Source organism: Janthinobacterium sp. SUN176 (genome assembly GCF_030587335.1).
GTDB classification, from domain to species: Bacteria; Pseudomonadota; Gammaproteobacteria; order Burkholderiales; family Burkholderiaceae_D; genus Janthinobacterium; species Janthinobacterium kumbetense.
Window position 1 is genome coordinate 339,921 of record NZ_JAPWIA010000002.1, and the last position, 54,758, is coordinate 394,678.

58 protein-coding genes and 1 tRNA gene (2 of these 59 cut by a window edge) are annotated in these 54,758 nt (G+C 63.9%); 39 read left to right on the forward strand and 20 right to left on the reverse strand.

The genetic code is table 11. From position 1 onward, the window contains the following. From O3299_RS20760 to O3299_RS20815, 12 genes are all read left to right on the forward strand, one after another. A protein-coding gene (locus tag O3299_RS20760; RefSeq protein ID WP_305063106.1) for a hypothetical protein crosses the window boundary here: on the forward strand, window positions 1-148 show its end. 887 nt of this gene lie to the left of the window's left edge; the window shows 148 of its 1,035 coding nt (coding positions 888-1,035); its start codon lies off the left edge, out of view; its stop codon occupies window positions 146-148. A gap of 75 nt (window positions 149-223) precedes the next feature. Next, window positions 224-1,051 carry a hypothetical protein gene (locus tag O3299_RS20765; RefSeq protein ID WP_305063107.1) on the forward strand — a complete coding sequence of 276 codons (828 nt, stop codon included), beginning with the start codon at window positions 224-226 and terminating at the stop codon, window positions 1,049-1,051. 1 nt (window position 1,052) lies between these two features. Further along, window positions 1,053-2,657, forward strand: a complete 1,605-nt coding sequence (locus tag O3299_RS20770; protein ID WP_305063108.1) for a hypothetical protein — start codon at window positions 1,053-1,055, stop codon at window positions 2,655-2,657. Then, entirely contained in the window at window positions 2,632-3,543 is a 912-nt protein-coding gene (locus tag O3299_RS20775; RefSeq protein WP_305053765.1) for a glycerophosphodiester phosphodiesterase family protein, read from the forward strand. Before O3299_RS20770 ends, O3299_RS20775 begins: the two co-directional genes overlap by 26 nt. 28 nt (window positions 3,544-3,571) lie before the next feature. Beyond that, window positions 3,572-4,159, forward strand: coding sequence for a hypothetical protein (locus tag O3299_RS20780; protein ID WP_251349484.1), 588 nt, complete (start codon window positions 3,572-3,574; stop codon window positions 4,157-4,159). A 159-nt stretch (window positions 4,160-4,318) separates the two neighbouring features. Then, a complete protein-coding gene (locus O3299_RS20785) occupies window positions 4,319-5,344 on the forward strand; it encodes a LacI family DNA-binding transcriptional regulator (RefSeq protein WP_099665843.1) in 1,026 nt (341 codons plus the stop codon). After that, a complete protein-coding gene (locus O3299_RS20790) occupies window positions 5,344-6,831 on the forward strand; it encodes a sugar ABC transporter ATP-binding protein (protein ID WP_305063109.1) in 1,488 nt (495 codons plus the stop codon). The genes O3299_RS20785 and O3299_RS20790 overlap by 1 nt, the downstream gene beginning before the upstream one ends. Next, entirely contained in the window at window positions 6,812-7,837 is a 1,026-nt protein-coding gene (locus O3299_RS20795; RefSeq protein WP_305053768.1) for an ABC transporter permease, read from the forward strand. Before O3299_RS20790 ends, O3299_RS20795 begins: the two co-directional genes overlap by 20 nt. Before the next feature lie 88 nt (window positions 7,838-7,925). Then, the gene (locus O3299_RS20800) at window positions 7,926-8,861 is read left to right on the forward strand and encodes a substrate-binding domain-containing protein (protein ID WP_257219067.1); all 936 of its coding nucleotides are present in this window, start codon (window positions 7,926-7,928) and stop codon (window positions 8,859-8,861) included. Window positions 8,862-8,907: 46 nt separating this feature from the next. Further along, on the forward strand, window positions 8,908-9,960 hold the full coding sequence (locus O3299_RS20805; protein WP_305063110.1) for a sugar phosphate isomerase/epimerase: 1,053 nt from the start codon (window positions 8,908-8,910) through the stop codon (window positions 9,958-9,960). A 9-nt stretch (window positions 9,961-9,969) separates the two neighbouring features. Then, a complete protein-coding gene (locus O3299_RS20810; protein WP_305063111.1) occupies window positions 9,970-11,118 on the forward strand; it encodes a Gfo/Idh/MocA family protein in 1,149 nt (382 codons plus the stop codon). Window positions 11,119-11,134: 16 nt separating this feature from the next. Further along, window positions 11,135-11,431 carry a 2Fe-2S iron-sulfur cluster-binding protein gene (locus tag O3299_RS20815; protein WP_289899594.1) on the forward strand — a complete coding sequence of 99 codons (297 nt, stop codon included), beginning with the start codon at window positions 11,135-11,137 and terminating at the stop codon, window positions 11,429-11,431. A gap of 1 nt (window position 11,432) precedes the next feature. Here the strand turns inward: O3299_RS20815 and O3299_RS20820 are convergent, their stop codons facing one another. After that, window positions 11,433-11,744: a hypothetical protein gene (locus tag O3299_RS20820; protein ID WP_070258491.1), complete on the reverse strand. Its 312-nt coding sequence runs from the start codon at window positions 11,742-11,744 to the stop codon at window positions 11,433-11,435. Between the two features lie 91 nt (window positions 11,745-11,835). Here O3299_RS20820 and O3299_RS20825 point away from each other — a divergent pair, with 91 nt between their 5' ends. Both O3299_RS20825 and O3299_RS20830 read left to right on the forward strand, forming a co-directional pair. Beyond that, window positions 11,836-12,105 carry a MoaD/ThiS family protein gene (locus O3299_RS20825; RefSeq protein WP_251349478.1) on the forward strand — a complete coding sequence of 90 codons (270 nt, stop codon included), beginning with the start codon at window positions 11,836-11,838 and terminating at the stop codon, window positions 12,103-12,105. A gap of 4 nt (window positions 12,106-12,109) precedes the next feature. Next, window positions 12,110-13,216, forward strand: coding sequence for an exo-alpha-sialidase (locus O3299_RS20830; protein WP_305063112.1), 1,107 nt, complete (start codon window positions 12,110-12,112; stop codon window positions 13,214-13,216). Here O3299_RS20830 and O3299_RS20835 read toward each other — a convergent pair. Then, window positions 13,189-13,812 carry a TetR/AcrR family transcriptional regulator gene (locus O3299_RS20835; protein WP_099665834.1) on the reverse strand — a complete coding sequence of 208 codons (624 nt, stop codon included), beginning with the start codon at window positions 13,810-13,812 and terminating at the stop codon, window positions 13,189-13,191. The two genes, O3299_RS20830 and O3299_RS20835, sit on opposite strands and share 28 nt — an antisense overlap. Window positions 13,813-13,981: 169 nt before the next feature. On the opposite strand from O3299_RS20835, the gene O3299_RS20840 reads away from it, so the two are divergent. Next, on the forward strand, window positions 13,982-15,025 hold the full coding sequence (locus tag O3299_RS20840; RefSeq protein WP_305063113.1) for an MBL fold metallo-hydrolase: 1,044 nt from the start codon (window positions 13,982-13,984) through the stop codon (window positions 15,023-15,025). Between the two features lie 7 nt (window positions 15,026-15,032). On the opposite strand, the gene O3299_RS20845 is transcribed toward O3299_RS20840, so the two are convergent. Then, window positions 15,033-15,365 carry a hypothetical protein gene (locus O3299_RS20845; RefSeq protein WP_143451403.1) on the reverse strand — a complete coding sequence of 111 codons (333 nt, stop codon included), beginning with the start codon at window positions 15,363-15,365 and terminating at the stop codon, window positions 15,033-15,035. 453 nt (window positions 15,366-15,818) lie between these two features. Between O3299_RS20845 and O3299_RS20850 the strand changes: the two genes are divergently transcribed. Then, entirely contained in the window at window positions 15,819-16,829 is a 1,011-nt protein-coding gene (locus O3299_RS20850) for a substrate-binding domain-containing protein (protein ID WP_077398629.1), read from the forward strand. Window positions 16,830-16,883: 54 nt separating this feature from the next. Here the strand turns inward: O3299_RS20850 and O3299_RS20855 are convergent, their stop codons facing one another. Together O3299_RS20855 and O3299_RS20860 are read right to left on the reverse strand one after the other, a co-directional pair. Continuing rightward, window positions 16,884-20,480 carry an indolepyruvate ferredoxin oxidoreductase family protein gene (locus tag O3299_RS20855; protein WP_305063114.1) on the reverse strand — a complete coding sequence of 1,199 codons (3,597 nt, stop codon included), beginning with the start codon at window positions 20,478-20,480 and terminating at the stop codon, window positions 16,884-16,886. Window positions 20,481-20,674: 194 nt separating this feature from the next. After that, window positions 20,675-21,616, reverse strand: coding sequence for a LysR substrate-binding domain-containing protein (locus O3299_RS20860; RefSeq protein WP_289899589.1), 942 nt, complete (start codon window positions 21,614-21,616; stop codon window positions 20,675-20,677). A 138-nt stretch (window positions 21,617-21,754) separates the two neighbouring features. Between O3299_RS20860 and O3299_RS20865 the strand changes: the two genes are divergently transcribed. After that, window positions 21,755-22,981, forward strand: coding sequence for an HD-GYP domain-containing protein (locus tag O3299_RS20865; RefSeq protein WP_099665831.1), 1,227 nt, complete (start codon window positions 21,755-21,757; stop codon window positions 22,979-22,981). Here the strand turns inward: O3299_RS20865 and O3299_RS20870 are convergent. Then, on the reverse strand, window positions 22,978-24,024 hold the full coding sequence (locus O3299_RS20870; RefSeq protein ID WP_099665830.1) for a GGDEF domain-containing protein: 1,047 nt from the start codon (window positions 24,022-24,024) through the stop codon (window positions 22,978-22,980). The two genes, O3299_RS20865 and O3299_RS20870, sit on opposite strands and share 4 nt — an antisense overlap. Window positions 24,025-24,505: 481 nt before the next feature. Here O3299_RS20870 and O3299_RS20875 point away from each other — a divergent pair, with 481 nt between their 5' ends. The 14 genes from O3299_RS20875 to O3299_RS20940 all read left to right on the forward strand — a co-directional run bounded on the left by O3299_RS20875 (window position 24,506) and on the right by O3299_RS20940 (window position 37,793). Further along, window positions 24,506-24,688, forward strand: coding sequence for a Flp family type IVb pilin (locus O3299_RS20875; protein WP_034752975.1), 183 nt, complete (start codon window positions 24,506-24,508; stop codon window positions 24,686-24,688). A gap of 215 nt (window positions 24,689-24,903) precedes the next feature. After that, on the forward strand, window positions 24,904-25,437 hold the full coding sequence (locus tag O3299_RS20880; RefSeq protein WP_305063115.1) for a prepilin peptidase: 534 nt from the start codon (window positions 24,904-24,906) through the stop codon (window positions 25,435-25,437). A gap of 93 nt (window positions 25,438-25,530) precedes the next feature. Beyond that, the gene (locus tag O3299_RS20885; protein WP_305063116.1) at window positions 25,531-26,904 is read left to right on the forward strand and encodes an ATP-binding protein; all 1,374 of its coding nucleotides are present in this window, start codon (window positions 25,531-25,533) and stop codon (window positions 26,902-26,904) included. Then, entirely contained in the window at window positions 26,901-27,758 is an 858-nt protein-coding gene (gene cpaB, locus O3299_RS20890; RefSeq protein WP_305063117.1) for a Flp pilus assembly protein CpaB, read from the forward strand. The genes O3299_RS20885 and cpaB overlap by 4 nt, the downstream gene beginning before the upstream one ends. A gap of 38 nt (window positions 27,759-27,796) precedes the next feature. After that, window positions 27,797-29,227 (forward strand): type II and III secretion system protein family protein, encoded by a 1,431-nt coding sequence (locus tag O3299_RS20895; protein ID WP_251349468.1) that lies wholly within the window; start codon window positions 27,797-27,799, stop codon window positions 29,225-29,227. Window positions 29,228-29,243: 16 nt separating this feature from the next. Beyond that, on the forward strand, window positions 29,244-29,546 hold the full coding sequence (locus O3299_RS20900) for a hypothetical protein (RefSeq protein WP_289899585.1): 303 nt from the start codon (window positions 29,244-29,246) through the stop codon (window positions 29,544-29,546). Beyond that, entirely contained in the window at window positions 29,536-30,963 is a 1,428-nt protein-coding gene (locus tag O3299_RS20905; protein WP_305063118.1) for a pilus assembly protein TadG-related protein, read from the forward strand. Before O3299_RS20900 ends, O3299_RS20905 begins: the two co-directional genes overlap by 11 nt. Beyond that, a complete protein-coding gene (locus O3299_RS20910; RefSeq protein ID WP_305063119.1) occupies window positions 30,960-31,442 on the forward strand; it encodes a TadE/TadG family type IV pilus assembly protein in 483 nt (160 codons plus the stop codon). The genes O3299_RS20905 and O3299_RS20910 overlap by 4 nt, the downstream gene beginning before the upstream one ends. Continuing rightward, window positions 31,432-32,040, forward strand: a complete 609-nt coding sequence (locus tag O3299_RS20915; protein ID WP_305063120.1) for a TadE/TadG family type IV pilus assembly protein — start codon at window positions 31,432-31,434, stop codon at window positions 32,038-32,040. Before O3299_RS20910 ends, O3299_RS20915 begins: the two co-directional genes overlap by 11 nt. Window positions 32,041-32,092: 52 nt before the next feature. Beyond that, a complete protein-coding gene (locus O3299_RS20920) occupies window positions 32,093-33,262 on the forward strand; it encodes an AAA family ATPase (protein ID WP_305063121.1) in 1,170 nt (389 codons plus the stop codon). A gap of 50 nt (window positions 33,263-33,312) precedes the next feature. Then, entirely contained in the window at window positions 33,313-34,659 is a 1,347-nt protein-coding gene (locus O3299_RS20925; protein WP_099668285.1) for a CpaF family protein, read from the forward strand. Between the two features lie 10 nt (window positions 34,660-34,669). Beyond that, window positions 34,670-35,647, forward strand: a complete 978-nt coding sequence (locus O3299_RS20930; RefSeq protein ID WP_099665821.1) for a type II secretion system F family protein — start codon at window positions 34,670-34,672, stop codon at window positions 35,645-35,647. 119 nt (window positions 35,648-35,766) lie between these two features. Continuing rightward, window positions 35,767-36,705 (forward strand): type II secretion system F family protein, encoded by a 939-nt coding sequence (locus O3299_RS20935; protein ID WP_251349463.1) that lies wholly within the window; start codon window positions 35,767-35,769, stop codon window positions 36,703-36,705. 11 nt (window positions 36,706-36,716) lie between these two features. Further along, window positions 36,717-37,793, forward strand: a complete 1,077-nt coding sequence (locus O3299_RS20940) for a LytR C-terminal domain-containing protein (protein WP_305063122.1) — start codon at window positions 36,717-36,719, stop codon at window positions 37,791-37,793. Window positions 37,794-37,848: 55 nt separating this feature from the next. Here the strand turns inward: O3299_RS20940 and O3299_RS20945 are convergent, their stop codons facing one another. Both O3299_RS20945 and O3299_RS20950 read right to left on the reverse strand, forming a co-directional pair. Next, the gene (locus tag O3299_RS20945; RefSeq protein WP_305063123.1) at window positions 37,849-38,853 is read right to left on the reverse strand and encodes a PEP-CTERM sorting domain-containing protein; all 1,005 of its coding nucleotides are present in this window, start codon (window positions 38,851-38,853) and stop codon (window positions 37,849-37,851) included. A 211-nt stretch (window positions 38,854-39,064) separates the two neighbouring features. Further along, window positions 39,065-39,439, reverse strand: a complete 375-nt coding sequence (locus O3299_RS20950) for a hypothetical protein (protein ID WP_099665817.1) — start codon at window positions 39,437-39,439, stop codon at window positions 39,065-39,067. 162 nt (window positions 39,440-39,601) lie between these two features. On the opposite strand from O3299_RS20950, the gene O3299_RS20955 reads away from it, so the two are divergent. After that, window positions 39,602-39,913 (forward strand): hypothetical protein, encoded by a 312-nt coding sequence (locus tag O3299_RS20955; protein WP_099665816.1) that lies wholly within the window; start codon window positions 39,602-39,604, stop codon window positions 39,911-39,913. A 27-nt stretch (window positions 39,914-39,940) separates the two neighbouring features. Here the strand turns inward: O3299_RS20955 and O3299_RS20960 are convergent, their stop codons facing one another. The 7 genes from O3299_RS20960 to petA form a co-directional block, all read right to left on the reverse strand. Beyond that, window positions 39,941-40,147 carry a dodecin gene (locus O3299_RS20960; RefSeq protein WP_071325761.1) on the reverse strand — a complete coding sequence of 69 codons (207 nt, stop codon included), beginning with the start codon at window positions 40,145-40,147 and terminating at the stop codon, window positions 39,941-39,943. A gap of 219 nt (window positions 40,148-40,366) precedes the next feature. Further along, window positions 40,367-40,442, reverse strand: a tRNA-Thr gene (locus O3299_RS20965). A 26-nt stretch (window positions 40,443-40,468) separates the two neighbouring features. Then, a complete protein-coding gene (locus O3299_RS20970) occupies window positions 40,469-40,981 on the reverse strand; it encodes a ClpXP protease specificity-enhancing factor (RefSeq protein WP_099665815.1) in 513 nt (170 codons plus the stop codon). A 139-nt stretch (window positions 40,982-41,120) separates the two neighbouring features. After that, the gene (locus O3299_RS20975) at window positions 41,121-41,732 is read right to left on the reverse strand and encodes a glutathione S-transferase N-terminal domain-containing protein (protein ID WP_010394154.1); all 612 of its coding nucleotides are present in this window, start codon (window positions 41,730-41,732) and stop codon (window positions 41,121-41,123) included. A 120-nt stretch (window positions 41,733-41,852) separates the two neighbouring features. Next, on the reverse strand, window positions 41,853-42,617 hold the full coding sequence (locus O3299_RS20980) for a cytochrome c1 (protein ID WP_251349459.1): 765 nt from the start codon (window positions 42,615-42,617) through the stop codon (window positions 41,853-41,855). Window positions 42,618-42,653: 36 nt separating this feature from the next. After that, the gene (locus O3299_RS20985) at window positions 42,654-44,066 is read right to left on the reverse strand and encodes a cytochrome bc complex cytochrome b subunit (protein ID WP_305063124.1); all 1,413 of its coding nucleotides are present in this window, start codon (window positions 44,064-44,066) and stop codon (window positions 42,654-42,656) included. 2 nt (window positions 44,067-44,068) lie between these two features. Then, window positions 44,069-44,677, reverse strand: a complete 609-nt coding sequence (petA, locus tag O3299_RS20990) for a ubiquinol-cytochrome c reductase iron-sulfur subunit (protein ID WP_070258529.1) — start codon at window positions 44,675-44,677, stop codon at window positions 44,069-44,071. A gap of 414 nt (window positions 44,678-45,091) precedes the next feature. Between petA and mscL the strand changes: the two genes are divergently transcribed. From mscL to O3299_RS21010, 4 genes are read left to right on the forward strand one after another with little or no spacing between them, the layout of a single operon-like run. Continuing rightward, complete coding sequence (gene mscL, locus O3299_RS20995) at window positions 45,092-45,541, forward strand: large conductance mechanosensitive channel protein MscL (RefSeq protein ID WP_046681989.1); 450 nt, start codon at window positions 45,092-45,094, stop codon at window positions 45,539-45,541. A 39-nt stretch (window positions 45,542-45,580) separates the two neighbouring features. Beyond that, complete coding sequence (locus O3299_RS21000) at window positions 45,581-46,741, forward strand: Do family serine endopeptidase (RefSeq protein WP_305053783.1); 1,161 nt, start codon at window positions 45,581-45,583, stop codon at window positions 46,739-46,741. 21 nt (window positions 46,742-46,762) lie between these two features. Then, window positions 46,763-47,455 (forward strand): DUF2461 domain-containing protein, encoded by a 693-nt coding sequence (locus O3299_RS21005; protein ID WP_230540257.1) that lies wholly within the window; start codon window positions 46,763-46,765, stop codon window positions 47,453-47,455. Between the two features lie 15 nt (window positions 47,456-47,470). Further along, window positions 47,471-47,815 carry a hypothetical protein gene (locus O3299_RS21010; protein WP_257218778.1) on the forward strand — a complete coding sequence of 115 codons (345 nt, stop codon included), beginning with the start codon at window positions 47,471-47,473 and terminating at the stop codon, window positions 47,813-47,815. Between the two features lie 10 nt (window positions 47,816-47,825). Here O3299_RS21010 and O3299_RS21015 read toward each other — a convergent pair whose 3' ends face one another. The 5 genes from O3299_RS21015 to O3299_RS21035 all read right to left on the reverse strand — a co-directional run bounded on the left by O3299_RS21015 (window position 47,826) and on the right by O3299_RS21035 (window position 50,826). Next, window positions 47,826-48,866: an NAD(P)H-dependent glycerol-3-phosphate dehydrogenase gene (locus tag O3299_RS21015; RefSeq protein WP_289918530.1), complete on the reverse strand. Its 1,041-nt coding sequence runs from the start codon at window positions 48,864-48,866 to the stop codon at window positions 47,826-47,828. Window positions 48,867-48,934: 68 nt separating this feature from the next. Then, window positions 48,935-49,396: an SH3 domain-containing protein gene (locus tag O3299_RS21020; protein WP_099665810.1), complete on the reverse strand. Its 462-nt coding sequence runs from the start codon at window positions 49,394-49,396 to the stop codon at window positions 48,935-48,937. An 84-nt stretch (window positions 49,397-49,480) separates the two neighbouring features. After that, window positions 49,481-49,957 carry a protein-export chaperone SecB gene (gene secB / locus O3299_RS21025; RefSeq protein WP_077398684.1) on the reverse strand — a complete coding sequence of 159 codons (477 nt, stop codon included), beginning with the start codon at window positions 49,955-49,957 and terminating at the stop codon, window positions 49,481-49,483. 160 nt (window positions 49,958-50,117) lie between these two features. Continuing rightward, the gene (gene grxC, locus O3299_RS21030; protein ID WP_070220900.1) at window positions 50,118-50,384 is read right to left on the reverse strand and encodes a glutaredoxin 3; all 267 of its coding nucleotides are present in this window, start codon (window positions 50,382-50,384) and stop codon (window positions 50,118-50,120) included. 25 nt (window positions 50,385-50,409) lie between these two features. After that, entirely contained in the window at window positions 50,410-50,826 is a 417-nt protein-coding gene (locus O3299_RS21035) for a rhodanese-like domain-containing protein (protein ID WP_251349454.1), read from the reverse strand. A 106-nt stretch (window positions 50,827-50,932) separates the two neighbouring features. Here O3299_RS21035 and gpmA point away from each other — a divergent pair, with 106 nt between their 5' ends. From gpmA to O3299_RS21050, 3 genes are all read left to right on the forward strand, one after another. Next, window positions 50,933-51,679 carry a 2,3-diphosphoglycerate-dependent phosphoglycerate mutase gene (gene gpmA / locus O3299_RS21040; RefSeq protein ID WP_176381555.1) on the forward strand — a complete coding sequence of 249 codons (747 nt, stop codon included), beginning with the start codon at window positions 50,933-50,935 and terminating at the stop codon, window positions 51,677-51,679. A 76-nt stretch (window positions 51,680-51,755) separates the two neighbouring features. Continuing rightward, on the forward strand, window positions 51,756-53,219 hold the full coding sequence (locus O3299_RS21045) for a murein hydrolase activator EnvC (protein ID WP_099665807.1): 1,464 nt from the start codon (window positions 51,756-51,758) through the stop codon (window positions 53,217-53,219). Window positions 53,220-53,270: 51 nt separating this feature from the next. Continuing rightward, window positions 53,271-54,758 carry the 5' portion of a S41 family peptidase gene (locus O3299_RS21050; protein ID WP_305063125.1) on the forward strand. 6 nt of this gene lie beyond the right edge of the window, so only the first 1,488 of its 1,494 coding nucleotides appear in the window; its start codon is at window positions 53,271-53,273; its stop codon lies beyond the right edge, outside the window.

The following is a 54,758-nucleotide window of genomic DNA, read 5'->3' on the forward strand; positions in this document are numbered from 1 at the left end:
GGAAATCCGCACCTGGCTGCAGCGCGAGCAGCTGGAAATCGTCGCCGGACCGGACACCCTGGGCGCCTTCACTGTGTTGTCGCGCAACCGCCAGAAAGTCTTGCCGCCGCCAGGCCCGGGCAATCCGCTGGCCGTGATCAATCCCTGACCCCGAAATAAGAGAAAGTTATCAAGTATGGCAACGTATAAGAATTTTGCATCTGCGCACTGGCGCAAACTGGCCATGGGCCTGGCCGCCGGCGTCCTGTTGACGGGCTGCGCCATGACGCCGAATGGCCGTGGCGGCGTGTTGATGGGCCTCGACACGGCCGAGCTGTTCGGCACGCCGATTTCCACCTTCCGCTTGCGTGACGGCACGGAAGGCACCTTGCGCAAGGATCCGAAGGGCAAGTATTCGATCAAGCTGTCGCAGGCGTTCCGCGTCGTGCCGCTGGATAAGGCCATCACGGCCCGCGTGGCGCGCGTGGAAAACGTGGGCGAGCGCACCGTGGTGATCGTCGAAACCCAGGAGCGCGGCTGCGCCTACCGCTATGAAGTGCTGGCGTTCCAGGGCACGGACGTGCTGCAGTGGACGGTCGGCAATTGCAACGACCGCCCCCGCGTGGAACTGGCGGCCGATGGCAAATCGCTCAATATCGACTTTCCCAGTTACAACCGCCTGGCGCGCATGATTTACACGGACAGCCGCCTGCTCAACGCCAGCGTGCCCGTGCCGCCCGGCGTCGATACGCGCGCGCAGCCGTTTGCCGACGACGCTCTGCGGGCCGCCGGCCCCGTCATCGCCACCGTGCCGGGCAGCGACAGCGGGCGCGTGATTCCCGCCGCTCCGGCCGCCGCACCGCCCGCCGCCACCAAGCCCGCCACGCGCGCCACCAGCCGGAACCGCCGCCAGGTGGCGCAGGAAGCGCCCGCGCCAGCCCGCACCGTGCCTGGCGCCCCGGCAGCGGCAGCTCCGGCCGCGCGTGCCGGCGACAGTGCTTCGCGCGTGCCGGCCGCCATGAGTTTCCAGACGGAAGAAATCAAGCCCGTCGTCATCGATTTGAGGAAATAGGATGGCCGCCAGCTTGCGCAGTCTGCAAATCCGGCAGACCTTGATCCTGATCGTCCTTACCATCGCGTATCTGTGCTTCGAGCTGGGCTTCAATGCCCGCCTGCTCGACGTGGTGGGGGGCAACGTCAAGCCGGAAGACGTGGAAGGGGTGGAATTCTATGGCCGCAGCCTGTCGGGCATCGCCGCCGCGCTGGTGGTGCTGCAACTGATGTGGCGCCGCCGGCTGAAGAACAATGGCAGCGGGCCGGGCTGGACCAAGATTCTCGTTTGCTGCGTGGTGACGGCCGGCGTCGTCTTCGGCGTGCTGAAAACCACGGTGAATGTGCTGGTCAATACGCGCGACGCGGAATTTCGCCGCATGGCCTTCAACACCACCCTGCTGCAGCGTTCGCTGGTAGGCGGCAGCTTGCAGCTGCAGGGCCTGGTTGACGATCCCACCCTGTTCGCCAAGCCGGAGGGGAAATCCTTCCTGGCCCTGTTCCCCTTCCTGGCCGTCTCGGTGCGGCATCTTGACGAGCGCATGGGACCGGCCAAGGAGCAGCTGGTGCGCGCCAACGTGCGCCAGGTGGCAGGCGGCCCGTCCGGCTACTATGACAAATATCAAGAAGCCATGCGCGAGCTGGCCGGCAAGTGGGAATTGTATGCGGGCATCATCCCCGACAGCGATGCCGGCTTGCGCGCCAAGCAGCAATCGTCGTGGCAGGAATACGTGAGCAGCCTGTCGCGGCGCGGCTGGCAGCCGCATTCGGTGCCGATGCGGCGCCAGGCTGCCGTCGTCAACAATGTGCGCAAGAAAGTGCCCGTGCCCGCCAACTGGCGTACCGATGACGAGCTGGGCTTCCGCGCCGCCGTCAAGCGCCGTTACGCGGCCGAGGCGGCCAGCAAGGGCGTCTCCGTGCGCGGCGAGCGCATCCCGCCGGGCTTGCCGTTTGCCGCCTTTGTCGCGCGCCCCGGCGTGCAGGCGGAATTGCGCGAAGCGTTGAAATTGCCGGCCAGCGCCACGGTGCAGGCCGCGTATGCGAGTCCGGCCGAGTTCGGCCGCCTGTTCGACCAGTTCCTGGATCGCCAGACGGCGGAAAAACTGGTGGAATACCGTGCCAGCCGCACGGATTTTGAAGCGGGCGGCAGGTTCTTCCACGAAGGCAAGGAAGCGGCGCGCGCCGCCATCGTGCCGCCCGTGGCCCTGTTTTTCTCGCTGCTGGGCGCCATCGGCCACTTTTCCAAATTGCTGTACCTGATCGCGACCGTCGTATTATTGCTGCTGGCCATGCGCCGTGGCGAGCAGGCGGGCGCCGATGGGCAGCTGAGTCGGCGCTCCGCCTGGATCGCCACGGGCGTGCTGGCGACGGCCTTTGCGGGCACCTGGGGCATGCTGTCGGTGCTGGACAACAACGTCACGCGTAGCGAGCTGTTCCGGCAAATGCTGGACTGGACGCGCCAGGGCGAGCCAGACAGCACGCGCTGGAATCTGGCCGGCAAGGCCATCCTGGCCAATATCACGCACGTCGTGGCGGTGGGGCAGGGCTACAGCTACCCCGTCAACGAAGCGATCCGCATCCATGTTTTGCAGGGAATTCACTATGGCTATCACCCGCAACAAAAATAAGGCGGCCGCGCTGGCCTTGCTGCTCTCCATGGCCAGCACGGCCGCGCAAGCCGATTGCCTGGGCATGAAGATGCATGCGCACCGCGGCGCCGGCAATGCGCCGGAAAACTCGCTGAGCGCGCTGCGCAACACGTATTTCGGCACCTGGGACGGCGTCGAGACGGATTTGCAGCTGCTGGGCGACGGCAGCTGGGTGGTGCACCACGACTTGCTGACGGGAAGGGTCGTCGACACGGGCTCGCCCCGCACCGTGAAACAATTGACGGCCGACGACTGGCGCGCCGCCAGCATGAAGAACCGCGGCGTGGCCACGCCGGAAACGCCGCCCTTCGTCACCGATGTCGCCGACCTGGCGACGGCGTTCCCGGCCAAGACCCTGAATGCGGAAATCAAGGATGTGGTGTCGTCGTGCGCGCCGATCGCCACCCTGGTGGGACAGTTGCGCGCGAACATCAAGCACGGCAACTGGTTTTTGACGTCGGGCGTGCCGAACAACCTGGCGTGCGCGCGCCGCGCCGATCCGCAGGGTTACCTGGGCCTGCTCGTGTTTGACGCGCGCAATGCGCAGGCGGCCGGCGCCAACCGGGTCAGCCGCTATATCGCGAAAAATGCCCGCCCACCCAAGCTGGACAAGCCGTGGCTGCAGCGCGTGCAGCAACAGATCGGCATGCCCACCGGCGTGCATGTGGATGCGCGCAGCCTGGACGCCAATCCGAATCTGCTGGCTGATGCCGCCAGCCTGAACATGCCCGTCTTCGTGTACGCCGTCGATGGCGACTCGGCCCTGGCCGCGTCCCTGCTGCGCGCCCAGCAGCGCAGCCACCGCTGGCCCAGTGGCGTCATTCTTGACGGCAATCCCGAGACGTTTTGTGCGATGATGAAGTAAGCGTTTTTACTTGCCGAGAGACCATGCCATGACCCTGCCGCAACCCGACCCCGCCGCCGCGCTGGCCCGTAGCGCCATCGGCGCCATGTTCTTTTCCCTGTTTGGCGGCCTGTGGGTGGCCGCCTGGTGCGTGCAGACGTATGGTGCGCATCCGCTCAGGCTGCTGCCGGTCGCCGGCATCACCGTTCTGCTGTTCATGCTGGCGTGGCGCCAGTTCCGGCGCCACCGCGCCGCGCATGCGGCGGCGGAACAATCGCCGGAAGCGAAACGCGTGGGGCGGCTGTTCAATATCGTGAACGCCGGGCAATGGATCGCCATCTTCATCGTCGGCAACGTCCTGAAAAACATGGGCTTGCAGGCGTGGTTCATTCCCGCCGTCATTTTGATCGTGGGCCTGCATTTCTTTCCGCTGGCCTGGCTGTTCAAGGCGCGCCGCCACCTGGCCATCGGCATGGCCCTGTGCGTGTGGGCCATCGGCTATCCGCTGACCGTGCGCCATGGCCCCATGCACCCCATCGGCTGCCTCGGTGCGGGCCTGATCCTGTGGGTGGCGGCCCTGTCCGCCGTGCGCGCCGGTTTTGCCGTGCAGCAAAGCGCCTTGCAAGCCCAGAAATAGCTGTATCCGACGGCCCGCGCAGGGCCGTTTTTGCCCCGTTTTTGCCTTTTTCCTGCCGCATTCCTGCCTCTTTTTTGCGCATCGCAGCATCGATAATGTTTGCATCGCGCGCGCGACTGGCCTATAAATGTAATCGATTACATTTTATTGAGCACCTTCATGCCGCCAGCCGTTCCATCACCTTTGCCGACAGAAACCGTCTCCATCAGCGCCGTCGCCGCGCATGCGGGCGTGTCGGTGGCCACCGTGTCGCGCGTGATGAACGAGCAGGCCGGGGTGCGGGCGCCCACGCGCGACAAGGTGCTCGCTTCCGTGGCGGCCCTGGGCTACCGCATGAACCATCTGGCGCGCAGCCTGCGCACGGCCGAGAGCCGCATGCTGCTGACCATGGTGCCCGACGTGGGCAACCCGTTTTATGCGCAGATCGTGCGCGGCATCGACACGGTGGCGCGCGAACACGGCTATTTCGTGTTGCTGTGCGACACGGGCGCCGACGCGGGCCGCGAGCGCTCGTATTTCGACTTGCTGCGCATGCACCGCGCCGACGGCGCCATCTGCCTCGATCCGGACACGGTACAGCATGCCTTGTCGCATGAATCCGTCAGCCTGCCGTGGGTGGCGTGCTGCGAATTCGACCCCGCCGTGGCCGTGCCCTATGTCGGCATCGACAACCACCGGGCCGCCTCCGACGCCGTCGCGCATCTGCTGGCGCGCGGCCATACGCGCATCGGCCTGATCAACTCGGATGAACGCTATCTGTATGCGCGGCAACGCCAGCAAGGCTATCTGGACACCCTGGCCGCCGCCGGCTTGCCCGTGCAGCCGCAGTGGGTGCACACGGTGCAAAGCCTCGATTACGAAGCGGGCACGGCCGCCACCTTGCGGATGATGGCCCAGCCCGACGCGCCCACGGCCATCTTTGCCGTGTCCGACACCCTGGCCATTGGCGTGCTGAGCGCGCTGCGCCAGTTGAACAAGCGCGTGCCGGAAGACGTGGCCGTCATCGGTTTCGACGATATCGCCATCGCCGCGCAGATCGATCCGGGCTTGACCACTATCGCGCAGCCCATGCGCGAGCTGGGCGAGACGGCGGCGAGACTGTTGCTGCAGCGCTTGGCGGATCCGGCGGCACAGGTGCCGGGCGTGTTGCTTAACCATAACTTGGTCTTGCGAGGGAGTGCATAGTGAGCGTTGCCGTCGGTTTCGAGGGGGTGTGCAAGGATTTCGGCCCCGTGCGCGTCTTGCATGGCGTCAGTTTCAACCTGGCGCCGGGGCGCGTGTATGGCTTGCTGGGCGAAAATGGCGCCGGCAAGTCGACCCTGATGAAAATCCTCGCCGGCTACGAGGCGGTGAGCGAAGGGCAGTTGCTGATCGATGGCCAGCCCCGGCGCTTCGCCAGCTCGCGTGCGGCGGAATCGGCCGGCATCGTGCTGATCCACCAGGAATTCAACCTGGCCGAACACCTGACGGTGGCGCAAAACATGTTCCTCGGCCACGAGCAGACGCGCGGCTGGCTGCTCGACGAGGCCGCCATGCGGGAAGAAGCATCGCGCTATTTGAAACAGGTGGGCCTGGACGTGTCGCCCGAGACGAAAATCCGCGATTTGATTGTGGCTGAAAAGCAACTTGTGGAAATCGCCAAGGCCCTGTCGCGCCGCGCCCGCTTCCTGATCATGGATGAACCGTCGGCCACCCTGACGTCGTCGGAAACCCAGCGCCTGTTCGCCGTGATGGCGCAGCTGAAAGCGGACGGCGTGACGATTCTCTACATTTCCCACAAGCTCGATGAAGTGGAGCGCAACACGGACGAGGTCATCGTCATGCGCGACGGGCGTTTCGTCACGCGCGAGCCGACGGCCAGCCTCACGCGCCAGCAGATGGCGAACCTGATGGTGGGGCGCGAATTGTCGGACATGTTCCCGGCGAAAGTGGCGCTGGCGAAAGACGCGCCCGTGTTGTTGAAGGTCGATGGCTTGTGCGTGCCCGGCTGGGCCAAGGAATTGTCGTTCGAGGTGCGGGCCGGCGAAGTGCTGGGCTTTGCGGGCCTGGTGGGGGCGGGGCGCACGGAATCGTTCGAGGCGCTGCTGGGCTTGCGTCCGCGCAGCGCGGGGTTGATCCATCTCAATGGTCAGCCCGTGGACATCCGCACGCCCAAACAGGCCATGCAGCATGGCATGACGTATTTGAGCGAAGACCGCAAGGGAAAAGGTCTACATGTGAACCTTGGCTTGCGCGAAAACCTCACCCTGATGACGATGGAGCGCTATGCGCGGCCGTGGCTGGATGTGGCAGGCGAGAAAGCGGCGCTGGCCAAGGCCGTGCTGGACTTCAATATCCGCACGGGCGACCTGGACAGCCGCGCGCGCATGCTGTCGGGCGGCAACCAGCAAAAGCTGGCGCTGGCGAAATACCTGCATTCGGACCCCCGTGTCGTCGTGCTCGATGAACCGAGCCGCGGCGTGGACGTGGGCGCCAAGCGCGACATTTACTTCTTGATCCACCGCCTGGCCGCCGAAGGGCGCGCCGTGATCGTGATTTCATCCGAACTGATCGAATTGATCGGCCTGTGCCACCGGGTCGCCGTGATGCGCGCCGGCACCTTGCAAGCCACCCTGTCTGCTGACCACCTGACCGAAGAGGAGTTGATTGCCCATGCAACCGGCACGCACTGACACCACTGTCTCCACCGGCGCCCCCGGCGCCAGCATCGCCAGACTGGGCGCGCGCATCAAGGGTTTCGGCCCCGTGCTGGGCCTGTTATCCCTGTGCATCGCGGGCACCTTGCTCAATGGCGACTTCGCCACCCTGGACAACCTGATGAACGTGCTCACGCGCACGGCCTTCATCGGCATCATCGCCGTCGGCATGACCTTCGTCATCATTTCTGGCGGCATCGATCTGTCCGTCGGCTCCATGGCGGCCCTGATCGCCGGCTGCATGATTTATTTCATGAATGCGCTGGCGCAAGGGGCGGGCGGCGACCTGGCGCCCATCACCATGCTGGTGCTGGGCATCGCCATGGCCTTGATCCTGGGCGCGGGATTCGGCCTGATGCATGGCTTGTTAATTAGCAAGGGCAATATCGAGCCGTTCATCGTTACCCTGGGTACGCTCGGCATCTTCCGCGCCGTATTGACGTACCTGGCCGATGGCGGCGCGCTGACCCTGGACGCCACCCTGTCCGAGCTGTACAGCCCCGTCTACTACACGAGCGTGCTGGGCGCGCCTATCCCCATCTGGATTTTCCTCTTCGTCGCGGCGGCCGGCGCCATCATTTTGAACCGCACGACGTTCGGCCGCCACGTGCAGGCGATTGGTTCCAACGAGCAAGTGGCGCGCTACGCGGCCATCAACGTCGACAAGGTGAAAATCGCCACCTACATGCTGCTGGGCGTGTGCGTGGGCATCGCCACCGTGCTGTACGTGCCGCGCCTGGGCTCGGCCACGCCGACGACGGGCTTGCTGTGGGAACTGGAAGCCATTGCCGCCGTCGTCGTGGGCGGCACGGCCCTGAAGGGGGGCGAAGGGCGCATCGTCGGCACCGTCATCGGCGCGATTTTATTATCCGTGATCAGCAACATCCTGAATTTGACCAGCATCATCAGTGTCTACCTGAATGCCGCAGTGCAAGGCGTGGTAATCATCGCCGTCGCCTTCCTGCAGCGAGGCCGCAAATAAAACAAGAGCGGCGTTCTGAAAGGGCGGCCACCGGGCGCCCACAACCTTGGAGGAGAGCAGCATGAAGAGCTTTATACGGGTAGCAGGGATGGCAGTGCTGGTGATGCAGGCGTGGGCGCTGCCGGGTGCGCAGGCGGCAGAAAAGCTGGTGGTGGGCGTGGCCATTCCCACGGCCACGCACAGCTTTACCTCGGGCATCGTGTGGTGGGCCAACCAGGCCAAGGCGGAACTGGAAAAAGCCCATCCTGGCTTGAAAATCATCGTCAAGACGGCCGCCACGGCGCCCGAACAGGCGAACCAGCTGCAGGATATGTTGACGGTGAACAAGATCAACACCCTGGTCATCTTCCCCATCGAGTCGGCCTCGCTGACGCAGCCCGTCGCCCAAGTGAAAAACAAGGGCGTGTACGTGACGGTGGTGGACCGCGGCTTGACGAACACGCAGTCGCAGGATGCGTACATCGCGGGCGACAACACGGCCTTCGGCAAGCTGCCGGCCGAGTACCTGGCGAAGAGCTTGAATGGCAAGGGCAATATCGTCGCGCTGCGCGGCATGCCGACGACGCTCGACAACGAGCGCTATGACGCATTTTCCGCCGTGATGAAGGGCCATCCCGACATCAAGGTGCTGGACGCCAAGTATGGCAACTGGAACCGCGACGACGCCTTCAAGGTCATGCAGGATTACCTGACCCGCTTCAAGCATATCGACGCCGTCTGGGCTGCCGATGACGACATGGCCATCGGCGTGCAAAAGGCCATCGCGCAAGCGAAGCGCACGGACATCAAGCAAGTGTTCGGCGGCGCGGGCGCGAAGGGTGCCGTGAAGAAGATCATGGACGGTTCCGACCCGTTGATCGTGGCCGACGTGTCGTATTCGCCCAAGTTCATGTACGACGCCATCAAGCTGACGACGGAAGCGCGCCTGAAAGGTGATAAATTGCCGGCCAACACGATCATCCCGTCGGTGCTGATCACGCGCGAGAACGCCAAGCAGTTCTACTTTCCGAACTCGCCTTTTTAAACCGAACCTCCCCCGGGGCCAGATTCCCGGGGGCCAAAGGATACCCATGAAAACCATCCAGGGCCCGGCCATCTTCCTGGCCCAGTTTCTCGGCGACGAGCCGCCGTTCGACTCGCTCGAGCACCTGGCGCAATGGGCGGCCGGCCTGGGCTACAAGGGCTTGCAGCTGCCAACGGCGCCGCGATTGTTTGATCTGGAACAAGCGGCCAGCAGCCAGCAGTATTGCGACGACGTGGTCGCCCTGCTGGCGCGCCACGGCTTGCAGGTGACGGAATTGTCGACGCATTTGCAGGGCCAGCTGATCGCCGTGCATCCCGCCTACGACGCCCTGTTCGACGGCTTTGCGCCGGAACAGGTGCGCGGCGATCCCGCCGCCCGCACGGCCTGGGCCACGCAGCAGCTGCTGTGGGCCGCCACCGCCTCGCAGCGCCTGGGCTTGACGGCGCACGTGACGTTTTCCGGCGCGCTGGCCTGGCCGTACCTGTATCCATGGCCGCAGCGACCCGCCGGCCTGGTGGAAACGGCGTTCGCGGAATTGGCGAAGCGCTGGCTGCCTATCCTCGATGCGTTCGACGCGGCCGGCGTGGACCTGTGTTACGAATTGCATCCAGGCGAGGACTTGCACGACGGCGTGACGTTCGAGCGTTTCCTGGCCGCCGTCGACGGCCACCCGCGCGCATCGATCTTGTACGACCCCAGCCACTTCGTGCTGCAGCAGCTCGACTACCTGGCCTTCATTGACATTTATCATGCGCGCATCAAGGCTTTCCACGTCAAGGATGCGGAATTCCGGCCCAACGGGCGCCAGGGCGTGTATGGCGGCTATGGCGACTGGCAAGACCGGGCCGGGCGCTTCCGCTCGCTGGGCGATGGGCAGATCGATTTCAAGGCCATCTTTTCCAAGATGGCGCAGTATGACTTTCCCGGCTGGGCCGTGCTGGAATGGGAATGCTGTCTGAAACACCCGGAGGATGGCGCGGCCGAAGGGGCGCGTTTCATCCGCGAGCACATCATCCACGTGGCCGAGCACGCGTTCGACGATTTCGCGGGCAGCGCGGTTGACCAGGATCAAATCCATCATTTGCTTGGCTTGAAATAGGGAGACGACATGCAGCGACGGATACGCTTGGGCATGGTAGGGGGCGGGCAGGGCGCATTCATCGGCGCCGTGCACCGCATCGCGGCGCGCATTGACGACCAGTATGAACTGGTGGCGGGCGCTCTGTCGTCCGACCCGCAGCGCGCGCGCGACAGCGGCGCCGCGCTGCACCTGGCGCCGGAGCGTTGCTACAGCGATTACCGCGCCATGGCGCAGGCGGAAGCCGCGCGCGCGGACGGCATCGAGGCCGTCGCCATCGTCACGCCGAATCATTTACATGCGCCCGTCGCCACGGCGTTCCTGGAAGCGGGCATCCACGTGATCTGCGACAAGCCGCTGGGAATATCTCTGGCGGAAGGCCGGGCGCTGGCGGCGTTGGCGCAGCAGAAAAACCTGCTGTTTGCGCTCACGCATACCTACAGCGGCTACCCGTTGCTGCGCCACGCCAGGGCCATGGTCGAGGCGGGCGACATCGGCGAACTGCGCCTCGTGCAGGTGGAATACTCGCAGGATTGGCTGGCCGATGCCATCGCGGCGGGCGGCATGAGCGAAGGCAACTGGCATAACGATCCGCAGAAGGCGGGGCCGGGCGGTGTGCTGCTCGACGTGGGCTTGCACGCCTATCATTTGGCGCAATTCGTCAGCGGGCTGACGCCGCAGCAGGTGCTGGCGGAATTGTCGACTTTTGTTCCCAACCGCACCCTGGACGACCACGTACAGGTGATGTTGCGCTACGCCGATGGGGCGAAAGGCACCCTGTGGGCCAGCCAGGTGGCGACCGGTTGCGAAAACACGGTGCGCCTGCGCCTGTTCGGCAGCAAGGCGCAGCTGGACTTTGACCAGGAACAACCAAATGCACTGTGGTTCACGCCGCAGGGCGGCAACCGCCAGCTGCTGCGCCCGGGCCGGGTCGACAGTGCCGCCGCGCGCCACGCCACGCGCGTGCCGGCGGGCCATCCGGAAGGGTATCTGGAAGCGTTCGCCCAGCTGTACCTGGACGCAGCCTTGCGCATCCGCGCCCTGCAAGCTGGCTTGCCCGTGCCCGAGGAAGCGGGCTGGCTGCCCACCGTCACCGACGGCGTGGCGGGCCTGGCCTTTGCGGAAGCCGTGCTGCGCAGCCATGCGGATGGCGGCCGCTGGACGACCCTGGCAAGCTGACTGTTACACTGGAGGCATGAGCGCGCCTCCCTTTACCATCACGATCGTCCCGCAAGGCTGGCAATTCCCGGCCGATGCGGGCAGCACCATCCTGGCTGCCGCCGAGCTGGCCGGCATCCGCCTGCTCAGTTCCTGCCGCAACGGCACCTGCCGCACGTGTATTTGCCACATGCCCGAGGGAAAGATACGCTACACGGTGGACTGGCCCGGCATCAGCCCCGATGAACGGCTCGACGGCTACATCCTGCCCTGCGTGGCCGTGGCGGACAGCGATGTCACCATCCAGGCGCGCGCCGTGCGCACGGGCAATTAGTTCACGACGGCTTGCCGCCCTTGAGGCGCTGCAGCAGCGCGTCCACGCTGTCGCTGACGGGCAAGCCGTGGCGGCGCAGCAATTGCACGTGCAAGACGAGGTTTTCCAGCACCAGCTTGGCCGCCACGGCCAGCAAGGCCAGGTTGCGGTCTTCCGGGCTGAAACTTTCCATGGCGTCGGCCATCTCGCACAGGTGATTGGCGATCAGTCCGCGCAATTCCTGCTCGTCGAAGGGCAAGTCGGCAAAATCGATGGGGTCGGCCACTTCCACTTCCTGCATCAGCACCGCTAGTTCTTCCGGGGTAATCGTCATGCCTGGCCTCCTTGTGTGCTTGCCTCTATTTTAATTGTATTGGCCGCAAAGGGGACTAGAATGAGTCCAGGCCGATGATGTCGAAGGCAGCATGGCGAACTTGCACTTTACGCAACAACTGGCGCGTTTCCTCGACGTTCCTGCCGTGGAGGTGGATGCGCCACGCCTGCGCGCCGCCCTCGATGCCGCGTTTGCCCGGCAGCCGCGCCTGCGCGGCTACGTGCTCGACGAGCAGGGTGCGCTGCGCCCCAATGTGGTGATCTTCATCGACGGCGCCCGCTGCCGCGAGCGGCGCATGCTCGACGACGCTTTGCGGCCCGACAGCCAGGTGTATATCTTGCAGGCACTTTCCGGAGGTTGACGCCATGACAGCAGTCCCGCAGCGCGCGTATCTCGGCACCCGCAAGGGCCTGTTCCAGTTCGATGTCGATGCGGCCGGCGCCTGGCAGCTGGCGCTGGTGCAGTTTGCCGGCGATCCCATCTCCATGCTGCTGCACGACGGCCGTGACGGCACCTTGTACGCGGCCCTGAACCTGGGGCACTTCGGCGCCAAGCTGCACCGGCGCGACGCGGGCAGTGGCGAATGGAAAGAAGTCGCCGTGCCCGCCTATCCCGCCAAGCCGGAAGGCAGCAGCGATACGGTGGACTGGACCTTGCGGCAGATCTGGTCGCTGGCGGCCGGTGGCGCGGACCAGCCTGGCGTGCTGTGGGCGGGCACCCTGCCTGGCGGCCTGTTTCGTTCCAGCGACCGCGGCGACAGCTGGCAACTGGTGGAATCCCTGTGGAACGTGCCGCAGCGGGCGCAGTGGTTTGGCGGCGGCTATGACGTGCCCGGCATCCACAGCATTTGCGTCGACCCGCGCGACAGCGCCAAGGTGCTGGTGGGCGTGTCCTGCGGCGGCGTGTGGCAAACGGTCGATGGCGGCGCCAGCTGGGCCTTGAGCGCGACGGGCATGCGCGCCGATTACATGCCGCCCGAACTCGATGAAAACGAAGCCGTGCAAGACCCGCACCGCATCGTGCGCAGCGCCGGCGCGCCGGAGGCGCTGTGGTGCCAGCACCATAACGGCATCTGGCGCTCGGACGATGCCGGCTGGCACTGGCAAGAGGTGACGACGGCGCCGCTGTCGCATTTCGGCTTTGCCGTGGCCGTGCATCCGCGCGATGGCGACACGGCCTGGTTCGTGCCGGCGCAGGCGGACGTGCTGCGCATTCCCATCGATGGCGCGCTGGCCGTGACGCGCACGCGCGATGGCGGGAAAACCTTCGAAGTCTTGCGCGCGGGCTTGCCGCAGCAGCATTGCTACGACCTCGTCTACCGCCACGGGCTGGCGCTGGCCGACGATGGGCGCAGTCTGTTGATGGCGTCGACGACGGGCGGCGCCTGGTTTTCAGGCGACGGGGGCGAACACTGGCAGACCATTTCTGCCCACTTGCCGCCCGTTTATGCCGTCTGTTTTGCCACGCCGTAGTAGCACAGGAAGATATCGACGGCCAGTTCCGTCACTTCGCGCCGGCGTGCCGGGCCCAGCAAAGGCTCGCCCAGGGTGATCTGCGGCCAGAAGGCAAAGGTTTTCAATGGCGACATCAGCAGGTGCGCCACTTCCAGCGTTTCGCCCGCCTTGATGCGCCCGTCCTGCTGCGCCGCGCGGATCCAGATATTCAGTCCCGTTTCCTTTTCATTCAGGCGCGTCACCATCGCTTGCGCGCGCGCGGGCGAGTGGATGGTTTCGCCAAAGATCACGCGCGCCAAGTCGATGAAGGCCGGATCGCACAGCAAGTCCATCTTTTGCTCGACCAGGGCCAGCACTTGCGGTCGCAGGGGCTGGTCGGCAACATAGGGCACGGCAGGCTGGGCCATGCTGCTTTCCCACATGCGCTGCAGGATTTCCGCGAACAGCTCGTCCTTGCTGGGGAAATGGTTGTACACGGTGCGCTTGGATACGGCAGCCGTGGCGGCGATCTTGTCCATGCTGGTCGCATCAAAACCGTGCTCGCGGAACTCGGCGATGGCGGCATCGACGATGGCGACGCGCTTGCGGTCGGTGAGGCGTTGCGGTGCGGCCATGGCGGGAAATCTCCTTTGAAAACAATATTTTACACCTCTTGGTTTACTTTGCCAGAAATAGGAACTACACTGTGTAGTGTAATTTAACCCTTGTTAATTCTTTGCCGGGCCGCATATGCACTTGCACCGAGTCGCACGTCGTCTCTTATCCTTGGGAGTCCTGATCATCATGAGTTCTTGCACCTTGCGCGCCGCGCCTGCCGCGCCCATAGCATCGCCACAACGCCTCGACGGCAAGTTCCGCAACCCCGTGCAAATGCACAAGCTGGGCACGGCCGCAACGCTCAAGCTGATGTGGACGTTTTTCTTCGATAAGCCCGACAGCACCGTGCCGGCCGCTGCCGTACCCGTGCAAGCCTTGACCCGGGCGCAACTGCTGGCCGCGCCCGACAACAGCCTGTTTCGCCTGGGCCACTCGACCCTGCTGTTGAAACTGAACAATGAATTCTTCCTCACCGACCCCGTGTTTTCCGAGCGCGCTTCGCCGGTGCAGTGGGCCGGACCGAAGCGTTTCCACCAGCCGCCCATCAGCATCGCTGACTTGCCGCCGATCAAGGCCGTCATCCTGTCGCACGACCATTACGACCACCTCGACCACGCTGCCGTGCTGCAACTGGCCGCCAAGACGGAACACTTTGTGACGCCGCTGGGCGTGGGCGATACCCTGGTGGCATGGGGCGTGCCGAAGGATAAGGTACGGCAATTCGACTGGTGGCAAGGCACGGCGATTGCCGGTGTGAAACTCGTCGCCACGCCGTCGCAGCATTTCTCGGGACGCGGCTTGTTTGACGGCAATCAAACCCTGTGGGCGTCGTGGGTCATCGATGCGCCCGAGGTGCGCGTGTTTTTCAGCGGCGACTCCGGCTATTTCGACGGTTTCAAGCAGATCGGCGACAAGTACGGCCCGTTCGACGTGACCATGATCGAGACGGGCGCCTACGACAAGCTGTGGCCGGACGTGCACATGCAGCCGGAACAGACCTTGCAAGCCCACCTGGACTTGCGCGGCAAGTGGTTGATGCCCGTGCATAACGGCACCTTCGACCTGGGGCTGCACGCCTGGCATGAACCGTTCGACCGCATCGCGGGGCTGGCGGCCAAGCAGGGCGTGAACCTGGCCACGCCGCAGATGGGCGAGGCGGTCGACCTGGCGCAGCCGACGAAGGGGAAGAAGTGGTGGCTGGCGATGCTGGAAGAGGAGATGGCGAAGTAGGCTCGCCCTACGCCGTCACGTCGATCAGGCGTCCCACCGTTTGGCCATAGCCGTTCAGCTGGGGCGTGCTTTTCGGCGCGGCGGGGATGGCTTGTTGCGGCACGGCCACTTTGATCGCCTGGTCCAGCTGCGGCGCCTTGACGGCGGCCGGGGCATCGGCCTGGGCTTGCTGGCTGCTGCGCTGGGTCTGGCTCAGCGATTCCTGTTCCCGCGCCAGCAGTTGGCGGCTTTGCGCCAGCTGTTCGCTGTCGCGCTGTACCTGGTTCTGGCCTTGTTCGACCCGGCGTTGCGCCGTGGCCAGCGAGGCTTGCAAGTTGTTGACGGAGCTTAGCGTGACCACATTGTTCACCTTTGAGAGTATGTCCAGGCGTGCAGGGATGGGGGAAGCCCGGACCGATGTGCTGTGCCAGGCATCATTGTCCGAACATGCCAGGCGGTAATCTTTACCTGAATCAAGAGTAGGACAAATTCTCGCACAGTTCCAGTGAATTATGTTTTCTTGATAATGCTATCGTGCGCGCTGCGTGTTGCCGAAGCGGCATGCCGGCGCTGGCGAGATAGTTATCAAAGTGAGTACCCGCTGTCGCTTGTGGCCCTTGTTTGTCTGCCATCACGGATGCCGTGCCGGGAAGAGGAAAAAAGTGGTCGCATTTAAAACGTTGCTTTTTAAATAGTCAATGTGTTGTTGTTTTTCTACCGTGTCTGCGCACGCGAATGCGCGGTCTGTTTGGCGCTCTGGGCTATAATTGACGGTCAGAGTTGGTTTCTTTTGCCATACAGACAGGTAGTTAACATGAATCTCAAGAGCCTCGCAATTGCCCTCGGCATGTCGAAAACGACAGTCAGCAGGGCGTTGAACGGCTATCCGGAAGTCAATTCCCGCACCCGTGAAATCGTCCTGGCCGCCGCCAAGAAAGTCGGCTACCGGCCCAACCCGCTGGCGCGCAGCCTGGCCGTCGGCCGCACCAATGTGCTGGGCATGATCTATCCGCTGCTGCCCAGCGACCTGGGCGACAGCGTCTTTCTTTCCGTGGTGAATGGCATGTCGGATGCCGTCGAAGCGTCGAAGATGAGCTTGATCATCGCCCCCGTGTCGCCGCAGAATGAACAGCCCTCGTATGAAACCATGGTGCGCGGGCGCCAGGTCGATGGCCTCGTGGTGGGCCGCACCAAGGTGGTCGACGAGCGCATCGCGTATCTGACGAAAGTGGGCTTTCCCTTTGTCGCGAATGGCCGCACGCGCATCGACGCGCCGTATGCGTATTTTGATTACGACAACGACACGGGCATCGACCTGGCCGTGTCGTTCCTGGCCGCGCACGGCCACCAGCGCATCGCCCTGCTGAGTGCGCCGCTGGAGCTGCATTTTGCTTATGAGCGCAAGGAAAGCTTTATCCGCTGCATGGCGCAAGCGGGCTTGCCGGTCGATCCCCACTATTTGCTCGACAATACTTTCGACCGCCGCAGCGGTTACCAAGCCATGCAGCAATTGCTGGCTTGCTCGCCCCGTCCCACGGCTGTCATCGTCGACAACCACTTGTCCGGCGTGGGCGTGGTGCGCGCGCTGATGGATGCGGGCATCGAGATCGGCAAGGAAATCTCCGTCATCGTCTGGGGCAATGTGGAAGACACCTTGATCGGCATCAACGTCACCACCATCGACCAGCCCGACCTGCGCCGCGCGGGCGCGAAGATGGTCGAGATGCTGCAATCCCTGCTGGCCGGCACGCCACCGGAACGCTTGCAGGAAATCTGGCAACCGGTGCTGTTGCCGGGGGCGACGGTGGGGCGCTGCCCTGAATGAAAAAAAACGCAGAGCCGAGACTCTGCGTTTTCATTTCAAGCCCAGCTGACCGGCTTACGCCGCGTGCTTGCTGCCGTCCGCCAGCTTGGCCAGCAATCTCGCCTTGTCCTGGCGATACGTGGCGACGGCCGCTTCCTTGACGTGGCCGAAGCCGCGGATTTTTTCGGGCAGGGTCGCCAGTTCCACGCAAGTGGCCAGGTTGTCCGCCGTCAAGTTGACCAGCATGCCGGCCAGCAATTCGCGGTATTCGACGATCAGCGCGCGTTCCATCTTGCGCTCGGCCGTGTAACCGAAGACGTCGAAGGTGCCGCCTCTGAGCCCCTTGGCTTTCGCCAGCAGCTTGAAGGCGCGCCACATCCAGGAGCCGAACTCCGCTTTCACGAGGTGGCCCTTGGCATCCTTTTTCGCAAACAGCGGCGGCGCCAGGTTGAATTTCACGGAGAAATTGCCTTCGAATTGCTGTTGCAATTGCTCCACGAAACGGCCATCCGTGTACAAACGCGCCACTTCGTATTCATCCTTGTAGGCCAGCAACTTGAAATAGCTCTTGGCGACAGCCGTCGACAGCTTTTGGCCCAGTCCCAGGGTGTTTTCGCGGTCGCGCACCTGTTTGACCAGGGTCAAGTAACCGTCCGCATACGCAGCGTTCTGGTAGGCCGTGAGGAACTCCACGCGTTTTTTGATGACGCTATCGAGGCTTTGCGGCATTTGCACGATGATCGCTTGTGACGGCGTGGCGATTTGCGTGACACGGCGCACGTCGACGGCGGCGCGGCGGCCCCACAGGAAGCTTTTCTTGTTCGACTCGATGCCGACGCCATTGAGTTCGATGGCGCGCAGCAAGGCCGCTTCCGTCAGCGGGATGCTGCCTTTTTGCCAGGCGTAGCCGAGCATGAACAGGTTGGCGGCGATCGAATCGCCCATCAGCGCCGTGGCCAGTTTCGTGGCGTCGATGAAGTCGGCCGCGTCCGCGCCGCCCACGGATTCCTCGATCAGCTGGCGCACTTCCGCCGTCGGATATTGCCAGTCGGCATTTTGCGCAAACGTGCCCGGCGGCTGCTCGTGCAGGTTGACGACGGCCAGGCTGCGGCCAGGACGCATTTTCGACACGGCATCCTGCGCGCCGGCCGTCAGCATGTCGCAGCCCAGGATCAGGTCCGCTTCGCCCGTGGCGATGCGCTGGGCGCGGATGTGCGCCGGGGAGCGGGCGATTTTCACGTGCGAGGTGACGGAACCGTTCTTTTGCGACATGCCCGTCATGTCCAGCACGGACGCGCCCTTGCCTTCCAGGTGGGCCGCCATGCCCATCAGCGCGCCCACGGTGATGACGCCCGTGCCGCCGATGCCGTTGATCAGGATATTGTACGGCGCGTCGCAGCCGGGCAGGACCGGTTCCGGCAGGGGGCCGAAGTTGTCCGTCTCGCCCGTTTTGCTTGCGCCCGTCTTGGTTTTTTTCAGGTTGCCGCCCTCGACGGTGACGAAGCTGGGGCAGAAACCCTTGGCGCACGAGTAATCCTTGTTGCACGAGGATTGGTCGATGGTGCGCTTGCGGCCAAATTCCGTCTCTTTCGGCAAGATCGACACGCAGTTCGATTGCACGCCGCAATCGCCGCAGCCTTCGCAGACGGCGTCGTTGATGACCATGCGTTTGGCCACGTCCGGATACTCGCCTTTTTTCCTTCTCCGGCGCTTCTCGGCCGCGCAGGTCTGGTCGTAGATCAGCACGGACACGCCTGGTACTTCGCGCAATTCGCGCTGCACGGCATCCATGTCCTTGCGGTCGTGCAAGGTCAGGTGGGCGGGCAGGTTGCTGCGGTCGCTGTAGCGGCTCAAGTCTTCCGTGACCAGCGCGATGCGGGCGATGCCTTCGGCCGCCACTTGCTGCGCCATCATGGGTACGGTGATGAGGCCGTCCACGGGCTGGCCGCCCGTCATGGCGACGGCGTCGTTGTAGAGGATTTTATAGGTGATGTTCACCTTGGCGGCCTGCGCGGCGCGGATGGCCAGGTAGCCGGAGTGGAAATACGTGCCGTCGCCCAGGTTCTGGAACACGTGCGGCAATTCGGAAAAGGCCGCTTGCCCGATCCACGGCGCGCCTTCGCCGCCCATGTGCGTGGTCAGCTTGTTCATTTCCGGGTAGATCGACGTGGCCATCACGTGGCAGCCGATGCCGGCCAGCGCCAGGCTGCCGTCCGGCACCTTGGTCGACGTGTTATGTGGGCAGCCGGAGCAGTAGAAGGCGGGGCGGAACGGCGTATTCACGGCCTTTTTCAAGACCGCGTCCTTGGCGTCGAGGAAACTCAGTCGTGCCTTGATCAGGTCGCAGGTGACGGGGTCGGAAATCAGGCGCGCGATGCGGCTGGCGATGACCCGTGCCACTTGCGAGACGGAAAAGTCCGCCTTGGACGTGAGCAGCCATTCGCCGCGCGGCGCCACCCATTCACCCTTTTCGTCGAACTTGCCGATGACGCGTGGGCGCACGTCGTCGCGCCAGTTGTAGAGTTGCTCTTTCAACTGGTATTCGACGATTTGCCGCTTCTCCTCTACCACGAGAATTTCATCGAGACCTTGCGCAAACTCACGCACGCTATCCGGCTCCAGCGGCCACGGCATGGCCACCTTGAACAATCGCATGCCGACGTCGGCCGCCATCTGCTCGTCGATGCCCAGTTCTTCCAGCGCTTCGAGCACGTCCAGGTAGGACTTGCCGGAGGCAATGATGCCCAGCTTGGCGTTCGGGCTGTCGATGGTCGTGTGGTTGAGCTTGTTTTCGCGCGCGTAGGCGAGGGCCGCATAGATCTTGTAGTCCTGCATCAGCGCTTCCTGGTTGCGCGCCTGCTGGCCCAGCGGGATGCTCGACAGGCGCGCGTTCAGGCCGCCTTCTGGCATGACGAAATCCTGCGGAATCTTGACTTCCACGCGGAACGGGTCGGCATCGATGGAGGCCGACGATTCGACCGTGTCGGCCAGCGCCTTGAAGGCCACCGTGCAGCCGGAAAAACGCGACATGGCCCAGCCGTGGATGCCCAGGTCCAGGTATTCCTGCACGTTGCACGGATACAGGACGGGGATCATCGACGCGGAGAACAGATGGTCGGACTGGTGCGGCAGGGTCGAGGAATACGCGCCATGGTCGTCGCCGGCCACCAGCAGCACGCCGCCCAGTTTTGACGTTCCCGCATGGTTCATGTGCTTGAAGACATCGCCGCAGCGGTCCACGCCCGGACCCTTGCCGTACCACATGGCGAATACGCCGTCGTACTTGGCCGGGCCGATCAGGTCGACTTGCTGCGAACCCCAGACGGCCGTGGCGGCCAAGTCTTCGTTGACGCCGGGCACGAATTGCACGTGGTGCGCTTCCAGCTGTTTCTTGGCTTTCCACAGGTTTTCATCGAGGCCGCCCAGGGGCGAACCGCGGTAGCCGGAGATGAAGCCGGCCGTGTTGAGGCCTGCGGCCTGGTCGCGCAAGCGCTGCATCATGGGCAGGCGCACGAGGGCCTGGATGCCGGACAGGAAGATGGCGCCGGAAGTGGCCGTGTATTTGTCGTCGAGGCTGACGGTGGTCAAACGGGATGTGTCGGGGGGCGTAGATGGCGCGGCACCGGCGTTTCTAGCGAACGCTGCGGAGCCGTTTTCCGTGGTCACGGACATGGCTGTCTCCAAAAGGGTGTTTCAGATATCGGCTGTACAAGGGACGCTCCCGGTAAGGCGCGCGCTGTGCAGACGGGATGGCCGCGTGTGGGCGGCATATAACTATTTTAAATTTAAAATAGTTAATGTGGTCAGTGTAGAACGAGTCAGGAAAGGGGGCAAATACGCTTTGACGATGGGGGTATAAGAAATACTTATGCCATGGGCGAGAGCACATGCGCGCCCACCCAGCGCCCGCTGCCGCACAGTTCGGCGGCCACTTGCAGCACGAGGTTTTTCACGGCGTTGCCCGCATTGGTGAGGGGAATGTTTTTCGAGGCGCACAGGGCCACCGTGCGCGACAGGACGGGGCTGTGGATGGCGTAGCTGCGCATGGCGCCGCTGTCGAGCTCGGCCAGCAGGGGCGCGGCCGGCAGGATGGTGGCGCCCATGCCGGCCAGGATGGCCGATTTCAGGATGGCGATCGAGTTGATCTCGATCACGTTCGCCGTTTCCAGGCCCAGCTCGCGCGCGCGGCTGTCGATGCGCGGGCGCACGCCATGCTGCAGGCCCGGCAGGATCAGTGTGGCGCTCAAGGCTTGCTGGAACGACACGGCATGGCCGGCGGGCGCGAACGGCGAATCGTTGCGGCAGATAAAACGCATCTCCTCTTCCACCAGCGGGCTGCAGGCAAAGGGCGTGAGCTGGCCATCGTCGAACAGCACGGCCAGGTTGATGCGGCCCGATTTGAGCTGTTCATTGAGGTTGCCCGTGATTTCTTCCGTCAGTTGCAGGGTGATTTCGGGATAGCGTTCGCGCGCGGCCAGCAGCAAGGGCAGGGCCAGGGCGCCGGATATGCTGTGCGGCAAGCCCAGGGTGACATTGCCGGACGGCCGCGTGGCGCTTTGCGTGACGGCCGAGCGGGCGTCGGCCACCTGTTTCAGGATCGCCTGCGCATGTTCGTAAAACACCTTGCCCGCATCCGTGCTGAGCACGCCCTGCGCCGAGCGGTGCAGCAGCTGCACGCCCAGTTCCTCTTCCAGCTGGCGCAGCTGCTGCGTCAGGGCCGGCTGCGCCACGTGCAGGATCAGGGCTGCGCGCGACAGCGAGCCGTGGTCGACGATGGCAACAAAGTAGCGTAATTGGCGCAGTTCCATGGGTCCCAGAAGCGGTGCGTTGAGCGGAAAAAACCGGGTGTTGCGCCACGGCGCCGAACGCGGCCAGCAGAATAACAATTTTGTTATACTCATTCTAGCGCCTTCGGTGCTCCAGCCGTGTATTTGTGGGATGACAGCATGCTCAAGAAAGTTGATTCGTCTCAATTAAAAGTGGGCATGTACATCCATGACCTCAGTTGCGACTGGATGACGCATCCATTCGTGCGCAACCGTTTCCTGTTGCGCAGCGACGATGAAATCCGCAAGATCATGCAGGCCGGCATCCACGATGTGGTGATCGACAGCGGCAAGGGCCTCGACGTGCAGGACGCGCCCACCGTGGCGCAGGCGCGCGCCGAGACGGAGCGCGAACTGGTGCAGATTGCCGCGCCGCTGCAAGTGGTCACGCGCGTGTCGCTGGGCATGGAACTGGCGCGCGCCACGCAGGTGCGGCGGCAGGCGACCAGCCTGGTGCGCACGGTGATGGCCGACGTGCGCCTGGGCAAGGCGGTCGAGCTCGACCGCGTGCAGCACACGGTGCAAGACATCACCGAATCGATCCTGCGCAATCCCGGTGCCCTCGTCGGCTTGTTGCGCATCAAGACCAAGGATGATTACACCTTTTTGCATTCCGTCAGCGTGTGCGCGCTGCTGGTGGCGTTTTGCCGCTCACGCGGCATCGATGCCACGACCACGCACCAGGCGGGCCTCGGCGGCTTGCTGCACGACACGGGCAAGGCGCTGGTGCCCGACAGCGTTCTGAACAAGCCCGGTCCGTTGACGCCGGAAGAATTTACCCTGATCAAGCGCCATCCGCGCGACGGCTACGACATCCTGCGCCAGTCGCCCGAGGTGGGCGCGATACCCCTCGACATCGCCCTGCACCACCACGAACGGCGCGACGGCAGCGGCTATCCGGACCAGCTGGCCGGCGACGCCATCAGCGAACTGGCGCAGATGGCCGCCATCGTCGACGTGTATGACGCGCTGACGTCCGACCGCAGCTATCACAAGGGCATTCCCGCGGCCGAAGCCTTGCGCAAGATCTACGAGTGGAGCAAATTCCACTTCAATCCCGTGTTCGCGCAGGATTTCATGCGTTGCGTGGGTATCTATCCGGTAGGCACCATGGTGATGCTGGAATCGGGCCGCCTGGCCGTCGTCATCGAGGCGCACGAAAGCAATCTGTTGGCGCCGAAGGTGAATGTGTTTTTCAGTACGAAGAGCAAGACCTACATCAAGCCGGAAACGGTCGACCTGTCGCGCGGCTTCGGCTTTGGCGGCGCCGACAAGATCGTCGGCCATGAGTCGGCTGCCAAGTGGCAGGTCGATCCCATGCGTTTTCTTTCCCTCGCGGATGCCTAGAAGAATTCCGCTGTATCGTTCGAGGTAATGGTAGTTAACAGGCCCTTGGCGACCAGCTCGTCATAGTGGCACGCCAGGTTGCGGCCATGGCTCTTGGCGTAATACAGGGCCTGGTCGGCGCGGCCGAGGATGATGACGGGCGCTTCGTAGGCGTTGATGCTGACGAAACCCACGCTGACGGTCACTCTGCCCACTTGCGGGAAGTCGTGCGCTTCGACATTGGTGCGGAAGCGGTCGATGATTTTCTGCGCATTTTCCAGCGTGATCGAGCGCAGCAGCACGACGAATTCCTCGCCGCCGAAGCGGAAGATGCGGTCTTGCGAGCGGAACGACGATTGCAGCTGGTTGGCGATCAGGATCAGCACTTCATCGCCATACAGGTGGCCAAATTTATCGTTGACCAGTTTGAAATGATCGACGTCGATCACGGCCAGCCATTGCCGTTCCGTGTCCGTATGGTGGCGCCGTTCTTCATCCACGGGACGCGGCTTTTCCGCTTCCGGTTCGCCGCGGCTTTGCAGGATTTTTGCCAGCTGGTCGTCGAAGGTCTTGCGATTCAACAAACCGGTGAGCGAATCGCGTTCGCTGTAGTCGAGCAGGTTCTGGAAATTGCGGTATACGCTGACGATGCCGCCGATCACCTGGATGGTGGCGCCCGTGTAGGGCGTGGGATTGGTGATTTCCAGGCAGGTGGTGACCTGGTCGCCGATCCAGATGGGCAGCCACAGCAGGTGGCGGCCGTCGGCGCACAGGGTGTCGGCGCTCGCTTCATGGCGCTTGATGCAGGCGGCCAGGGCCGGGTAGTCCGACAGCGGTTCGCCCGGCAGGGTAGGATCGGTATGCTCTTCCATGCGGGCCACGCTGCCCGCCACGATGATGGCCCGCGACCGCACGAACACCTGGCCCCGCACGGTGGTCAGGGCCAGCACACGGGTCTGCGATGCGGCAGCGAGTTCCTGGACCGCCGAGATCACGGAGATGTCGAGCATCGTGTGGTCGCGGTGCCCGGTCATGTCCACCATGTGTTTCAGTAGGGAATCCATTGTCGATCTCTGGAAAGTAGTCACACAAGTGTCGTCATACCAGCATTGCATCAAGCAAGAGCATGTTCGCGTCCGTCTACAAGAAGCCAAGATTTATTTGGTGGCATGACGCTCTGTACCGCCGGGCGAGAGGCCTTTCCAAAGAAGAGCTAAGCAGGATAATGTCTTTTTGCCTAATAGGCAATTAACGTATGCAATATTTCATGTAAATACATGAGATTCATGCACTGCATTGCAAAAAACTTGCCCTGACGAAGGCTTTCAATCCAGATCGCAACATTTGTTTGCGTCAGCCGACATGTCGACAGGGTTTGATAATTTCCATATGGAAACTTGTGGCGCGTCAATTTGCCAAAACGTGGACGCTTTATAGTCAATGCAATGGCGCAGAAATTTACGGCAGGAAACATATTAGCAGGAATGGGCAATGTTTCACACCCGATTGCGCCAGGGACTTGTGATTCACTTTTGGGAGCTTGTCATGCATACCTTCCTGTCGGCAGTACAGCAGTTTGTCAAGGATGAGGATGGCATTACGGCAATCGAATACGGCTTGATTGCGGCCTTGATGGCTACCGCCATCACGGCCGGTTTCTTGCTGATCAAGACCAACTTGCTGGCCGTCCTCACCGACATTTCGTCGAACCTGGTGTTGACGCCCTAAGCGGGTGCCCGCCGCTGGCGAAGTAATCCTCGGGACATTATTGTGAATTTATGACAAACAGAACCGGATGCTATGCAAGGCGCCTGCTGCGACGCAGTGCGGGCACTGCTAGCAGCTGGCAACGCCGCAGAGCGCCGGTTATGGAAGTCAGAAATCACAATAATTTACTGGGGGTTACTTAGTCCAGTGGCGGGTTTTTTTTCGGGAGGTGTGCCATGCCTGCAGCCGCCTTGTGCGATTTGCTGTTGCTGTGCTTCGTGACGGGGGCCGCCGTCAGTGATTTGATCCGCCGCAAGATACCGAACGGTGTGGTGTTGTCCGGCATCCTCGCCGCCCTGGCCCTGCACCTGTGGCTGTGGCCGCACAGCGTGCTGCCCGTGTGGCTGGGCGGCATGGCGACGGGTTTTTTCCTCTTTTTACCCTTGTATGTGCTGCGCGGCATGGCCGCCGGCGACGTCAAGCTGATCGCCATGGCGGGCGCCTTTGCCGGCCCCTGGCCCGTGCTGCAGATCTGTTTCGCCACGTTCGTCCTGGGCGGCGTGATGGCCGTGCTGATGATCACCTGGCAGGGCAAGTGGCGCGCCTGCCTGGGCAATCTGCGCCAGCTGCTGTGGCCGATGATCGCGCGCATGGCCGGCATTCCCCTGGCGCCAACTGCACTCGGCAGCCAGGCCAGCGTGGGCAACATGCCGTACGGCCTGGCCATTGCCCTGGGCTGCCTGGCGGTGCAGGGGCGTCATTATTTCTGATTGGTATTCATTGCTCTTGATCAATGGGCGCCAGTCTCCGCTCGCTAGAATGAATTCTGTTGAATGCCCTCTTAACCGGCTTGGAGACGCAGCATGACCGAGGTCGACTATTCCCTGAGCACCGAGAGTGCGCCGCGCCCTGCCGACGCGAACCTGATGCCGCCCCTGCCGCCGCAGCCGAAGAGCTTGCGTGAAACGGGACTCGAGCGGCCGCTGGTGGTCGAGCTGATCGCCAAGCTGATGTTTGTGGGCGGCAAGACGCACCTGTCCGCGCTGACGACGCGCTTGCGCCTGTCGATCAATGTCTTGCGCGAAGTGCTCGATTTCATGGTGACGGAGCAGATGGCCGAGGTGGCCTGGCGCGGCGAATCCGATATCGACGTGCAGTACCAGCTGACGGGCGCCGGCAAGCAGCGCGCCAGCGCCTTCCTCGAGCGCTGCGCGTATATCGGCGCCGCTCCCGTCACCCTGGAAGCGTACCGCGCCATGGTGGCGCGCCAGTCGTGGCTGGCGCAGGAACAGCGCGTCGGCAGCGACGACCTGGCCGCCGTGCTGGGGGGCGCCCATGCGGGGCCGGGCATGCTCGACGTGGTCGGCGCGGCCCTGCATTCGGGACGCTCGCTGCTGCTGTACGGTCCGCCCGGCAGCGGCAAGTCGACCCTGGCGCTGCAGCTGGGACAATTGCTGCACGGGCTGGTCGCCGTGCCCTACGCCATCGTCGTTGGCCAGGACATTATCCAGTTGTATGACCCGGCCCAGCACTTGCCGCCCGTGCCGCAGCACGTCAGCCATGCGCGCCAAGCGCTGGAGCGGCGCAGCACGGACATCCGCTGGGTGCTGTGCCAGCGTCCCGTGATCCACGTGGGCGCCGAGCTCGACGCCGGCATGCTGGAGCTGCGCCATGACGCCAGCGGCGGCTGCTACCAGGCGCCGCCCCATGTGCGCGCCAACAATGGCATGCTGATCATCGACGACCTGGGCCGCCAGCGCCTGGGGGCGCAAGAACTGCTGACGCGGCTGATGCAGCCGCTGGCGCGCGGCAGCGACCAGCTGGGCTTGCCCGGCGGCGTGCAGATCAGCGTGCCGTTCGACAATGCCCTCGTGCTGGCCACGAACGTGCCGCCGGACGAGCTGTTTGACGCCGCCTTGCTGCGCCGCATCGGCTACAAGGTGCAGGTGGGGCCGCTGACCGAGAGCGCCTATCGCGCCCTGTTCCGCCAGCAATGCCGGCTGGCCGGCATGGCCATCGACGAGCAAGCCCTGAACCATCTGCTGCAACTGCATGGCGCGCAGGGACGGCCCTTGCTGGCCAGCTATCCGCAGGAATTGCTGGCGCGCATAGGCGACTTCGCCGGCTTTGCCGGCAGCGAGGCGCGCCTGACGGTGGCCGCCCTGGAACAGGCCTGGGGCAGCCTGTTTGCCAGCTGCGACATGCCGGCCGCCAGCCTGTGCGAGCGCATCGCATGAAGAACCGGCGCGCCCTCCTGATGATGGGCCTGGCGGTCGTGCTGGGCCTGCTGGCCGTGCTGCTGGCCTCGCACTGGCTGCTGCGCCAGACGCCGGCCGGCAAGGGCAAGATCGTCGTGGCCGCCAGCGATGTCAACCTGGGCCAGCGCCTGACGCCCGAGATGCTGCGCCTGGCCGAGTGGCCGGCGGAAAGCCTGCCGCAGGGTGCGCTGCAAGACCCGGCCACACTGGCGGGAAGGGTGCTGAAAACCAGCGTGCTGCGCGGCGAGCCCCTGAGCGAGGTCAAGCTGGCGCCGGCCGGCACCCTGGGCGGCCTGTCGGCCCTGATCACGGAAGGGCGGCGCGCCATCACCGTGCGCGTCAACGATGTGATCGGCGTGGCCGGCTTCGCCTTGCCGGGCAACTATGTCGACATCATCGTGAGCACCCAGCAGGATGCCGGCGACCGCGCGTTTCCGCAAAGCCGCAACATTTCCAAGATCGTGCTCGAACGCATCCTCGTGCTGGCCGTGGCGCAGGAAGTGGGGCGCGACGAGACCAAGCCGCGCGTGGTCAATGCGGTGACCCTGGAAGTGACGCCGGAACAGGCGGAAAACCTGGACCTGGCGCGCAGCGTGGGCAGCCTGTCGCTGGTGCTGCGCAACCAGGTCGACCCGCAGCCGGGCGTGACGGCGGGCGCCACCAAGCTGACCCTGCTGGGCGGACCGCACGAAGCCGAGCCGGCTCCTCCTGCCGCCGCGCCCGTGCTGGCCGCCGCGCCGCGTCCCGTGCGCGTGGCGAAGGCGCCGCCGGCGCCGCAGCGCCTGTGCAGCGGCGTCATCGACGGGACGCGCCAGTCGCGCGAATGTTTTTAGCCTTTTGGCCTTTGCCTTGCTCAACCATGGACACGCTCATGAACCGCGCCCTGCTGATAATGTTCTGCCTGCTGTCGCCGCTTGCCGGCGCGGCGGCCGATCCTGGCCCGCGCTGCGGCGGCGAAGCGGCTTCGCCCGGCCACTTGCAGCTGCAGGTGGGCAAGTCGAGCATGCTGCGCCTGCCCGAGGCGGTGCAGCAGCGCAGCGTCGGCAATCCGGCCGTGGTGCAAGCCATGCTGGTCGCGCCCGACACCTTGTACGTGGTCGGCGTCGACGTGGGCAGCACGAATATGATCATCCAGGGACGCAGCGGCGTGTGCAGCGTGGTGAACGTCAGCGTCAGCATGGACCCGGCCGGCCTGCAAACGACCCTGGCGGCGCTGATGCCGGAAGAAAAAGCCATCCGCGTCACGGCCGTGGCCGATACCCTGGTGCTGTCGGGCACGGTGCAAGATGCGGGCGCCGTGCTGCGCGCCGTCGAGCTGGCGCACGCCTACGTGCGCCGCGCCACGGTCGCGCTGGCGCTGCCCAAGCCGGCCGATGGGGCCGCCATGCCGCCCGCCGCCACGGCGCCCGCCGGCGGCGCGGGCAGCGCGCACAGCCGCATCATCAACATGCTCGACGTCAGCGCGCCGCAGCAGGTGATGCTGGCCGTGCAGATTGCCGAAGTGTCGAAGTCCCTGCTGGAGCGGCTGGAAGTGGGCGCCACCCTGCGCCTCGCGTCCGGCAGCTGGGCCACCACCTTGCTGTCGAACTTCCTCAGCGGCACGGCGAATGGCTTGCTCGACGTGCGCAAGTCGAATGGCCGCCAGCAGCTGACCATCGAGGCGCAGAAACAGGATGGCCTGGTGCGCATCCTGGCCGAACCGACGGTGATGGCGATCAGCGGGCAAGAGGGCAGTTTTCTGGCCGGCGGCAAGATCTTCATTCCCGTCGGCCAGGACAACAACAAGATCACCCTGGAAGAGCGCGAATACGGCGTCGGCCTGCGCTTCACGCCCACCGTGCTGTCGGGCGGGCGCATCAATCTGAAGGTGGCGCCGGAAGTGTCGGAACTGTCGCGCGAGGGCGTGGGCATTTCCGCCGCCGGCGTCAGCGGGCGTTCGATCTTGCCCGTCATCACCACGCGGCGCGCCTCGACCACGGTGCAGCTGTACGACGGCCAGAGCTACGCCATCGGCGGCTTGATCAAGAATAACCAGGTGAGCAACATCACGGGTGTGCCCTGGCTCAGCGAAGTGCCCATCCTCGGTGCGCTGTTTCGCAGCACGGATTTCCAGCACGACCGCACGGAATTGCTGTTCGTCATTACCGCGCACCTGGTCAAACCCTTGCCGGCCGATGCCGTGCTGCCGACGGCGCAGCTGGCGCCGCCTTCGCGCATGGACTTGATGTTGGGCGGCAAGATGGAGGGCGCGCCGCCGTCCGTGCCGCCGCCGCGCGCGGCCAACGGTTTCGAGTTGAAATGAGACGGGGAGATACGCCATGCCGAACTCGCTCTTGACGTCGCTGCGCCGCTGCGCCGCCCTGGTCCTGGCCGTGCAGCTGGCCGCCTGCGCGCACGGCAGCACGCCGCAGCTGGACCGGCGTTTCGGCGACGCCGTGCGCCTGTCCATGGCGCAGCAGGTGCGCGATCCGGCCGGCGCGGGCAATCGCCGGCCGGCCGATGGCCTCGACGGACCCAGCGCGCACGCCGTCATGCAGCGCTACCGCGCCTCGTTCGCCGAACCGAATGCCCAGGCGCCGCAACCGGTGCAATTCATGCTGGGAGGCGGCAGTGGCAAATAGACGCCAGCACCAGCGCGGGGCGATGCTGATCGCCTTTTCCATCCTGCTCATCGTGGTGCTGGGCTTTATCGGCCTGGCGCTCGATGTGGGGCAAGTCATCGGCCGCAAGACGGAGCTGCAGAACCTGGCCGACAATGCGGCGATGGCGGCCGCCGCGGAACTGGTGGGCACGCCCGAGGGCTTGCTCGTCGCCGTGGAAAAAGCCAAGGGCAGTGCGGCCGACCGCAGCGCATGGCGCCGCCGCATGCAGGGCGCGACTTTGTCGGACGCCAGCATCCGCTTCGCCAGTACGCCCGACGCGCCTGCCAGCGGCTGGCATGCGGCTGGCGCCGTGCCCGACGCCGCCACGGCGCTGTTCGTGCGCGTCGATACGCAGGCCAATACACCCTCGCTGGGACGGGTGGCGACGGCATTTCTCGGCGCCTGGTCGCCGGCGCTGCGCACCCTGGACACGGGCGCGCGCGCCGTGGCGGGGCGCACCAGCTTGCGCCTGATGCCGCTGGCCATCTGCGCGCTGTCGGCCAGCGCGGCCAGTCCGCGCACGAATGCGGCGCTGCTGCCGGCCGTCGAGTTGCTGGAATATGGCTTTCGCCGCGGCGTGGCGTATAACCTGTTAAAACTCAATCCGCATGGCCCCGCGGCTGAACACTTCGTGCTCAATCCGCTGGGTCAGCCGGGCGTGGTGGGGCCGTCGCAGCAGGTCGGCGAAGCGAGCGTGCTGCCGTTCGTCTGCAGCGGCACGGTGCTGTATCCGCGCATCGGCAGCGCCCAGGTGCATGTGCACCGGCCTTTTCCCGCCGCGCTGTGGACGGCCTTCAACGCGCGCTTCAACCAGCATGCGGGCAGCGGCTGCCATGCCGTCACGGCGCCGCCCGACACGAATATCCGCGCCTATCCGAATACGGCCCCGAGCTGGTGGATGATGAACACGCCCGACGCGCCGAGCGCCCTGAGCACGGGCAACCCGCTGCTGTCCGTGGCCGATCCGGAATCGAACGCGACGCCGCCCGCCGTCGGCAGTTATGGACCGCTGTGGTCGTTTTCCAGGGCGGCCAGGTACAGCAACCCGAAGCCGGCCGGCGGCTATCTGCCGTTTGCCACCAGCGACTGGCCCAGGCTGTATCCGGCCAGCCCGGCCGCGCCGGCCGCCAAGTCCGGCTACCCTGCCACGCCGCCCTACCAGACGCTGGGCTTCCAGACGGCGCCGACCGGCAACACGGGCGTGGCGCAGCGTCGGCTGCTGCACATTCCCCTGCTGGCCTGCCCCGTGCCGGCGGGCAGCGACGTGCTGGCGCGGGTGCGCGGCATCGGCCGCTTCTTCATGACGGCGCCGGCCGGCAATGGCGTCCTGAGCGCCGAATTTGACGGGCTGGTGGACGAGGGCACGCTGGCCGGCCCCGCGGAGCTGCTGCAATGAGGCCGCTCCGCCGCGCCGCGCGGCGCCAGGGCGGCGTCGCCGCCATCGAGCTGGCGCTGATCCTGCTGTTTTTCATGGCGCTGCTGCCCTTCGTGCTGCTGTTCGGCCGCGCGCTGCTGGTGTACACGGCCCTGCAAAAAAGCGCGCACGATGCGGCGCGCTACATGGCGACCATGCCGCTGCCGCAGATGGGCAGCATCGGCACGGCGAACCAGGGCGCCGCCCTGGCCCGGCAGATGGTGGTCGAGGCGATGGAGGAAAGCTGGCCGGGCATGGAGGCCGCCAGGGTCAACGTGGACTGCGTGTATGCCGACGATTCCTATGGCTGCGGCAGCTACGCGACGGCGCCGCTGCAGGTGCGCATCAAGGTCACCGTCGACATGCCGGTCGATTTCCTGCCTGCGCTGACCCGCAAGTGGCTGCCGCAACTGGCGCCGATCCCGCTGCGCGCCAACGCGACATTGCGCTATGTCCATTAACCCGCACCTCCGCCGGCAGCGCCAGCGCGGCGTCTTCGCCGTCGAATTCGCCATGCTGGCGCTGCTGTTCTTCCTGTTCCTGTTCGCCATGCTGGAAGTGGCGCGCGCCGTGTACATGTGGAACATGGTGCATGAAATTACCCGGCGAGCGGCGCGCGCCGCCGCCGTCACCGATTTCAGCGATGCCGCCGCCCTGCAAGCCGTGCGCACGCACGCCGTGCTGCGCGCCACGCCGGGCACGCTGCCGCTGGGCGGCGGCCTCGGCGACGCGCATGTGCGCATCGACTATCTGTCGGAGAGCGCTGGCGGCGCCGCGCTGGCGGTACTGCCGGTGACGGTGCTGCCGGGTTGCCCGCAGCGCAACCGCATCAATTGCCTGGACGATCCGCACGGCGCCAGCTGCATCCGCTTCGTGCGCGCACGCCTGTGCCAGCCCGGCGTCGGCGCGCGCTGCGAGCGCGTGCCGTACCGGCCCATCCTGCCGCTGCTGGGGATGATGTTTCCCTCCGGCGCAGGCGCCATACGTTTGCCCAGCGGGACCACCATGGCGGTGGCCGAATCGCTGGGGTATGCGGACAATCCCGGCTTTTGTCCATGAGCGCCAGTGCGTCGGCGCAGCCGAATGTAATGCCTTGAATGAAGGAGGGGTGATGAAAGCCTTGATGATTACCCGCGACGCCAGCCTGCACGATGAAATCGCGGCGCAAGGCGCGGCCCGCATGCCCGTGCTGCGGCTGCTGGACCGGCGCAGCGGCTTGCGCGACGCCGTCGAGCGCATGCTGCCCGAAGCGCCCGAGCTGGTGATCGTCGACGCCAGCGGCATCGATGCCGACGAAGCCGACCTGCTCGAGCGCCTGGCGCGCCAGTATCCGCTGGCCGTGCTGATGCTGCTCACGCGCGGCCAGCAGCAGGATGTGCTGATTCGCGCCATGCGCGCCGGCATGCGCGAAGTGCTGCAGCTGCCGCTGGTGCACAAGGCCTTCCACGAAGCGATGGACCGGGTCGATATCCAGGCCGGCGTGACGCAGATGCGCGACGGCAAAGTGCTCGCCTTCATCTCGTGCAAGGGCGGCAGCGGCGCCACCTTCCTGTCGACGAATTTTTCCTACGCGCTGGCCAGCCTGGCCGGCTGCAAGGTGCTGCTGATCGACCTGCACGGCCAGTTCGGCGACGCCACTCTGTATGTCTCGGACCAGAAGCCGGCCATGACCCTGTCCGACATCTGCGCGCAGATCGCGCGCATGGACGGCGCCTTTCTCGCCTCGTGCCTGGTGCACATCACGTCGAACTTCGGCGTGCTGGCGGCGGCCGACGACCCGGCGCACAAGGTCGACATGCAGCCCGAGCACATGGACCGCATCCTGGCCGTGGCGCGCCAGCACTACGATTACATCGTGCTCGACGTGGGACGCCAGATCGATGCGCTGTCGCTGCGCGCGCTCGACAACGCCGACGCGATCTATCCGGTGCTGCAGCTGGCCTTGCCCGACATCCGCGACGGGCGCCGCCTGCTCGACATCTTCCGCTCGCTCGGCTATCCGGGCGAGCGCTTGCGCCTGATCGTCAACCGCTATGAAAAGGGTGGCCGGTTGCGCCTGGCGGACCTGGAGCAGGCGCTGGGCGCGGAAGTGGTGCACACGGTGCCCAACGATTACATCGCCGCCACCGATTCCGTCAACCAGGGCATTCCGCTGCTGCAGCTGTCGCGCACCAGCGCCGTGGCGCGCAGCCTGGCCGAACTGGTGGAACTGGTGACGGCGCGCCGCGTGACGGAAAGCCGCGGCCTGTTCGACCGCCTGTTCAGCCGCAGCGAGGCTTAGGGCAGGAAGAGATGTCAAGGCTCCCGCCGGGAGCCATCATGGGAGCCGAGATGACTTTACGCGAACGCCTGGCGGCGAATGAAACGGTGCGCCCCGCCACGAATGGACAAGGGGCGCTGGCGCTGCACGCCTACCAGGAACTGAAAAAGACCATGCACCAGACGATACTCGACCGTATCGACCTGGAACGCCTGAAACGCCTGACGGCCGAACAGTTCAAGCACGAGCTGGCGCTGCTGGTGCAGCGCGTGATCGAGGAAGAGCGCATCGTCCTGAACCAGCACGAGCGGCATAGCCTGGTGCTCGACATCCAGCACGAGATGCTGGGCTTCGGCCCGCTGGAACCGTTGCTGGCCGATGCCAGCGTGTCCGATATCCTCGTCAACACCTGCGACAAGGTGTATGTGGAGCGGGGCGGGCGGTTGCAGTTGACGGACGTGACCTTCCACGACAATGCGCACCTGATGAAGATCATCGAAAAGATCGTCTCGCGCGTGGGACGGCGGGTCGACGAATCGAGCCCGATGGTCGACGCGCGCCTGCCGGACGGCTCGCGTGTGAACGCCATCATTCCGCCGCTGGCCGTCGATGGCCCGATCCTGTCGATCCGGCGCTTTGCCGTGCAGCCTTTGAGCATCGCCAACCTGCTCGACTATAAAAGCCTGACGCCGCCCATGGTGCAGGTGCTGCAGGCGCTGGGGCAGGCCAAGGTCAACATCCTGATCTCGGGCGGCACGGGCAGCGGCAAGACGACCCTGCTCAACGTGCTGTCCGGCTTCATTCCCGGCAGCGAGCGCATCGTCACCATCGAGGATGCGGCCGAACTGGCGCTGCGCCAGCCGCACGTGGTGCGCCTGGAAACGCGCCCGCCGAATATCGAGGGCAAGGGAGAAGTGAGCCAGCGCGCGCTGGTGCGCAATGCGCTGCGCATGCGGCCCGACCGCATCATCCTGGGCGAGGTGCGCGGCGCCGAGGCGCTCGACATGCTGCAGGCGATGAATACGGGGCATGAAGGGTCGCTGGCGACCATCCACTCGAACACGGCGAGGGATGCGCTGGCGCGGCTGGAAAACATGGTCGGCATGGCCAGCGTGAACCTGACGCCACGCGCCACGCGCCAGCAGATCTGTTCGGCCGTGACGGTGGTGATGCAAGTGTCGCGCCTGACGGATGGCGCGCGCAAGCTGGTCAGCCTGCAGGAAGTGACGGGCATGGAGGGCGACATCATCGCCATGCATGAAATCTTCCGCTTCGAGCAGACGGGCGTCGATGCCGCGGGCAAGGTGCTGGGCCACTTTTGCGCCACCGGCGTGCGGCCCCGTTTCACGGAACGCTTGCGCATGTTCGGCGCGCCCGTGCCCGATACGGTGTTCGACCCGGACCGCATCTACGAATAAAGGAAGCATCATGGACCTGGTGTTCTACGGCTTTGCCGTGCTGCTGTTCGCCGCCTGCATCCTGATGGTGGAAGGCGCCTGGCTGTGGTGGGCGGGCACGCACGGCAGCGCGGCGCGGCGCATCAACCGGCGCTTGCGGCTGATGGCGGCGCGCGGCGAGGCCGGCGGCGAGCGGGTTTCCATCCTCAAGCAGCGCCGCTATGCGCGCTCGCCTGGCCTGGAGCGCTGGCTGCGGCGCCTGCCGCAGGCGGCAAAGCTCGACCACCTGCTGCTGCAATCGGGCTTGTCCTGGTCGGTGGCGCAGTTCCTGGGCGGCGCGGGTGGCTTGCTGCTGCTGGCGCTGCTGTGGCTGGCCATCTGGCCCATGCCGCTGCCGGGCGCCTTGCTGCTGCTGGGCGTGGCGGGCGGCGGGCCGTGCATGGTCGTGCTGCGCGCGCGCGCGGCGCGGCTGAAAAAGATCGAGGCGCAATTGCCGGAAGCGGCCGATTTCCTGGCCCGCGCGCTGCGCGCCGGGCACTCGTTTTCGAACGTGCTGCAGATGGTGGGCGATGAACTCAATGAGCCGATCAGCGGCGAATTCAAGATGGCGCACGAAGAGATCAATTACGGCGTGCCGATGAACGAGGCGCTGCAAAACCTGGCCGCGCGCATCCCGCTGACGGATTTGCGCTACCTCGTCATCGCCGTGCTGGTGCAGCGCGAATCGGGCGGCAATCTGGCCGAAGTGCTGGTCAGCATCGCGCGCATCATCCGCGCCCGTCTGAAGCTGCTGGGGCAGGTGCGCGTGCTGTCGGCCGAGGGGCGCATGTCGGCCTGGGTGCTGGGGCTGATGCCGGTGGTGATGATCGGCGTGATGGCGCTGGTCAACCCGCAATACATCAGCCTGCTGTGGACGGATCCCAGCGGCATCAAGCTGCTGTGGTACGCGGCCGGCATGGTGGCGCTGGGTGTCGTGTGGATGCGCAACGTCATTCGCATCCGCATCTAAGAGATCGCCTGAAAAAAAGTCCATGGCGTTGTTGCATCGCCTTGTCGTACTGTCGTACTGCCTTCGGCGACACGCCTGGCCCTGAACGTTTTGTCAGTCGATCAATCGGAGGAAATGCCATGACTGGCCCGCAACTGCTGTTCCTGTTGATCGTCTTCGCCGTGGTGGTGGCGCTGGCCCTGCTGGCGTGGCTGATCTTCTTTCCCGGCGCCTTGCGCCAGCGCCTGTTCGGTGCCATGGCGCCGGCCGCCAGCGAGGCGGTGGCCGACACGGGCTGGGTGGAGCGCGTGGCGCGCGTGGCGCAGCCGTTCAGCAAGCTGTCGCTGCCGGAAGAGGGCTGGGAGCGCTCGCCGCTGCGCACGCGCTTCATGAACGCGGGCTGGCGCCAGGCCAGCGCGCCGGCCCTGTACTTTGCCGCGAAAACCGTGCTGGCCCTGCTGTTTCCCACCGTGCTGGGGCTGTACGCTGCCAGTGCGATGGCGGCGCAACTGCGCAGCGTGCTGCTGTTGCTGCTGTGCGTCAGCGCCACCGTCGGCTATTACCTGCCGAACCTGGTGCTGGCCAGCACGGCCAAGCGGCGCCAGCGCGACATCTTTGAAAACATCCCCGACGCGCTCGACTTGCTGACCGTGTGCGTGGAAGCGGGCCTGAGCCTGGAGCGCGCGCTGGTGAAGGTGTCGGGCGAAATCCACATCAAAAGCGTGGTGCTGGCGCAGGAATTGCAACTGGTGCTGATGGAAATGCGCGCCGGCTTTTCCAAGGAAAAGGCGCTGCGCAACCTGGCCTTGCGCAGCGGCGTGGAAGATGTCGACACCCTTGTCGCCATGCTGATTCAATCGGAACGCTTCGGTACCAGCATGGGCGATTCGCTGCGCGTGCACTCGGAAAACCTGCGCGGCAAGCGCAGCCTGCTGGCCGAGGAGGCGGCCGCGAAGATCGCCCTGAAACTGCTGTTCCCGCTGATCTTTTGCGTCTTTCCCACCCTCATGCTGGTGCTCATGGGGCCGGCCGTGATCGAAGTCTATCGCGTGCTCGTGCCGGCCATGGCCAACCGCTGAAAGGAGCTACCATGCGCTTGACGATTTCCCGCCTGGCCACCGCCTGTGCCTGCCTGGGCCTGGCCGCCTGTACCACGCCGCCGGCCCACGCGCCGTTGCCGCAGTGGCCGGATGCCGATGCCGCCTATGCGGCGGGGCGCCAGCATTTCGAGCGGGGCGACCTGCCGGCCGCGCAAGCGGCCTATGCGCAAGCCTTGCGCGCCGCGCCGCGCCATGTGAATGCGCGCAACGGCCTGGCCGTGCTGCACGCGCAGCGGGGCGAGCACGATGCGGCGATCGCCCAGTGGCTGGCCCTGACGCAGGAAGCAGGTGCGCCGCAGCCGCAACAGGCGTATCTGTTCAGCAATCTCGGTCGCGCCTACTATTTGCGCGGGCGCGATGCGCAAGCGTTGACTGCGCTGGAGCAGGCGTGTCTGCTCGATCCGCTCAATGCGCTGGCCTGGCAGCACCTGGCGCAAGTGCTCGAACGGCTGGGACAGCACGCGCGCGCGGCCGTCATGCGGCGCCAGGCGCAGAGCCTGCAGGAACACGATTTACGGAGCGACATGGCCGTCTTGCGCAACGCGGCGCCGCCGCCGGGCGTGCCCGCGGCCGCGCCGCTGCCGGATGCGCCCGCCATGGCCCGCATCGAGATCACGCAAGGCGACGGCATGGCCCGCTTGCAGCGCGTGCCGGCCGCCGCGCGCAGCGTGCCCGTTGTCACGGCCGAGCGGTCCATGCCGGCTCCTGCCGTGCCCCGCCCGCGCCTGGAAATTGTGAATGGCAACGGCGTGCCTGGCCTGGCCGCCGCCCTGGCGCGCAGCCTGGCCGGCGCTCCCGTACAAGTGGTGCGCCTGGCCAATGAAACCGGCTTCCAGGTGGCGCGCACGCGCGTCGAGTACCGGCCCGCGCAGGAGCAGGCGGCGCGCCAGCTGGCCCGTCAGTTGGGGACGCAGGTGCAAACCCAAGTAGAAACCCAGGCCGGCGACTGCCCCGCCAGCGAGCTGCGCCTGGTACTGGGGCGCGACTTGAGCGATCCGGCCATGCTGCACCGCTATTATCTGCAGCAATTGCAGCTGGCGCGCCAGGCGTTGGCGCGGCTCGGTTAAAACGTCTTGACCGGCATGAAAAACACGCGGCGCCTTGGCGGGCGCCGCGTGTTTTTCATGTTGCGGATGATTGCGGCTGGCGGCGCCGCGTAAAAGCCAGGGCCGCCAATCCCATGCCCAGCAGGAACAGCGTGCCCGGTTCCGGTACCGCAAGCGGCGGATCGATGACGACGATATCGGTGCGCGTCGACTTGGAAAAATTCAGGGTATAGCTGCCGGCCGGCAGGGCGAAATTCGAGGTCAGGGAAAACATCGCGAAGCCATTCGTGAAGGCGCGTCCGGTGGCCGGGTCATTCGTGCCGGCCGTCATGTTCAGGCTGAACGGGTCGAGGCTGCCGGCGCCATGGTTGCCATTGATGTCGCTGCCATTATTGGCATCGCCATCGGGCGCGAACTGGAAGATCACGCCATCGGCGTTCGCGTGCGACAGGCAGCCGGCGGGGCTGGAACTGTTGCACGAGATATTGAAGATATCCATGATCGACACGTTCGACTTGTCGCCCATGGTCGTCACGCTGGTGCGCAGGTCGCGCCGTCCCATGAAGCTGAAGGTGATGAAGCCGGCGCTCGACAGGGTCAGGTTGACGGAGCCGGTCAGCGTGTCGCCGGCCGTGGCCGTGGCGGCGCCGATCGTGTTGCGCTGTGCTTCCGCCACGGCGCTCACGCTGGCGCCGCCATTGAGCATGTTGCCGAAGGCATGCGCATCGCCGCGGGCAAATTCCAGGGTGGAACTGGGGCTGGGGGCGTAGTGGTTTTGCGGCAAGCCGCTGCAGCCGCCGCCCGAGCACACTTGCGGCACGTCGGCGTTGGCGGCCGGGCCCGTATTGACGGCGCGCGGATTGACGGCCACGCCGCCTTCGAAAAAAGCGCTGTCGCTGGCATTGCGGTTGGCGCCGGCCAGCGACAGCGCGCCGGCGCTGGTGGTGATGCGGAAATTGTTCAACTCATTGACGGCCAGGCCGTACGCGCCGGCCTGCGCCTGGCCGCTGGCCAGCAGGCTCGCCGCCGCCAGTGCGCCCAGCCAGCCCAGGGTCTTGCTTCGTGTGTGATCAAGGTTCATCGCAGCCTCTTGTCGTGGTCAGTCTCGGAAAATCCGGGGGACAAAGAATCCAGAATGACTTGCCTGGATTCATCTCGTAGACAGGGATAAGCAGCTTGCGTGCCACACAAAAATATCACAAGAAATCAAGTGCTTGCACAAAGCGGACTGAGCTGGATGAAGTGAAGTGTAAGAAAGGCCGACGCCGCTTGGCGGGCGCCGTCGGCCTGCCTCAGGTGCCCCGGTGATAACCCAGGTGGCCGCCCGAATTGCGTGCGCAGCCGCAACCGATGCGCGCCACTTCCTCGCCTTCCGTCAATTTCCAGTTGGTAATCGTCGTGTGGTTCCAGTCGATGTCGCTTTTCTTGACAGGTTTGACCGTCAAGATGCGTGCTTCCGCATCCGTGTACTCCATCAGCTCTTCGTCGTCGGCGATGTCGAAATGGCGGTGGATCAGGGAAATGCCGAAGCGGTCGAGTGCGCCGTAGCGTTGCAGCACGTCGCGCAGCTCGCGAAAGCAGGCGAGATCGTCGGGCAGCAGCGGATTGACGGCGGAAATATCGGCGACGGGTTGCCATTGCATGGCGTGGATGTTCAGGCTGTGCATGATAGGCTCCTGTGCCCCATGATGATAGGCCCAGGCTGCCGGAGGGGCGCCGGCACGCCTGGCGAAATGCCCATCGTGGACGCAACGCCGCTGCGGCGCTTGCGCCGTATCAAAGGTGCGGCACATCGCCTCTCGTCCGATCATTGCCCGGTAAAATAGGCCATGGCAAACAAAACCCCCACCTTCCCCGGCGCGCGCACCGGCCGCGGCCAGGTCCTGGCCGTGCTGCTGTCGAATAGCGACCAGTCCGGCGCCGAACCGCTGCAAGGCCGCGTCTCGCTGGCCGCCATCGTCAAGGCATTGAAACGCAAATACCACTGGCCGATCGAGACGCACAGTTTTCCCGCCAACACGCAGGATGGCCGCGCCAGCTGGGCGACCGTCTACAGCTTGCCGGACAAGGTCATCGAGACCGCGCTGGAGGCCGGCGGCCGGGAGTGGCTGGAGAGCCGGGGAGCGGCCGGGCGGCGCTGAGCGCGTCGCTCGCTTTACTCGATCCCTTTATTCGAGCCGGAAGCCGACCTTGAGCGTGACCTGGAAGTGCGCCACCTTGCCATCGACGATATGGCCGCGCGAATCGGTCACTTCATACCAGTCCATGTGCTTGACCGTCAGCGCCGCCTTGGCAATGGCGTCGCGTATCGCCTGATCGCTGCTCTCGGTCGACGTGCCGACCAGCTCGATCAGCTTGTAAGTGTGTGCGGACATGATATTTCCCCAGGTAGGCAAGCCAGACATCGGGAGCCTGCTTTGCGCAAGCACGTGCTCATCTTGCGCCTAAATGTGCGGGACGTCATGGCGCGGTGCAGCAATGCGTCAACCTGGATGACGATGCGTGCCAGTGTTCCGGATGGCTTCCGCGGGCGTGGGAAAAGAAAAAAGGGCTACCAGCCGAAGCGGGTAACCCTTTGATTTACTGCTGAATTCTGGTGCCGACTGCCGGTTTCGAACTGGCCACCTGATGATTACAAATCAACTGCTCTACCAAATGAGCTAAGTCGGCAAAAACTGCGCGTTGCGAATTATACGCTATTTAATGCGTGTCAGGGTCGGGCGGCCGCCTTTTTTTGGTGGCTCGTCGTCGCCTGGCGTGGCGCTGTCGCGTTGTTCGGGGGAGCTGGTCGGCACGGACGACAGGGTGGGACCGCTGGCGGCGGGGGCGAGCACGGGTGGCGGGACGTCGGCGGAGGCCGGGCTGTCCGTCGGTTGCGCGTCCGGGTCATCGTTGCCCAGCACGGGCTCGAAAGCCATGCCCTGGCCGTTTTCGTTGGCGTAGATGGCCATCACGTTGTCGACCGGCACGTAGATTTCGCGCGAGACGCCGCCAAAGCGGGCGTGGAAGCGGATGGCGTCGTTGTCCATCTTCAGGCCGCTGGTGGCGCCGAAGCTGATGTTGAGCACGATTTCGCCCTTTTTCACGTATTCCATCGGTACCGTGGTGCGCGAATCGACTTTGACCGCGAGATAAGGCGTGTAGCCGCTGTCGGTGCACCACTCGTAGATGGCGCGCAGCATATAAGGTTTGGTTGAGATTTCAGACATGGTAGGCACGGTGAGGCGGGAGCGCCCCCGTCAGCATGAGGCGGGCGCACCGGTAGTTCAAAAGACTGGGACAGCGCAAAAAGCAACTTTACCACATGCCCCAAGATATCCCGGCAGGCGCGGCCTGCCGGGATTATCTTTAGCGGCGCATGACCTTTTCGGAAGGGGTCAATGCCTCGATGTACGCAGGACGCGAGAAGATGCGTTCGGCGTATTTCATCAGCGGTGCGGCCGTCTTCGACAATTCGATGCCGTAGTGGTCCAGGCGCCACAGCAGCGGCGCGACGGCCACGTCGAGCATCGAGAATTCGTCGCCCAGCATGTACTTGTTTTTCAGGAACAGCGGCGCCAGGGTCGTCAGGCGGTCGCGGATTTCCGCGCGTGCCTTGTCGTGGGCCTTGTCGTTGCTCTTGGCGCGTTCGCTTTCCAGCACGTGCACGTGCACGAACAGTTCTTTTTCGAAATTGAACAGCATCAGGCGCGCGCGGGCACGCATCAGCGGATCGGCCGGCATCAGTTGCGGATGCGGGAAGCGCTCATCGATGTACTCGTTGATGATGTTCGATTCATACAGGATCAGTTCGCGTTCGACCAGGATAGGCACCTGGCCGTACGGATTCATGGTCGAAATGTCTTCCGGTTTGTTGAACAGGTCGACGTCGCGCACTTCGAAGTCCATGCCTTTTTCAAACAGGACCAGGCGGCAGCGTTGCGAAAATGGGCAGGTTGTACCCGAATAGAGAACCATCATTTTTTATAGTTCCTTAGAAACAAAGGGGGTGAAGCCGCGAACGGCTCACCCCAGGTCGCTTGTCCACTCATGCGGACAACGCAGAAACAGGCATAAACCGGCCTATGGCCGGCGCCTCACTTATTTGACTTCCTTCCAGAACGACGCGTTAAGGCGCCATGCCAGCAGAGCAAAGACCGACAGGAACAGCAGCACCCACACGCCCAGGCGCTTGCGTGTCTGCTGTGCCGGTTCGGCCATCCACTCCATGTAGCCGACCAGGTCGGCTACCGCATTGTCATACTCGATCTTGTTCAACGTACCTGGCTTGACCTGCTCGAAGCCGGCAAATTTGTGGATCTTCTTGCCAGCTTCGTGCGGATCATTCTCTTCCACGAACTTGGCAGACTGGACACCTTGCAATTCCCATAATACATGCGGCATGGCAACATTCGGCACGACCATGTTGTTCCAGCCGGTCGGACGAGTGTCGTCTTTATAGAACGTACGCAGGTAAGTATACAGGTAGTCGCCGCCTGTGCCAGCGGAAGATGATTTCGCGCGCGAAATTACCGACAAATCCGGCGGTACGACGCCAAAGAAGGCCTTGGCGTCCTGCGGTGCCAGGCTCGTCGTCATCAAGTCGCCGACTTTATCGCCGGAGAACAACAGATTCTGCTTGATCTGGTCTTCCGTCAAGCCCAGGTCGCGCAGGCGGTTGTAGCGCATCGACACGGCGGCGTGGCAATTCAGGCAATAATTGACGAACAATTTGGCGCCATGTTGCAGCGCTGCCATGTTGGTCTGGCGGTCAGGAGCCTTGTCCAGCGGAAAGCCGCCTTCGCTGGCGAGAGCCATGGCGGGCACGAGGGCCAGGATGGCGAGCAGTTTTTTTGCAATCTTCATATGATGTATGTCCTTTGAGCGTGGCGTGAGAGCGGCTTAGTGCGGGTGAAACGTCACACGCGACGGCACGGTCTTGAACTTGCCCATTGCACTCCACCATGGCATCAACAGGAAGAAGCTGAAGTAAATCAGGGTGCACACTTGCGACACGATGGTCTTCGTATCCGTTGGCGCCTGGGTCCCGAGGTAGCCGAGGATCAGGAACGACAGGCCGAAGATGGCGTACACATATTTGTGCCAGTTCGGACGGTAGCGTATCGATTTCACGGGGGAATGGTCGAGCCATGGCAGGAACGCCAGGATCACGACGGAACCGCCGAAGAACACCACGCCCCAGAATTTCGCGTCCAGCACCTGCGGCAGCATGCCGATGATGGCGACGATGGCGATGCCGGCGATGATGGATTTGACCGTCGTCGACAGGCGCGACTTGAGCCAGATGAACACCACGTAGGCAGCCACGACACCCATCAGCACGTACATGAAGTCGGCCGTGGTGGCGCGCAGCACCGAATAGAACGGCGTGAAGTACCAGGTTGGCGCGATGTGCAGCGGGGTCTTCAGCGAATCGCCGGGCAGGAAATTGTTGTATTCCAGGAAATAACCGCCCATTTCCGGCGCGAAGAAGACGACGGCGCTGAAAATGACGAGGAAGATCGAGACGCCGAACAAATCGTGCACGGTGTAGTACGGATGCGATGGAATCGAATCGACCGGGTGGCCGTCGGCGCCCAGGTTTTCCTTCACTTCGATGCCGTCCGGATTGCTCGAACCGACTTCATGCAGGGCGATCAAGTGCGCTGCAACCAGGCCCAGCAGTACCAGCGGGATGGCGATCACGTGGAAGGCGAAGAAGCGGTTCAGGGTCGCGTCGGAGACGACGTAGTCGCCGCGGATCCACAGCGACAGGTCAGGGCCGATCAGCGGGATGGCGCCAAACAGGTTGACGATCACTTGTGCGCCCCAGTACGACATCTGGCCCCATGGCAACAGGTAGCCGAAGAACGCTTCGGCCATCAGGCACAGGAAGATGGCGAAACCGAACAGCCAGATCAGTTCACGTGGCTTGCGGTACGAGCCGTACAGCAGGCCGCGCGTCATGTGCAGATAGACGATGATGAAGAAGGCCGAGGCGCCCGTCGAGTGCATGTAGCGCACCAGCCAGCCCCACGGCACTTCGCGCATGATGTACTCGACGGAATTGAAGGCCAGGGCCGCATCCGGTTTGTAGTGCATGGTCAGGAAGATGCCGGTGACGATCTGCAGTACCAGCACCAGCATGGCCAGCGAACCGAAGATGTACCAGAAGTTGAAGTTTTTCGGGGCGTAGTACTTGCCCCATTGATCGTTCCACAGCTTGGTCAGGGGAAAGCGGTCATCGACCCAGCCCAGCGCTTTTTCGGCGACGGGAGCGTCTGCCGGGAATTTCGTTTCTTTGAAAGCAGCCATGATCAAGCCTCGCCTTTCTCGTCTTTACCTATCAGCAATTTGGTGTCGCTCAGGTACATATGGCGCGGCACTTGCAGGTTGTCCGGCGCCGGCTTGTTCTTGAACACGCGGCCAGCCATGTCGAAGGTGGAGCCGTGGCAAGGGCACAGGAAGCCGCCTTCCCAGTCATCGGGCAGCGACGGTTGCGGGCCGGGGGTAAATTTCGAGGAAGGGGAGCAGCCCAGGTGGGTGCAGATGCCGACGGCGACGAGAATTTCAGGCTTGATGGAGCGCGCCTCGTTCATGCAGTACGGCGGCGTGAATTCGGCGGGATTGCGTTGGGAATTGGCATCGGCGACCTTGCCATCGGTTTGCTTGAGCGACGCGATCATTTCCGGCGTGCGCTTCAGGATCCAGACCGGCTTGCCGCGCCATTCGACGGTGCGCATTTCGCCGGGTTGCAAGGTGGTGATGTCTACTTCGACCGGCGCGCCAGCCGCTTTCGCGCGCTCCGACGGCTGGAAGGTGCTTACCAAGGCTCCCGCGGTTGCCAATCCAACTACACTGCCCGCCGCGCACGTGGCGACGAGCAAGCCGCGACGGCCTGAATCGACCTGCTTTTCGTTACTCATGCAAACCCCAATCAGTCAAAATGCGAATCTTTATTATGAGTGGCAGCCGCGAAAAACCCGTCGCCGAAGTTCTTTCCCACTGATTGCCGCAACCCGCATCTTTGTACGGTAAAGTGGCAACATCCCTGCGGAACTTCGGACTATGGCGCAGCCCATGCCAGTTTCTTGTTGATTATCCGGAAGCGAAAAAGCCGCTTCTGGCAACCGCAAATTATAAGTGAAGCAAACAACGAATAAAACAAAAACGTTGCTTGTACCATAATTTATATACTTTTGCAGGAGGTGGCTAGTTCTTTCGAACTAGATGCGCGCGGCTGTGCCGGAATTGGTCTCGCCGGCAACCACAAGTTGGTGTGCCCGGGAATCAATAGTATGATCGGCATGTTTTTTATACATATCCGAAGGAGAAATTTCATGGCAATGATGCAAGAATTTAAAGAATTTGCAATGAAGGGTAACGTCGTCGATCTGGCGGTCGGTGTCATTATCGGTGGTGCCTTCGGCAAGATTGTCGATTCCCTGGTGCAAGACGTGATCATGCCGCCTATCGGCCGCATTTTCGGCGGCCTCGATTTCGCCAATTACTACCTGCCCCTGAATGGCCAGGCGACGACCCTGACCCTGGTGGAAGCGAAAAAGGCGGGCGCCGTGCTGGCCTACGGCAATTTCCTCACCATTTTGCTCAATTTCGTCATTCTGGCCTTCATCATCTTCCAGATGGTGCGCCTGATGAACAAGGCCCGCCGCAGCGAACCAGTCGCGCCGGCGCCGGCACCGGCCACGCCGGAAGACATCGTGCTGCTGCGTGAAATCCGCGACTCCCTGCAGAAGAACGGACAGAATAGCAACGATCTGGCAAAATAAGTCGTTCCGGCACCGGCCGGCTGACCTGGGTGGAGTGTTATGCGACGATTCTGGTTATTGTTTGCGCAAACCGTGACGATCGCGTTGGCGCTGTACTTTGTGTACGGCGCGCTGCGCCCGGCCAGCCGGGTACAGCAACTGGGTTCTCCCTCCAAGCCGGTGCCCGTGGTGGAAACGGCGTCCAGCAGCCTGGCGCCCGGTTCCTACCGCGACGCGGCGGCGCGCGCCATGCCCGCCGTCGTCAACATCCTCACCCTGCAAGTACCCAAGCGCGGCGCCCATCCGCTGGCGCGCGATCCCTTCTTCAAACGTTTCTTCGGCGACCGCGACCCGGACGGCGAGGATGACGACGACTTGAAAAACAGCCTCGGTTCGGGCGTCATCGTCAGCCATGAAGGCTATGTGCTGACCAACAACCACGTGGTCGAAGGCGCCGACGAAATCGAAGTCGTGCTCACGGATGGCCGCAAGGCGCCCGCCAAGGTGGTGGGCCTGGACCCGGAAACGGACCTGGCCGTGATCAAGATCAACCTCGACAAGCTGCCCGTGATCGTGCTGGGCCAGTCGGAACTGGCGCGCGTGGGCGATGTGGTGCTGGCCATCGGCAACCCCTTCGGCGTGGGCCAGACGGTGACCATGGGCATCATCTCCGCCTTGGGCCGCAACAACCTGCACATCAACAGCTTTGAAAATTTCATTCAGACGGATGCGGCGATTAACTTCGGCAATTCGGGCGGCGCCCTGGTCGATACGCGCGGCAACTTGATCGGCATCAATACGGCGATTTACTCGCAAAGCGGCGGCTCCGTCGGCATCGGCTTCGCCATTCCCGTCTCGACGGCGAAAACCGTGATGGAAGCCATCATCAAGGATGGCCACGTGGTGCGCGGCTGGATCGGCGTGGAAACGCAGGACATCACGCCCGAGCTGGCGCAAAGCTTCAACTTGCAGCGCAGCAGCGGCGCCATCATCGCCGGCGTGGTGCGCAACGGCCCGGCCGACAAGGCGGGCATCGTGCCCGGCGACATCCTGCTGACGGTGGAAGGCAAGCCCGTGGGCGACACGACGGAAATGCTGAACCTGATCGCCCAACTGCCGCCCGGCGGAAAAGCTAAAATGACGGTGCTGCGCAAGAATCGCGAAGCGGCGCTCGACGTGATGGTGGGCAAGCGCCCCCTCCCGAAAGAGCTTTCCAAATAGTTGCTGATCGGAATTTGACACATGCATGTGCGTGATTTGACCCAATTTTTACGTGAACTGAGCGACAACAACAACCGTCCCTGGTTTGTCATGAACAAGCCCCGTTACGACATCCTGCGCGAGGAATTTCTCGCGCTGGTGACGTCACTCATTGCTGAGCTGGGCAAGTTCGACCCGGCCGTGAAGTACTGCAATCCGAAGAAGGCCTTGTTCCGCATCAACCGCGACGTGCGTTTCGCCCACGATAAAAGCCCGTATAAGACGCGCTTTTCGGCCGCCATCGCGCCGAACGACATGCGCCGTCCCAGCAAGGCGGGCGGTCCCACGTATTACCTGCAGATCGATGGCCAGGGCAACTTGCTGTTCGGCGCCGGCGAATACATGCCGCCGCCAGGCCGCCTGAAGGCGCTGCGCGAACACATGGTCAACGACGCGCCAGGGTTTTCCAAAGTGTTGAAAAATAAGCGTTTGAAAGCCCGTTTCGGCACCATCCAGAACGAGGGCAAGCTGCAGCGCCCGCCCAAGGGTTTCGAGGCGGACGCCGAACATATCGAATTCATCAAGCTGAAGAGCTTTTTTGTCTGGACCGAAATACCGCTGCCCGTGAACGCCCCCGAGAAACTGCTGCCGACCCTGGCGGAAGGCTTGAAGGATGCGTGGCCGCTGGTCGAGTGGATGCGCGGCGCGAAAGAGCCGGAGGAAGTCACCGAGTAATTGCGGAAGGAGCACATGATGGCACTGGAACACGCAAGTTCAGGACAGGTGATCGAGGTGCTGCGCAGGGACGGCGACGACCTGTCGCAGTTTTCCGCCATCGCGCTGGCCAAGACGGATGAGCTGGAACTGATCCGCATGTGCATGCCCAAGGGCAAGACCATGCCCGAGCATCATGTGCTCGGCGAAATCACCTTGCTGTGCCTGCAGGGGCAGGTGGCGGTGACGGCGCATGGCGGCGTGCACCTGCTGGGGCCGGGGCAGATGCTGTACCTGCTCGGCGGCCAGGCGCACGCTTTGGCCGCGCGCGAAGACAGCCTGTTATTACTGACCATACTCATGCACAAGGCGGGACGCTAGGTTTTCCCTGTCAAGCCGCCTCGGCGCGCGGATCGCGCGACAGCAGCTGCTGCACCATCACGTGCGGCAAATCGCCATCGAACAGGACGCCGGCCACCGCGTTGGTGATCGGCATCTCGACGCCCATGCGGCGCGCCAGTTCGCGCACGGCCTTGGCGCACGGCACGCCTTCGGCCACGTGACCCAGTTCGGCCACGATGGTGTCCAGCGCCTTGCCTTGCGCCAGGCCAAGGCCGACGCGGCGGTTGCGCGACAGGTCGCCCGTGCACGTCAGAATCAGGTCGCCCATGCCCGTCAAGCCCATGAACGTTTCCGTCTGGCCACCCAAGGCCGTGCCCAGGCGCGTGATTTCCGCCAGGCCCCGCGTGATCAGCGCGGCGCGCGCATTCAAGCCCAGGCCCAGGCCGTCGGCCACGCCGGTGGCGATCGCCAGCACATTCTTGACGGCGCCGCCCACTTCCACGCCCACCAGGTCGTCGCTCGCATACACGCGGATGGTGCCTCCATGCAAGGCCGAGACGACGGCGCCGCGCAAGGCCGCGCTGTGCGAGGCGATGGTCAGCGCGCACGGCAAGCCGCGCGCCACTTCCTGCGCGAACGAGGGGCCGGACAGGGCGCCGCCGGGGATATTGTCGCCGAGTACTTCCTGCACGATCTGGTGCGGCAGCAAGCCCGTGCCGCCTTCAAAGCCTTTGCACAGCCACACCAGGTTGCCGATGGCCTTGTCTTTCAATTGCTGCAGCATGGGCCGCAAGCCCGCCACGGGGCAGGCGGCGATCAAAATGCCGTGTTCGCCACCGGCATGCGCGACGGCGGCGTCGAAATCGGCGCTGATGCGCAGTTGCGGCGGCAAGGGGAAGCCGGGCAAATAGCTGTTTTCGCCGCTGGCGGCCATGGCCGCCATGGCGTCGCCGTTGCGGCCCCACAGCAGCACGTCGTGGCGGCCGGCCAGGGCCATGGCCACGGCCGTGCCCCAGGCGCCGGCGCCGAGGATGGTGATCTTGCGGGGGAGCGCCGTGGCGGCGGGAGATGTATCGGGAGAAACTTGCATGCGACCTCAGTCTGGCAGGGGGAGGGGCGCGGCGCGGCTGGCCGCTGCCCGGATGAATCTGGCGGTGCTTACAGGCCCCACACTTCGCTGGTCTTGACGTAGCCGCTCTGGCCATCCTTGTGGCGGACCTTGACCCAGTTGGAGCTCGGCTGCTCGCTCATTTCCAGCAGCACGCCCTTGTCGACGAGGATGATGGGGGAGGCGGTGTCGTCGGGGCTGGCGCGAACCTTGAGGTTCGCGGCGCGCGCCACGACGTTGCGCTTGGCGGACAGGCCCTTGGCTTCCGTCCAGGCCATTTCGCCGCTGGCGTCGCGTACCTTGACCCATTCGCCGTAGCTGAGCACGATTTCCAGCGGCATGCCGCGTGGCGCCACGTACAGCTTGCCGCCCTTGGCGGATGGCGCGTCGTACAGGATCACGGGAGCCGCGCCCACCGTTTTGAAATCGACGGCGTGACTGGCGGCGGTCGCCAGCAGCAGCACGGCGCCGGCCATCCAGCGGAACTTGCTCAAGAGCGCACTTTTCAACATGATATTTTTGAACCTTAACGAAACACGGCGGCCAGGCCGCCGTGTCAGGCCAGCCTTGACGGCTGGCGGGGTCTTGCCTGAAGCTTAGTGCGTCGTCGCGTCGGCTGCCGGGGCAGCTGCTGCGGCGTCAGCAATAGCTTGCAGACGTTGTTGGTAGAACACTTCGAAGTTGATCTCGGCCAGGTGCACTGGCGGGAAGCCGGCACGGGTGATCACGTCGGCGATGTTGGCGCGCAGGTAAGGGTAGATGATGTTCGGGCAGCCGATTCCCAGCAGTGGATCGAGTTGATCAGCAGGAATGTTGCGTGCTTCGAAGATACCGGCTTGCTTGCCTTCAACTAGGAAAGCGACTTTTTCGCCGACTTTGGCGGTGACGGTGATGGTCACGGTGGCTTCGAAGATGCCGTCGGCCAGAGGCGCAGCGCCCACGTCCAGTGCCACTTCGATGGCTGGTGCTTCTTGTTCCAGGAAAATAGCTGGGGAATTTGGTTGTTCCAGCGACATGTCTTTCAGGTAGACGCGTTGGATTTGGAAGACTGGTTGCAGATTTTCGTCAGACATGGAACGCTTTCGTTGTAAAGGACAAGAACGGCACACCGTTCAAATATGGTGCTTGCGGTATTCAAACCGCGCCGGATAGGCGCGGCCAGATCAGGTGCGAGGGCAATTGTATCAAAACAATACGACAAAAAACCAAGCAATTTCTCGAACCCGCTTTATATCAGGCTGCCGTGCCATTTAACAAGGGGTCCAGCTTGCCAGCTTGATCGAGCGCATACAAATCGTCGAATCCGCCCACGTGGGTATCACCCACATAGATCTGCGGCACCGTGCGGCGGCCCGTGCGTTCCATCATCTTGATGCGCTCTTCCGGGTCGAGGTCGACGCGGATCTTTTGCACGGCGACGCCCTTGGCTTCCAACAGGCGCTCGGCGCGCACGCAATACGGGCACACGGCGGTGCTATAGACAATTACTGGTACGGTCATGATGATTCCTTCAGTTAAGGCCGGCTTATTTCGCCAGCGACAAGGTTTTCAATGGCAAACCTTGCTTTTTCCATTCGTCGAGGCCGCCTTCCAGGCTCGTTGCCTCAGCGAAACCGGCTTTGCCCAGCAGGCCGACGGCGGTTGCCGAACGCGAACCTTTCTGGCAAACCACTACAATGGGGCGCGTTTTGAATTTTTCCAGCTCGCCCACGCGTTTTGCCAGTTCCGGCAGCGGAATATTTTTTGCGTCAGGCAAGTGGCCCGTGGCGAATTCTTCCGCGTTGCGCACGTCGACGATGACAGTCTTGCCACGGTTGATCAGTTGCGTGACTTCCAGCACGGTCGCGCGCTTGCCGCGCATCGACAGCAGTGGCCAGAGGAGGGCGCCGCCGGAAATAATGACGATGGCAAACAGAAAAATGTGGTCGATAATGAATTTCACGTAGGGTCCAATGGTTTAAGTCAATCCGCGCATTATAAAATAGAAGCTGGACGAGGTCTTTTTACGTTTTGCTTTTTTGATTTGAACCCCTTGAGAAGATAGAACTATGTACAAAATCGTTTTCATGCGTCACGGCGAGTCCACCTGGAACCTCGATAACCGCTTCACCGGCTGGACCGACGTCGATCTGACGGAAAAGGGCGTCAACGAAGCCAAGGCCGCCGGCCAGATCCTCAAGCAGGAAGGTTTTACGTTCGACGTGGCCTACACTTCCGTCCTGAAGCGCGCCATCCGCACCCTGTGGCTGGCGCTCGACGAGATGGACATGATGTATTTGCCGATCAAGAACGACTGGCGCTTGAACGAGCGCCACTACGGCGCCCTGCAAGGCCTGGACAAGGGCGAGACAGCCGCCAAGTATGGCGACGAGCAAGTATTGGTATGGCGCCGCAGCTACGACACCCCGCCGCCGCCGCTGGAAGCGAACGATGACCGCGCCTCGTTCAACGATCCGCGCTACGCCGGCTTGCCGCAAGCATCGATTCCGCTGACCGAATGCCTGAAAGACACCGTGGCGCGCGTGATGCCGGCCTGGGACGAGGAAATCGCCCCGGCCATCCGCGCCGGCAAGAAAATCATCATTTCGGCCCACGGCAACAGCCTGCGCGCGCTGATCAAGATGCTCGACGGCATCAGCGACAGCGACATCGTCGGCCTGAACATCCCGAACGGCCAGCCGCTCGTGTATGAACTGGACGCCGACTTGAAACCGATCCGTCATTACTACCTGGGCGACCCGGCAGCGATCGCGGCAGCGCAAGCTGCCGTGGCGAACCAAGGGAAGGCCAAGTAACTTGTCGTCTTTCTTCCGCGGCACAGCCATCGCCCCCTCTGCTGAACGACCCCTGCCGGCGTGGCGCGCCGGCGCCATGCTGTGCCTGGCGCTGCTGCTTTCCAGCGGTGCCGCGCAGGGCGCCAAGCCCACCGAACGCAGCAAGCAGAAGGCGGCCGCGGAAGCACAACGTGCTGGATTGCAACAAAAGCTGACGGCGCTCAAGCGCGACATCAGCCGCACGGAAAGCGCCAAGGATGACGCGGCCGATACCCTGGCCGAGTCGGAAGAGGCCATTTCCAACGCCAACCGCGCCCTGCGCGACCTGGCGCAGGAGCAAAGCGAGACGGGCGTGAAACTCAATGCGCTGGGGCAAGAGCACCAGCAATTGACGGCCACCGTCGAGAAACAGAAGACGCAGCTGTCAAAGTTGCTGCGTGAACAATATGTTGCCGGCAACGAAGACCGCATCAAGCTGCTCTTGTCGGGCGATAACCCGAACCGCATCAACCGCGACTTGCAACTGATGGCGTATGTGTCGCAGGCGCAGGCGCGCCTGCTGGAAGCTTTGCGCGCCAACTTGCTTGCCGTGGAGAAAAACCAGGCGGAGGTGCAGAACGCCAAGGACGAGCTGGAAGAAATCGCGCAGGAAGAGCGCGACCAGAAGGCCTTGCTGGTGCAGGAGAAGGCGCGCCGCGCCGCCTTGCTGACGAGCTTGTCGCAGCGCCTGGTGGCGCAGCGCAAGGAAGTGGGCAATGTCGAGCGCGACGAACAGCGCATGGGTAACCTGGTCGACAAGCTGGCAAAACTGATCGAAGAGCAAGCCGCCGCTGCCGCGGCCGAAAAGAAACGCCAGCAATTGCTGGCCGAGCAACGCGCCGCCGCCAAAGCGGCCGCCGACGCCAAGATCGCTGCGGAAAAACGCGAACGCCTGCTGGCCGCGCGCGCCAAGGCCGCCCAGGCGCAGGCCGAACGCGAACGTCTTGCGAAAGAACAACAAAACAAATCGGGCAAGATCAAGCCGCAAACGCCGCCACCGCCGCCCGTGAAACTGGAACCGATCGACGACGACGAGCCGCCGCAAGTGGCCAAGGTGACGCCGAAACCGGAACCCAAGCCGGAACCGGAGCCGGACCGCCCGAGCCTGGGCCCGGCCGCGCCAGCCGGCGCCTTTGCCAGCATGAAAGGACAGCTGCGCGCCCCCGTGGCGGGCAAGATCGCCGCCCGCTTCGGCAGCAAGCGCGGTGACGGCCCCAGCTGGAAGGGCGTGTTCATCCGCACGGGCGAAGGCAGCGAGATCCACGCCATCGCCGGCGGCAGGGTCGTGTTTTCCGACTGGCTGCGCGGTTTCGGCAATCTGATCATCGTCGACCACGGCGGCCAGTACATGAGTATTTATGGCAATAACCAGTCGCTGCTGAAACGCGTGGGCGATGCCGTCAAGGGCGGCGACGCCATTGCCAGCGCGGGCAACAGCGGCGGCAACGAGGAATCAGGGCTATACTTTGAATTGCGTCATCAGGGCCGCGCCTTCGACCCCGCCACCTGGGTGAAGTTTTAATTCAGTTCCCACCATTGCTGCGGCAGCGAATTTGTAGATTGCGAAGAATACATGGGTATCAAAGTCAAAAGTATCGGCCTGATCGGTCTGGGCGTCCTGGCCGGCATCGGCATGTCGCTGCAGTTCCCGGCCGTGGCGCAAAAAATCACGAATGCCCCGCTGCCGCTCGACGAGCTGCGCCAGCTGTCCGACGTCTTCGGCTTGATCAAGTCCGATTACGTCGAGAAGGTGGAAGACAAGAAACTCTTGACGGAAGCCATTTCCGGCATGGTCTCGTCCTTGGACCCGCACTCCGTGTATCTGGATAAAAATGCCTTCAAGGAAATGCGCGAAAGCGTGCAAGGCAAGTTTGTCGGCATCGGCATCGAAGTGAGCATGGAAGACGGCTACGTGAAAGTCGTCTCGCCCATCGAGGACAGCCCTGCCGCCAAGGCCGGCATCCTGGCGGGCGACCTGATCACCCGCCTCGACAATATCCCGCTGAAAGGCTTGCAGCTGGAAGAGGTCATCAAGAAGATGCGCGGCCAGCCGGGCACCAAGCTGGTGCTGACGATGTCGCGCAAGGGCGAAAGCAAGCCGCTGGTCTTCCCCATCGTGCGCGAGGAAATCCGCGTGCAAAGCGTGAAGGCCAAGATGGTCGCGCCCGGCTATGCCTGGCTGCGCATCGCCCAGTTCCAGGAACCGACCGTCGATGACATGGTCAAAAAGATCAATGCGCTGTATGCGCAAGACCCCAAGCTCAAGGGCCTGGTGCTGGACTTGCGCAACGATCCTGGTGGCGTCGTGCCGGGCGCCATCGGCGTGGCGACAGCGTTTCTTCCGGGCAACTCCGTGATCGTTTCCACCAAGGGCCAGTTGCCTGAGTCGAAACAGGTGTTTTATGGCCGCCGCGAATTCTATGCCGCACCGGGCGTCAAGGCCGACCCGCTGGCTAAGCTGCCGGCCGCGCTGAAAACCGTGCCGCTGGTGGTGCTGGTCAATGCCGGTTCCGCGTCCGCCTCGGAAATCGTCGCCGGCGCCCTGCAGGATTACCAGCGCGCCACCGTCATCGGCACGCAGACGTTTGGCAAGGGTTCCGTGCAAACCTTGCGCCAGATCACGGCCGACACGGCCGTCAAGCTGACGACGGCCCGCTACTACACGCCGAAAGGCCGGGCCATCCAGGCGCGCGGCATCGTGCCCGACTTGCTGGTCGATGAAACGGCCGAAGGCGATGGCTGGAACAGCCTGCGCATCCGCGAGGCGGACCTGGAAAAACACTTGAGCAGCAACGATGGCAAGCCGGAAGCGGCCAAGCCGACGATGGAAGGCATGCAGGATCAGCTGGAAGAAGAGCAGCGCCTGATCGCCACGGCGAAAAAGCGCAAGCCGCTCGAATACGGCGCCAAGGACGATTTCCAGCTGCAACAAGCCTTGAACCACTTCCAGGGCTTGCCGGTGCAGCTGGCCAAGGTCGATGCGAAGGTGGAGAAGATCGGCGCCAAGCCGGAAATCGCTTCCGACATCAAGGCGGACGACAAGAAGATTCCTGTGCAAAAA

Excerpts from the sequence above, each read along its gene's own strand:
- O3299_RS20785 (WP_099665843.1), top strand. The coding sequence starts at position 4,319 with ATGCCGCCAGCCGTTCCATCACCTTTGCCGACAGAAACCGTCTCCATC.
- O3299_RS21000 (WP_305053783.1), top strand. The coding sequence starts at position 45,581 with ATGCGACGATTCTGGTTATTGTTTGCGCAAACCGTGACGATCGCGTTG.
- O3299_RS20895 (WP_251349468.1), top strand. The coding sequence starts at position 27,797 with ATGAACCGCGCCCTGCTGATAATGTTCTGCCTGCTGTCGCCGCTTGCC.
- O3299_RS21015 (WP_289918530.1), bottom strand. The coding sequence starts at position 48,866 with ATGCAAGTTTCTCCCGATACATCTCCCGCCGCCACGGCGCTCCCCCGC.
- O3299_RS20950 (WP_099665817.1), bottom strand. The coding sequence starts at position 39,439 with ATGCACAGCCTGAACATCCACGCCATGCAATGGCAACCCGTCGCCGAT.
- O3299_RS20830 (WP_305063112.1), top strand. The coding sequence starts at position 12,110 with ATGACAGCAGTCCCGCAGCGCGCGTATCTCGGCACCCGCAAGGGCCTG.
- grxC (WP_070220900.1), bottom strand. The coding sequence starts at position 50,384 with ATGACCGTACCAGTAATTGTCTATAGCACCGCCGTGTGCCCGTATTGC.
- secB (WP_077398684.1), bottom strand. The coding sequence starts at position 49,957 with ATGTCTGACGAAAATCTGCAACCAGTCTTCCAAATCCAACGCGTCTAC.
- O3299_RS20770 (WP_305063108.1), top strand. The coding sequence starts at position 1,053 with ATGGCCGCCAGCTTGCGCAGTCTGCAAATCCGGCAGACCTTGATCCTG.
- petA (WP_070258529.1), bottom strand. The coding sequence starts at position 44,677 with ATGAGTAACGAAAAGCAGGTCGATTCAGGCCGTCGCGGCTTGCTCGTC.
- O3299_RS21005 (WP_230540257.1), top strand. The coding sequence starts at position 46,763 with ATGCATGTGCGTGATTTGACCCAATTTTTACGTGAACTGAGCGACAAC.
- mscL (WP_046681989.1), top strand. The coding sequence starts at position 45,092 with ATGGCAATGATGCAAGAATTTAAAGAATTTGCAATGAAGGGTAACGTC.
- O3299_RS20795 (WP_305053768.1), top strand. The coding sequence starts at position 6,812 with ATGCAACCGGCACGCACTGACACCACTGTCTCCACCGGCGCCCCCGGC.
- O3299_RS20825 (WP_251349478.1), top strand. The coding sequence starts at position 11,836 with ATGGCGAACTTGCACTTTACGCAACAACTGGCGCGTTTCCTCGACGTT.
- O3299_RS21010 (WP_257218778.1), top strand. The coding sequence starts at position 47,471 with ATGATGGCACTGGAACACGCAAGTTCAGGACAGGTGATCGAGGTGCTG.
- O3299_RS21045 (WP_099665807.1), top strand. The coding sequence starts at position 51,756 with ATGCTGTGCCTGGCGCTGCTGCTTTCCAGCGGTGCCGCGCAGGGCGCC.
- O3299_RS20915 (WP_305063120.1), top strand. The coding sequence starts at position 31,432 with ATGTCCATTAACCCGCACCTCCGCCGGCAGCGCCAGCGCGGCGTCTTC.
- O3299_RS20880 (WP_305063115.1), top strand. The coding sequence starts at position 24,904 with ATGCCTGCAGCCGCCTTGTGCGATTTGCTGTTGCTGTGCTTCGTGACG.
- O3299_RS20765 (WP_305063107.1), top strand. The coding sequence starts at position 224 with ATGGGCCTGGCCGCCGGCGTCCTGTTGACGGGCTGCGCCATGACGCCG.
- O3299_RS20975 (WP_010394154.1), bottom strand. The coding sequence starts at position 41,732 with ATGATGGTTCTCTATTCGGGTACAACCTGCCCATTTTCGCAACGCTGC.
- O3299_RS20875 (WP_034752975.1), top strand. The coding sequence starts at position 24,506 with ATGCATACCTTCCTGTCGGCAGTACAGCAGTTTGTCAAGGATGAGGAT.
- O3299_RS20955 (WP_099665816.1), top strand. The coding sequence starts at position 39,602 with ATGGCAAACAAAACCCCCACCTTCCCCGGCGCGCGCACCGGCCGCGGC.
- O3299_RS20985 (WP_305063124.1), bottom strand. The coding sequence starts at position 44,066 with ATGGCTGCTTTCAAAGAAACGAAATTCCCGGCAGACGCTCCCGTCGCC.
- O3299_RS20850 (WP_077398629.1), top strand. The coding sequence starts at position 15,819 with ATGAATCTCAAGAGCCTCGCAATTGCCCTCGGCATGTCGAAAACGACA.
- O3299_RS20935 (WP_251349463.1), top strand. The coding sequence starts at position 35,767 with ATGACTGGCCCGCAACTGCTGTTCCTGTTGATCGTCTTCGCCGTGGTG.
- O3299_RS20775 (WP_305053765.1), top strand. The coding sequence starts at position 2,632 with ATGGCTATCACCCGCAACAAAAATAAGGCGGCCGCGCTGGCCTTGCTG.
- O3299_RS20980 (WP_251349459.1), bottom strand. The coding sequence starts at position 42,617 with ATGAAGATTGCAAAAAAACTGCTCGCCATCCTGGCCCTCGTGCCCGCC.
- O3299_RS20920 (WP_305063121.1), top strand. The coding sequence starts at position 32,093 with ATGAAAGCCTTGATGATTACCCGCGACGCCAGCCTGCACGATGAAATC.
- O3299_RS20870 (WP_099665830.1), bottom strand. The coding sequence starts at position 24,024 with ATGGATTCCCTACTGAAACACATGGTGGACATGACCGGGCACCGCGAC.
- O3299_RS20860 (WP_289899589.1), bottom strand. The coding sequence starts at position 21,616 with ATGGAACTGCGCCAATTACGCTACTTTGTTGCCATCGTCGACCACGGC.
- O3299_RS20840 (WP_305063113.1), top strand. The coding sequence starts at position 13,982 with ATGAGTTCTTGCACCTTGCGCGCCGCGCCTGCCGCGCCCATAGCATCG.
- O3299_RS20910 (WP_305063119.1), top strand. The coding sequence starts at position 30,960 with ATGAGGCCGCTCCGCCGCGCCGCGCGGCGCCAGGGCGGCGTCGCCGCC.
- O3299_RS20820 (WP_070258491.1), bottom strand. The coding sequence starts at position 11,744 with ATGACGATTACCCCGGAAGAACTAGCGGTGCTGATGCAGGAAGTGGAA.
- cpaB (WP_305063117.1), top strand. The coding sequence starts at position 26,901 with ATGAAGAACCGGCGCGCCCTCCTGATGATGGGCCTGGCGGTCGTGCTG.
- O3299_RS20865 (WP_099665831.1), top strand. The coding sequence starts at position 21,755 with ATGCTCAAGAAAGTTGATTCGTCTCAATTAAAAGTGGGCATGTACATC.
- O3299_RS20930 (WP_099665821.1), top strand. The coding sequence starts at position 34,670 with ATGGACCTGGTGTTCTACGGCTTTGCCGTGCTGCTGTTCGCCGCCTGC.
- O3299_RS20885 (WP_305063116.1), top strand. The coding sequence starts at position 25,531 with ATGACCGAGGTCGACTATTCCCTGAGCACCGAGAGTGCGCCGCGCCCT.
- O3299_RS20970 (WP_099665815.1), bottom strand. The coding sequence starts at position 40,981 with ATGTCTGAAATCTCAACCAAACCTTATATGCTGCGCGCCATCTACGAG.
- O3299_RS20855 (WP_305063114.1), bottom strand. The coding sequence starts at position 20,480 with ATGTCCGTGACCACGGAAAACGGCTCCGCAGCGTTCGCTAGAAACGCC.
- O3299_RS20810 (WP_305063111.1), top strand. The coding sequence starts at position 9,970 with ATGCAGCGACGGATACGCTTGGGCATGGTAGGGGGCGGGCAGGGCGCA.
- O3299_RS20945 (WP_305063123.1), bottom strand. The coding sequence starts at position 38,853 with ATGAACCTTGATCACACACGAAGCAAGACCCTGGGCTGGCTGGGCGCA.
- O3299_RS20835 (WP_099665834.1), bottom strand. The coding sequence starts at position 13,812 with ATGGCCGCACCGCAACGCCTCACCGACCGCAAGCGCGTCGCCATCGTC.
- O3299_RS20940 (WP_305063122.1), top strand. The coding sequence starts at position 36,717 with ATGCGCTTGACGATTTCCCGCCTGGCCACCGCCTGTGCCTGCCTGGGC.
- O3299_RS20900 (WP_289899585.1), top strand. The coding sequence starts at position 29,244 with ATGCCGAACTCGCTCTTGACGTCGCTGCGCCGCTGCGCCGCCCTGGTC.
- O3299_RS20805 (WP_305063110.1), top strand. The coding sequence starts at position 8,908 with ATGAAAACCATCCAGGGCCCGGCCATCTTCCTGGCCCAGTTTCTCGGC.
- O3299_RS20815 (WP_289899594.1), top strand. The coding sequence starts at position 11,135 with ATGAGCGCGCCTCCCTTTACCATCACGATCGTCCCGCAAGGCTGGCAA.
- O3299_RS20780 (WP_251349484.1), top strand. The coding sequence starts at position 3,572 with ATGACCCTGCCGCAACCCGACCCCGCCGCCGCGCTGGCCCGTAGCGCC.
- gpmA (WP_176381555.1), top strand. The coding sequence starts at position 50,933 with ATGTACAAAATCGTTTTCATGCGTCACGGCGAGTCCACCTGGAACCTC.
- O3299_RS21020 (WP_099665810.1), bottom strand. The coding sequence starts at position 49,396 with ATGTTGAAAAGTGCGCTCTTGAGCAAGTTCCGCTGGATGGCCGGCGCC.
- O3299_RS20800 (WP_257219067.1), top strand. The coding sequence starts at position 7,926 with ATGGCAGTGCTGGTGATGCAGGCGTGGGCGCTGCCGGGTGCGCAGGCG.
- O3299_RS20925 (WP_099668285.1), top strand. The coding sequence starts at position 33,313 with ATGACTTTACGCGAACGCCTGGCGGCGAATGAAACGGTGCGCCCCGCC.
- O3299_RS20960 (WP_071325761.1), bottom strand. The coding sequence starts at position 40,147 with ATGTCCGCACACACTTACAAGCTGATCGAGCTGGTCGGCACGTCGACC.